The sequence below is a fragment of the Sphingobium sp. WR1 genome, from assembly GCF_059693745.1.
On the sequence record NZ_JCATID010000017.1, the window covers coordinates 55,829 to 110,498 of the forward strand.

Sequence of the window (54,670 nt, forward strand, 5' to 3'; positions counted from 1 at the left end):
TGGTCATGCCGAACCTGGACGCGGCGAACATCACGCTGACCGCGCTCGCCGCGTCGTCCAGTTCGCCGACGGTCGGGCCGATGCTGATGGGACTGACCAAGCCCATCCATGTGCTGACGCCCGGCGTCACATCGCGCGGCATCCTGAACCTGACCGCCATCGCGGCGGCGGAAGTGGCGCGCGAAGGCTGAGTTTAACCTTTTGCGCCTATTCTGACCGGGAATGGAGGCATGAAGGACGAGATGGCAGGTTTGTTCAAGGCGTTGGCGAAAAGCGCCGGCCCCAAGCTGGCCATCGGCCTGGGTCTGGGGGGCGCCGCTCTGCTGGCTATGCACTGGATGGATCGGCCGGCGGCCCGCGATGCCGAGCCGTCCGGGACCGGGGACGTCAAACCCGCATCCGCCCCTCCTCCACTCCCCTCCCCCGCCAAACCGACCGAACGGCGTAGCGACCAACCGATGGCGATCGATCCGCGTGCGCTGACGGTGAAGCGCGTGCTCCAGATCGACGGCCCGTTCCGCCATGGCGACTATGTCTGGGATGAAAAGGGCGCGCCCGCGACCGGGCCGGTCATCATCACCATCGACCTCAAGGCCGAGACGCTGTCCGTCTTCCGCGCAGGCTATGAGATCGGCGCAGCGGTCATCCTCTATGGCGCGACCGACAAGCCCAGCCCGCAAGGCGCCTTCCCGATCACGGAGAAGGACGCCGACCATGTGTCAAATCTTTATGACGCGCCCATGCCCTACGCCCAGCGGCTGACGAGCGACGGCGTCTTCATCCATGGCAGCGACGTCGAATATGGCCGCGGCACCCATGGCTGTATCGGCGTGCCGACCGCCTTCGCGCAGAAGCTGTTCGGCGTGACCAAGCTGGGCGACGTGGTGGTCATCACCAACGGCAAGATGCTGGACGTCAGCAAGGCGCGGGTAGGAGCATAGGATTTTTTCTGCCGTTCGTTTCGGACCGGGTCGGGAAAACGAACGAGGACGGAATATTATTGCGGCGCTTCCTCGATTGCGGGCTTGCGCCGGTTGGTGAGCGCGCTGCCGCCCGACGCCGCGATGATGCAGATGATGGCAAACCACTGGATCGCCGTCAGCCGCTCGCCAAGAACGGCAAAGCCCGCCAATGCGCCGATCGCCGGGGCGGCACTCAACAGCAGGCCGAAGACGGGCGCGGGAAGGCGCCGCATCGCCTCTATCTCCAGCGAATAGGGCAAGGCGCTCGAAAGGAGCGCGATGGCCAGCCCGATCAGCAATATCTGCGGCGAAAGCTGCGCCGCCGCCTGCGGCAGGCCGAAGGGCACGATCAGGACCGCCGCGACCACCATGCCCCATGCGGCGGCATCGCCCCCAAGGCTATGGGAGACGCGCTTGCCCGCCAGAATATAGAGCGCCCAGCAGATCGCCGCGCCGCAGGCGAAAAGGACACCCCGCGGATCGAGCGCCGCATTGCTGCGCAGCGGCAGCAGCAACAGAAGACCGGCGACCGCCGCCGCGAGCCAGAGGAAGTCGCGCGGACGGCGCGATCCCAGCAGCACGATCATCAGCGGACCAGTCACTTCGATAGCGATGGCGATACCGATCGGGATATGCGCGAAGGCGAGGTAGATGAGCAGGTTCATGAGGCCGAGCGTCGCGCCATAGAGGAGCAGCGCCCAGCGCAACCGAGGCGGGACCGGCCGGCGCCAGGGCCGGCGGACCAGCAGCAGCAGGATCGCGCCCAGACCGATCCGCAGCGAGGCCACACCGAATACGCCAAGCAACGGAAACAGCGTCTTCGCGACAGCCGCGCCCAGATTGACCGAGGTCAGCGACCCCAGCACCGCCATCGCGCCGATCAACGCGGCATTTTGTTTTTCATGCTCATTCACGGTCGCCATGCTGACGCTATAGCCGATCGAGCAGCCGAAGCGAGTGCGGCGGGCGATTGCATGACGCGCGAACGCACTTGCAGGAATCTCATACGAATGCGGGGTTGACCAACGCTGTCATCAGGCCCATTTGCGGGACTTCCGTATATTTTGCATTGCAGCATGGAGCTTGCCTTGAGCGCCCCTTCCCAGAACGCGCATCCCGCGCTCGTCCTGTTCGCGCTCTCGGTGGGCGCCTTCGCGATCGGCACGACCGAGTTCGCGTCGATGAGCCTGTTGCCGTTCTTCGCGCGCGACCTGGGGATCGACGCCCCGACGGCCGGTCATGCGATCAGCGCCTATGCGCTGGGCGTGGTGGCGGGCGCGCCGGTGATCGCCGCCTTTGCCGCACGCCTGCCGCGCCGGACGCTGCTGATCGGCCTGATGGCGATGTTCGCCATCGCCAACGCCCTGTCCGCTTTGTCGCCCAGCTATCACTGGATGCTGCTGTTCCGTTTCCTGTCGGGGGTCCCACATGGCGCCTATTTCGGCGTCGCCGCGCTGGTCGCCGCCAGCCTGGTGCCGATCGAGAAACGGACGCTGGCGATCGCGAAGGTCATGTCCGGCCTGACCGTCGCAACCGTGCTGGGCGTGCCGGTCGCCAACTGGATGGGGCAGGCGCTGGGCTGGCGATCGGGATTCTTCGTGGTCGCCGCGCTGGCGGTGGCGACGGTGACTTTGGTGGCACTCTACGCACCGCGTGACGCCGGCGATCCCAAGGCCAGCCCGATGCGCGAACTGACCGCGCTCGGCAAGTCGCAGGTGTGGTTGACGCTGCTGACCGGCGCGATCGGCTTTGGCGGCATGTTTGCCGTCTATACCTATGTCGCCTCGACCATGATCGAGGTGACCCATGTCCCGGAAACCTATGTGCCGCTGATCCTCATCATCTTCGGCATCGGCATGACGCTGGGCAATCTGGCGGCGGCATGGCTGGCGGACCGGGCGCAGAGCCGCACCGTCATCGGCGTGCTGCTGTGGAGCGCGGCGTCGCTGGCGCTGTTCCCGCTGATGGCGGGCAATATCTGGACGCTGAGCATCATCGTCTTCCTGATCGGCATCGGCGGCGGCCTCGGCACGCCGTTGCAGGCGCGGCTGATGGACGTGGCCGGCGACGCGCAGACGCTGGCGGCGGCGCTGCATCACAGCGCCTTCAACGTCGCCAATGCGATCGGCCCCTGGCTGGGCGGGCTGTCGATCGCAGCCGGCTATGGGCTGGTGTCGACCGGCTGGATCGGCAGTGCGCTGGCGCTGGGCGGGCTTGCCATCTTCCTGCTCGCCATCACGCTGGAACGGCGCCAGACCGACTTGCTTCCCGCCGCCGCCGAATAAGCCGCTTTCGCCATGCGCCGCCGCCCGATAAGGCAGGGGCATGAGCGATCAGGCAAGAGAGACGATGCTGGCCGAGGCGACGGTTGCCGCGCTGCGCCGGGGCGATGCGACGGTGGCGCTGGCAACGTTGCGGGAAATGGCCAACCCGCCGGCGATGCTTATGGCGCAGGCGTGCAACCGCAGCGGCGACCTGGAGGGGGAGGCGGCGGCGCTCCGCCGCATCCTCGACAGCGACATGCGCAATATTCCCGCCCTGCTCGGCATGGGGCAAAATGCGCTGCGCCGTGGCGACGAACGGGGTTCAACCAGCTGGTTTCGCGCGGCTCTGGCGCAGGCCGCCGCAACCGGCGCGCCGCCGCAACTCCAGCCCCTGCTCCAGCAGGCGGAAGCGAGCATGAAGCAATCGAGCCAGCGGTTCGAGGATCATCTGACCGCCGCGATCCGCGACCTGCCGCCCCTGCCCCGCATCGCCCATGCCACTGACCTGCTGCTCGGCAAACGCGCCCTCTATCTGCAACAGCCCAGCATGTTCTATTTCCCCGGCCTGCCCCAGCGCGCCTTCTACGAGCGCGACGAGTTCGACTGGATCGCGCCAATGGAGGCGATGACCGTCGCCATCGTAGCGGAACTGGCGGCCCTGCGCGCGCAGGAGGCGGAGTTCGCACCCTATGTCCAGACTTCGACGGATCGGCCCGCGCCGACCAACCCGCTGCGCGACGATCCCAGTTGGGGCGCGCTCTATTTCTGGCAGAATGGCGCGCCGGTCGAGGAGAATGCGCAACGTTGCCCGTCGGTGATGGCGGCGCTGGCCCACGCGCCCATGCCGGCGATCGAGGGCCGCTCCCCCATGGCGCTCTGGTCGCTGCTCAAGCCCGGCACCCATATCCAGCCGCATCACGGCCTGCTCAATACGCGGCTTATCTGCCACCTGCCCTTGCTGGCGCCAGGCGACAGCGCGTTGCGGGTCGGCGGGGAGACGCGGGCGTGGCGCAAGGGCGAGATGCTGATCTTCGACGACAGTTTCGAGCATGAGGCGTGGAACCGCAGCGAGGAAACCCGCGTGGTGCTACTGTTCGAGGTCTGGCGCCCGGAAATCGGAGCGGAGGAGCGTGAGGCGCTGACCCGTCTGTTCCAGGCGATCGACGCCTTCGGCCCGGCGCACATCGATACCGGCAGCTGAGCCTCTTTCCAGAATCTCGCAATGTTGCTATGGGGCGCGTAATAAAATAGCAGAGGATAGCCAGGGCGCTCCCGCTTCACGGACTTCGCCCATGCCTCCTGCCATCCCGTCACAGACGCCGTCTGCCCGTCCCCACAGCCTTGTCGAAGATGGCTATGCCATCGCCATCGGCTGCGCCTTCATCGCCATGGGGATCATGCTGCTGAAACAGGCGAGCCTGGTGACGGGCGGTATGGCGGGCATCGCGCTGCTGCTGTCCTATTTCATCCCCTGGTCGCCCGCGGCGCTGTTCATGCTGATCAACATCCCCTTCTTCCTGTTCGCGGGGAAGGCGATGGGGCCGGCCTTCGGCCTCAAGACCTTGTTCGCCAATGTCGCGATCATGGCGCTGGGCCTGACCATGCCCAGGGCGATGCAGATCGCGAAGGTCAGCCCGCTTTTCGCCGCCCTGTTCGGCGGATCGATCATCGGCTTCGGCATCCTCGCCATCGCCCGCCACGGCGCGGGCGTCGGCGGCGTCGGGGTGGTGGCGCTGATCCTGCAAAAGGCGCGCGGCTGGAATGCGGGGCGCACGCAGATGATCTGCGACATCGTGATCCTGCTGCTGTCGCTGCCGGTGCTCAGCCTCGACCGGTTCGGCCTGTCGATCCTGTCCGCCGCCGCGATGAACGCCGTGCTGGTCGTGAACCACCGGCCGGGGCGCTATATCGGTTATTGAGGATCGGCACGGGTTGCGCGAGCGCATCTCGACTGCGCTCGAAGCGAACGGAGACGAGCCGCCAAGTCATGTCTCGCAGAGCGGGTCGTTGCTCCGGTCGCGGGCGCGCAGGGCGCTGGCGGCATCGTTGGCGATGCGCGGGAAGGTGACACCCTCCAGCGAACCGCGCCCGTCGCACAGGTCGGCGCAGGCCATGTCGACCACGCCGGGCAGCGCGACCTGATCGCCATCATATTGGGCGACGATGATGCAGCGGTCCCCGCCCCTGAAGCTGAGGATCAGCTTGTCACCTGCCCGGCGCGCGGTCCCGTGACCGCGGCAACTGGGTTCCTCGCCGAACACCGCTTCCAGCCCGAAGCGGAACCGCCCGTCCTTGCCGGGAATGACGCAGAGCGCGTCGCGCCCGGCCTCATGGCTGCGCTGGAACAAGCCGACCGGCGAAATCTTGCTGGCGTCAGCGATGGCGCCGCTTTCGATCGCCGCGCGCTCCAGTCCCGATATCGGCGCGTTTCCCGCAGCGGACGCGGCGTCATCACCCGCCGGCGCGCGCTGGCAGGCCGTCAGCAGGATCAGGAGCGCAAGGCTAGTCCGCCGCATCGACGCTGCTGAGACCCTCCGGACCGACCCGGCGGAAGAAGCAGGAGCGCGCGCCGGTATGGCAGGTGGGGCCGGCCGGCACGGCCCTGACCCAGACCGCATCTTGGTCGCAATCGATACGCAGGTCGCGCACCTGGAGCATGTGCCCGGACGTCTCGCCCTTCTTCCACAGCGCCTGGCGGCTGCGCGACCAGAAATGGGCGAGGCCCGTTTCCACCGTCAGGGCCAGCGCCTGCGCATTCATATGCGCGACCATCAGCACTTCGCCGCTGGCGTCGTCGGTCACGACGGCCGTGATCAGGCCGTCCCGGTCATATTTCGGATTGAGGGCCAGCCCCTTGTCGCGCGCGTCGTCCATCGCGGCGATATAGAGCATTCTGAAGTCGGCTGGAACAGCCGACGGCTCGCAGAATGCGGTAATCAAAAGACAAAGGGGCGTGAGCGATTCAACCCGATCGTTCACGGCTCCAACGGGCGGGAGGCGCGTCGCGCAGCCCTTTTGCGGCGCCACCTCCACCCGACATTACATGCCGCTATGTCACTTTTTGGCAAGATCGTTGCATAATTGCGACAAATCGGCGTCAACCTTTCTTGCCCCTAACGGAAAGCGCGCATAGCGTCGCGCCCACAACCCGAACAACGGGACTCCGCAGGGAGCGGGATGCAGGGCCAGGGAAAAAGGGGCCTCAATCATGACATCATTGCCGATCTTCATTAGCATTTCGCGCGGCGCGCTTGCGATCTCGCTCGCCGCCGCTCTGGCGCCCGTCGGCGCCGCCCATGCCCAGACCGATCTGGCCGCTGCCGCCGAAGAGGGTCTTGGCGAAATCGTCGTCACAGCCTCACGTCGCGCGGAAAACGCCAAGGACGTGCCCGTCGCCGTCACCGCCATCGGCGGCGAGAAGCTGGACGCACTCAACAGCAGCGGTCTCGACATTCGTTTCCTGTCGGCGCGCACGCCCAGCCTTCAGATCGAAAGCTCGTTCGGCCGCACCTTCCCGCGCTTCTACATCCGGGGCCTGGGCAATACCGATTTCGATCCCAACGCCGCCCAGCCGGTGTCGGTCGTCTATGATGATGTCGCGCTGGAAAATCCGATGCTGAAAAGCTTCCCGGCCTTCGACCTCGCCAGCGTCGAAGTGCTGCGCGGACCGCAGGGCACGCTGTTCGGCCGCAACACGCCGGCCGGCGTGGTCAAGCTGAGTTCCGCCGCGCCGACCGACCATTATACCGGCTATGCCAGCGCATCCTGGGCGACCTACAATACCGTCAATGCCGAGGGCGCGATCAGCGGCCCGATCGCCGATGGCCTGAGCTTCCGCCTGTCCGGCCTGCTCCAGCGCCGCGACGACTGGGTGAAGAACGACAATGAGGGCGGCAATGCCGACGCCGAGCTGGAAGGCTATCGCGATATCGCCGGCCGCCTCCAGATCGCCTATGAATCGGGCGACTTCAAGGCGGTGCTGAGCGGCCATTATCGCGACCTCAAGGGCAGCCCGCGCACCTTCCGCGCCAATATCTTCCAGCCGGGCAGCAATCATTTCGTCGATGGCTTCGACAAGGATCATGTGAACCTGGACGGCCGCACCAGCCAGTCGATGAAGCAGGGCGGCGGCAATCTGCGGATGCAGGTCCATCTGGACGGCATCGGCACCTTCTTTTCCACCACCGGTTTCGAAAAGGCGTCGGTGGAAAGCACCGGCGATATCGATGGCGGCGGCTGCTATCCCTATACCGGCTGCACCTTCGGCGAACTGGGCGTCGGAACCTTCGATTCCAACACCGGCAACGGCGTCAAGCCGGAGGAGTTCAGCCAGGAATTCCGCTTCGCCACCGACGACATGAACGGCATCCGCCTTCAGGCCGGCACCTATTTCTTCCACCAGCGCCTGAAATATACCGAATATAGCTATGATCTGGCTGGCGCGAAGATCAGCAACATCCTGCACAACAACACCAACGAGAATATCGGCGTGTTCGCGTCGGGCGAAGCGAAGCTGACGGACGCGCTGACGGTGCGCGGCGGCGTGCGCTACACACGCGACAACAAGCGCGACACGATCACGCTCGATCCGGCGCTGGCGGCCAGCACCATCTCCAGCCAGCTTATCGCCGTCGACCTGCCGCTCAGCAACACCGCGCGCGGCAAGAATCTGTCCTGGGACATCAGCGCCACCTATGCGCTCAGCCCAGACGTCAACCTTTATGCCCGTGTCGCCACCGGCTATCAGGGGCCGGCGATCCAGGATCGCGTGACCTTCTTCAGCGTGCCCTCGGTCGCCAAGAAGCAGACGACCATTTCCTATGAGGGCGGCGTCAAGGGCGCGATCGGCAACAGCCTGCGCTTCGACCTGTCGGCCTATTATTGGAATACGGACGACCTGCAACTGACGGCGGTCGGCGGCGTCGGCAATTCGGCGCGCCTGATCAACGTCAACAAGGCGGTCGGCTACGGCGTCGAGGCGAATGTCGAAGCCCAACCCATCCCCAACCTGACGCTGACGGCGGGCGGCAGCTACAACTTCACCGAGATCCGCGACGATGCGGCCTTCGTGGCGGTGTGCGGATCGGGCATGTGCACGCCCACCGGCAGCACCTTCGTCGATGGCGGCACGACCTACAGCTATCTGGACGGCAACGACCTGCCCCAGGCCCCGCGCTACATCGCCAATGCGACGCTGCGCTACGGCATCCCCGTGGGCGCGGGCGAAGTGTTCGCCTATACCGACTGGGCCTATCGCAGCAGCGTCAATTACTTCCTCTATTCGGCAGCCGAGTTCCGGGGGCGCTCGCTGCTCGAAGGCGGTCTCAAGATCGGCTATAAGTCCGACCATGGTTACGAGGTCGCGGCCTTCGCCCGCAACATCACCAACCAGATCCGGGCGGTCAGCGCGATCGACTTCAACAACCTGACCGGCATGATCAACGAACCGCGCATCATCGGCGGCATGATCAAGGCCAGCTTCTGATCGATCGCGCCGACAGGGCGTGAGAAAGGGCGTTCCGCGAGGGGCGCCCTTTTTCTTTTGGGGTGCCGAGAAACGACAAAAGGCCTGCGAGCGACAGCCCAGCAGGCGCGTCCTATTCTCGATTTTCGGGAGAAATGGGGCGATCGACGGGATCCGAACCCGCGACCTCTGGTACCACAAACCAGCGCTCTAACCAACTGAGCTACGATCGCCACAGGGGCCGTGGCCCCGCGAGAAGGGCCACATATGCGGCCCACCTCCCCCCGTCAAGCGGACAATAACGACTTTGTTGCAAAGGTGCGAATTTCGGCGCGGAGTCATGCAAGAGCGGTCATTTCACAGGCCCGTAGCCTGCAATTGCGCGCGCAGGCTGGCGAGCGTCGCCTCTTCCACCCGGGAGCGCTCCCGTGCCGGCTTCCCCTTGCGCAGGCGGGCGCGGTCCTTTTCCGGCGGATCGACCACGCGCACCCGCACGGCCGCATGACCCAGCGCCCTTATGCCCAATTCCTCCGCCGCACCGCGCGACAGGTCGATGATCCGCCCGCGCCCGGCGAAAGGCCCGCGATCATTGACCCGCACCAGGATCGTCCGCCCGGTCTGGAGCGACGTCACCTCGACATAGCTGGGCAGCGGCAGGCTGGTATGGGCGGCCGTGATCCATTTCGCACGGAAGCGTTCGCCATTGGCGGTGCGATTGCCCGATTCCGAGCCATACCAGCTGGCATAGCCCAGCATGTCATAGGCGGGATCGGCCGCAGGCACATAGGTGGTGCCGCGCACCTTATAGGGCGGACCGATGCGGACGGGGCTGTCGCTGACGGGGCGGTAGTTGCCGCCTGCGCAGGCCGCCAGGGCCAGCGCGGGCGCGAGGGCCGGGGCGATCCGGGCCAATCGTTTCCAGAGCGTCATGCGCTTTTCCTATCGCCCCCTCCCCGGCCCGTCGAGGGCTTGAGGCATAGAAAAAGGGGCGAAGGCGCGCTGACGCCTTCACCCCTTCCCTATCGGCACATCGCGCTCCCGGGGTCGTCCCCTAAAGATCGCGTCACTCTCCTGAAAAACTTTCCGACCGCGACGCCGGCAAATGTATCAGAGCGAGCGCCCGCCGAAGACAGGCGCCCAAACCCTTAGTTGACCGAATCCTTAAGGCCCTTGCCAGCCTTGAACTTCGGCTGGGCGGAAGCCTTGATGGTCATGGTTTCACCGGTGCGCGGGTTGCGGCCGGTCGAAGCCTTGCGCTGCGAAACGGAGAAAGTACCGAAACCGACCAGACGAACTTCGTCGCCCTTCTTCAGGGCACCGGTGATGGCGTCGAACACGCCCTCGACCGCCTTGGTCGTGTCATTCTTGCTAAGGCCGCTGCTTTCAGCAACTGCGCTGATCAGATCCTGCTTGTTCATGCCTTGGGAACCCCCTTGTGCTGTTGGTTGTTAGGAATCGCGGCGTAGGGGCGGCAATAAGGCGCGGATTCAAGCGGCTGTCAAAGGGAAAGCGACGGAGCTACCGGCTTCGGCCCAATTTTACCTATTGGGGCGCACATCAGACCAAAGCCAAGGAGTTCCGCCATTTACCATATATTCAGTGTCGAAGGGTGAGATCGCTATCACGCCCCGCCGTTGCCGGCGGCTGAGCGGCGAGGTCGTCTTCCTCGGTCCAGGCGATCGCCTCGGGCTTGGACACCAGCGCGCGAGCCAGCACCTCGTCCACATGAGACACCGGCACGATCTCCAGCCCCTCGCGAATGTTGGACGGAATTTCCGCTAGGTCTTTCTCGTTTTCCTGCGGGATCAGCACCGTCTGAATGCCGCCCCGCAGAGCCGCCAGCAGCTTCTCCTTGAGGCCGCCGATCGGCAGCACGCGACCGCGCAGCGTGACCTCACCGGTCATCGCCACATCCTTGTGAACGGGAATGCCGGTCAGGGTCGACACGATCGTCGTGACCATGCCGATGCCCGCCGAAGGGCCATCCTTGGGCACCGCGCCCTCGGGCAGGTGGATATGGATGTCTTTACGGTTAAAGAGACTCGGCTTGATGCCGTAACCGGGCGAACGCGCCTTCACATAGGAGAAGGCGGCCTGCACTGATTCGTTCATCACTTCGCCCAGCTTGCCGGTCGTCTTGATCGCGCCCTTGCCGGGCACGGTGACGGCCTCGATCGTCAACAGCTCGCCCCCGACCTCGGTCCAGGCCAGGCCCGTGACGGCGCCGATCTGATTCTCCTCCTCACCCACGCCATGGCGGAATTTCCGCACGCCAGCATAGTCGGCCAGATTGTCGGGCGTGATGACGACCTTGTCATACTCGCCTTCCAATATCTTGCGCAGCGCCTTGCGGGCGAGGCGCGCCATCTCGCGCTCCAGCGTGCGGACGCCCGCCTCGCGCGTATAATAGCGGATCAGGTCGCGGATCGCGGGCTCGGTCACTTCGACCTCGCCATCCTTGAGGCCGTGGGCGTCGATCTGCTTGGGCAGCAGGTGACGCTCGGCGATCTCAACCTTCTCATCCTCGGTATAGCCCTCCAGCCGGATGATTTCCATGCGGTCGAGCAGAGGTTGCGGCAAATTCAACGAGTTGGCGGTCGTCACGAACATCACGTCTGAAAGATCGACGTCGATCTCCAGATAATGATCCTGGAACTTGCTATTCTGTTCGGGGTCCAGCACCTCCAGCAGCGCCGACGCCGGATCGCCGCGGAAATCCTGGCCCAGCTTGTCGATCTCGTCGAGCAGGAAGAGCGGGTTCATCGTTCCGGCCTTTTTGAGGTTCGACACGATCTTGCCCGGCAGCGAACCGATATAGGTGCGGCGGTGGCCACGAATCTCGGCCTCGTCGCGCACGCCGCCGAGCGACTGGCGCACGAACTCCCGGCCCGTCGCCTTGGCGATCGAGCGGCCGAGCGAAGTCTTGCCGACGCCCGGCGGACCGACGAGGCACAGGATCGGCCCCTTCAGCTTGTTGGTGCGCGCCTGCACGGCCAGATATTCGATGATCCGGTCCTTGACCTTCTCCAGCGCGAAATGATCCTCGTCGAGGATGTCCTGCGCTTTTTTGAGGTCGGTCTTGACCTTGCCCTTCTTGCCCCAGGGCAGGCCCAACAGCACGTCGAGATAGTTGCGCACCACCGTCGCCTCGGCCGACATGGGCTGCATACCCTTGAGCTTCTTCAACTCGGCGGTGGCCTTGGAGCGCGCTTCCTTGCTCAGCTTGGTCTTGGCGATCTTCTCGGTCAGTTCCGCGAGTTCGTCGCCTTCCTCACCCTCGCCATTGCCCAGCTCGCGCTGGATCGCCTTCAATTGCTCGTTCAGATAATATTCGCGCTGGGTCTTTTCCATCTGGCGCTTCACGCGGCCGCGAATCTTCTTCTCGACCTGGAGCACGCCCAGCTCGCCTTCCATGAAGGCGAAGACCATTTCGAGGCGCTTGACCGGGTCGGCCTCTACCAGCAGCGACTGCTTGTCGGACACCTTGACATTGATGTTGGCGGACACGGCGTCGGCCAGGCGGCCGGCATCCTCGATCTCGCGCAACTGCACCGGGGTTTCGGCGGGCAGCTTCTTGTTGAGCTTGGCGTAATTCTCGAACTGCTCGGCGACCGAGCGCATCAGCGCGGCGGCTTCCGGCCCTTCGGCGGCGATTTCCTCGACATCCGCGACATCGGCGACCAGATAGGCGTCGCGCGCCTCCAACCGCTCCAGACGCGCGCGATGCTTGCCTTCCACCAGCACGCGGACGGTGCCGTCGGGCAGTTTGAGCAATTGCAGCACGATCGCGACAACGCCGGTGTCGTACAGCGAGTCGCGGCCCGGATCATCCTCGGCCGGGTCCAACTGCGACACGAGGAAGATTTCCTTATTGCCTTCCATCGCCGCTTCGAGCGCCGCGACGCTCTTGTCGCGGCCGACGAACAATGGGACGATCATCTGCGGGAAGACGACGATGTCGCGCAGCGGCAGAAGGGGATATTGCGTAGTCATTCATTCTCCGGGGCCACAAGCGGCCCTTCCTTACGGTTCATCGCCTTTATGGGGATGCCCGGCGCGTCAATCAATCAGCCATGGTCATATCATAGCAACAATGAACCGCGAGTGATCGCAAGACTGCGATCAAAAAGGCAGCTTGAAACCGGGGGGCAGCGGCAGGCCGGCCGTCATCTTGCTCATTTCGGCGTTGCTGACTTCATCCGCCTTCTTGCGCGCATCATTGAGTGCGGCAGTGATCAAGTCTTCCAGCATCTGCTTTTCCGACGGGGCGAGCAGGCTGTCGTCGATCGACACGCCGACGATGCGGCCCTTGGCCGATGCGCGTATCTTGACCAGACCGCCACCCGCCGCACCTTCGACTTCCAGCTTGTCGAGATTGTCCTGCGCCCGTTGCAACTCTTCCTGAACACGGCTCGCCATGCCCAGGATTTCATTCAGATCTTTCATGCTTCAGCACTCCATTGTTCGAGCCTGTCGTCCAGCTCGGCATCGGGGAAGGCCGCCATCGCCGCCTTGACCACCGGGGTTTCCAAAATCTGCGCGCGGGCAGCAGCCTTCACTGCTTCTTCCTGTTGTCGCAGCGTTAGCTCGCCACCGCTTTCTTCCAGCCGCACGCTCCAGCGTGTTCCCGGAGTAGCGGCATTCAACGCCTGCTCTAAATCTCGCTTAAAGTCGCCCTGCGGCCAAGCGTCGGTCAACCGAATGGCTATGTCGGGCGGCGACAAAGAAACAAGCGCCGCGCAATCATTCAGATGAATGGCCAACGATGCCTTGTGCTTATCGACCAGCGCGACAACTTCCTCCATCGTATGAGGCAACCGCGCAATCGGCGCGGAAGACGCCGACGCCGCTGCGCCATCGGCCGCAGCCGGCGCGGCGACGGAACTGCCCTCGCGCAGCATCCGCGCAATCTCGCCCGGATCGGGCATGGTCGCGGCGTGCATCACCCGCAGCAGCGCCATTTCGCAGCTTTCGATCGGCAGGACGGCGCTCGCCACCTCGTCATGCCCTTTGAGCAGCAATTGCCAGAGACGATGGAGCGGCGCGAAGCCGAGTTGCGAGGCCCAGTCGGCCAGCGCCTCGCGCTCCTCGGCCGACTGGCCTGGGCTGGAAATGTCGCGCCCGGCCTTCACCAACGTCACCGCATGGGTCAGCTCCAGCAGGCCACGCATCAGCGCCAGCGGCTCGACGCCCAGCGCATATTGGTCGCGCACCGCGTCCAGCAGCGCGCCGGTATCGCCCTCCAGCAGCAGACCGAGCAGGCGGCGCGTGGAACCGCGGTCGGACAGGCCCAGCATATCGCGCACCTGAGCGGCGGTGACGAGCGGGGCGCCCCCCCCTTCTCCATCCGGCCCCATCTCCGCATGGGCGATGGCCTGATCCAGAATCGAAAGGCCGTCGCGCGCGGACCCTTCGGCCGCCTGCGCGATCAGCGCCAGCGCATCGGGTTCGGCCGCGACGTTTTCCGCCTCCACCACATTCGTGAAGTGGACGGCGAGCAGGTCCGCCGGGATGCGGCGCAGGTCGAAGCGCTGGCAGCGCGACAGCACCGTCACCGGCACCTTGTTCACCTCGGTCGTGGCGAACAGGAATTTCACATGGGCGGGCGGCTCCTCCAGCGTCTTCAACAGCGCGTTGAAGGCGTTCTTGGACAGCATATGGACTTCGTCGATGATGTAGATCTTGTAGCGCGCCGACACGGCGGCATAGCGCACCGCCTCGATGATCTCGCGTACATCGTCGACGCCGGTATGGCTGGCGGCGTCCATCTCGACCACGTCGATATGGCGGCCCTCGGCGATCGCCCGGCAGGGTTCGCATACCCCGCACGGATCGATGGTCGGACCACCCTGCCCGTCCGGGCCGATGCAATTGAGCGCCTTGGCGATCAGGCGCGCGGTGGAGGTCTTCCCCACCCCGCGCACGCCGGTCATCAGGAAGGCGTGCGCCAGCCGGCCCCGCTTGATCGCGTTGCCCAGCGTCTGGACCATCGCGTCCTGCCCGATCAGCTCATGAAAGCTGCGCGGTCGATATTTGCGCGCGAGAACGCGATAGGGCTGCGGTGAATCGGACATCCTATTGTCCTAGCCGCTCGAACGGCCATTGTCGAAGCTGGATGATGATTGGAGGTGGGAGCCGAAACGACCCGTGACGAAATCACTGTGGCTGCTTCCGTCAGGACCTGACCCGGTTCGCGACGATCACGTCCGCCCGACTCCCGGCGCGGCATATGGCGAAGGGATGACAGGTTGGCAAGGGGGATCGGATTTCTTCGGTGCGATCAAGGGCCAGGCGAATTTATCGCTCTCCATGCGCGTCGACGCCACGGGTCAAATGTGAAAGGATATTTCTCATACCGTCATCCCCGCGGAGGCGGGGATCCATCTCCCCAACCTCGCGCTTGGGGCCACGTCAGGAGATGGGTTCTTGCCTTCGCGGGAATGACGAAGTTGGTGGGTTTGCAGCCCGACCGCTTTTTCATCCTCCCCTGCAAGGGGAGGTGGCAGGCGCGTAGCGCCTGACGGAGGGGTGTCCCGCTCTCGATAAGGTGACACCCCTCCACCGGCTTCGCCGGTCCCCCTCCCCTTGCAGGGGAGGATTTTTATGGCCGCTCCTGATCGCTTTCCGCCCCCGCTAGAAGCGCCCGCCCCTACTCCAACCCGCTCTTCTGCGCCTTGGCGACGAAGGCGAGCGCGGCCTGCGCCGTCTCCGCGATGGCGGCTTCGGCCTTCCTGGCGTCCACGGTCGGCCGGTCGAGATAGATGGCGAGGATATATTCGTCGCCTGCCGGGGATTTGACCAGCGCCACGTCATTATAGGCGGTGCCGCAGGTCCCGGTCTTGCTGCCCGAAGTCCAGCCTTCGGGCAGGCCCGCCTTGATGCGATGGTCGCCGGTGCTGCTGGCGTTGAACCAGGCGCGCAGCTTGTCGGCGCTTTCGCTCTTCAGGTCCTTGAAGAATAGCCGCCCCATCAGGCCCGCCATGGCGGCCGGCGTGGTGGTGTCCCGCTCGTCGCCCTTGGCATTTTCGTTGAGCGTGGGTTCGTTGCGGTCGAGCCGGGTCACGCTGTCGCCATGGGCGCGCATGAAGGCGGTCAGCCCTTCCGGCCCGCCCAGCATCGGCAACAGCAGGTTGGCGGCGCTGTTGTCGCTCACCTCCACCGCCGCCTGCGCCAGTTCGCCCATGCTCATGCGGCCGCGCTTCCTGTTCTTCTTCACCACCGGCGCATAATCGAGGATGTCGGCATCGCTGAAGGGTATCTCCCCCTCCAGCCCGAACTTGCCACCCTCCGCGCCCAGCAGGACGGCGGCGGCCATCGGCGCCTTGAAGGTCGAGCACATGGCGAACCGCTCGTCGCGATTGAAGCCGAGCAGCAGCGCGCCGCTCCTGTCGACCAGCGCCACACCCAGACGACCGCCCGTTTCCTTCTCGATCTCGGCGGGGTTGCGGGCCGATGTCAGCGCCGACTGCGGCACCAGATAGCGCGGCGCGGCGGGCATCAGCGAATCGAGTCGCCCGGTCGGCGCGGGTTCCCCGGCGGGCGTCTTCTTCTTGTCAGCGGCGATGGACGGGGCGGCCAGCAGCGTCAGCGCAGCCAGAGCGGTCAAAATCTTCATGGGTGGGATCACATGCCCTGCATATTGTAGGATTCATTCGGAATGCGGACGGTCAGACTGTCCAGTTCGGCGTCCAGCACGATCTGGCACGACAGACGGCTGGTGCGGGTCGCGGCGGCGGCAAGGTCGAGCATATCTTCCTCATCCTCGCCGGCGCGCGGCAGTCTGCAGAAATCCCCAGCGTCGACAATGACATGGCAGGTGGAGCAGGCCATCTGCCCCTCGCACGTCCCCTCCAGCGGCTGGCCAGCAGCCTGCGCAATCTCCAGCAGGACCGATCCCGCCGGGGCGTCGACCTCCTGCCGCCGCTCGCCATCAGCGCTGATGAAGGTGATCCTGGTCATTGGTGCGACGCTCCCTTGTCACGGCGCCGCTTGTACGGCTGCCGCCTCATTCAATGCCTCTGCTGCCCTCTCCAACTCCTGCCGGGTCGTGTAGCGGCCAAAGCCGATCCGCACCGATCCGCGCGCCTGGCCATCCGTCAACCCCAGCGCCCGCAGCACATGGCTAGGCCGCCCGGACCCGCTTGCGCAAGCACTTCCCAACGAAAAAGCAATATTACGGCAATGGGACAACAACCGCGCGCCATCGATGCCATCGCGCCGCAGGTTGAGATTGCCGGGATAGCGCGCCGTTGCAGAGCCGTTCAGCGTCCAGTCGGCAAAAAGATCGCGTGCAAGGGACGCCAGTTGCTCGACATAAGCGCGGTCCGCCTCCGCCCGTTCGCGCATCAGCCGCGCGGCGACGCCGAATCCGGCGCAGAGGGCGGGCGAGAGCGTGCCCGATCGCAAACCGCCCTCCTGTCCCCCGCCGTGGATCAGGGGGGCAGGCTTCACGCCGTCGCGCAGCCAGAGCGCGCCGATCCCCTTGGGACCATGGATCTTATGCCCGCTGATCGCCACCATGTCGCAGTTCTGCGGGATGGGCGCCCGGCCATAGCCCTGCACCGCGTCGCACAGGAACAGCGCGCCCGCTTCCCGCGCCAGAGCGGCGAGCGCCTCGACCGGCTGGATCACGCCGATCTCGTTATTGACCAGCATCGCCGCGACCAGCGCAACGCCCGGCCGGATGGCGTCGCGGGCGGCATCCATGTCGACCAGCCCGTCATGCCCGACCGGCAGGATAGTGACATCGCGCCCGACCCGGCGCATCGCCTCAACCGTATCGAGCACGGCCGCATGTTCGGTGGCGATGGTGACGATGCCGCCCACGGGTGCGCCCTGAATGGCGATGTTGAGCGCCTCGGTCGCGCCAGAGGTGAAGAGGAGCCTACCGCCCGAAGGCAGCAGCCTGGCGATCTCGTCGCGCGCCAGTTCGACCTGCGCGGCGGCGGCACGACCGGGCCGATGGGCGCTGTGCGGATTGGCGAACTGGTCCCACAGCAACGGCACCATGGCGTCGAAGGCTTCGGGGGCGAGCGGTGTGGTCGCCTGATAATCGAGATAGATCATCGGCGCGCCTGCGCAGAAAGTTTCCGGGCCATGCCGGTCCAGGCGTCGAGGAAGCGGTCGATATCCACCTCGCTCGTCTGCGGGCCGAAGCTGACGCGCACGACTTCGGACGCGGCGGCTTCGGTCCAGCCCATCGCGCCCAGCACATGGCTGGTCTTGAGCGAACCGGACGAACAGGCGCTGCCCGCCGACACCGAAATGCCCTTGAGGTCGAACTGGATGAGTTGTGCGCGGGCAGACAGGCCCGGCATCCGGTAGCTGGCGATGGCGGGCAGGCGCGGCGCATCGCGCGCGACGATCACCCCGCCCGCCGCCTCTATCGCTGCGTCGAGCCGGGCGCGCAGCACCACCGCTGTCGCCAGCCAGTCGCCGCGCGCCTCCAGCGCGGCGGCCATGGCAAGGATAGCGGGAAGGTTCTCGGTCCCGGCACGATAGCCCTGCTCCTGCCCGCCGCTCGGCTCGATCAGCGCCAGATCGCGGATCAGCAGCGCACCGATGCCGGGCGGACCGCCGAATTTATGCGCGCTGATCGCGATCATGTCGGCGTTCGGGAGGGGCAGCTTACCCGCGCTCTGGGCGCAATCGGCGAAGAGGATGGCGCCATCGCGGTCGATCCGGTCGAGTGGCTGGATCACGCCGGTCTCGTTGTTGACGTGCTGGATGGCGAGAATATGTCTTTCGTCCGTTCGCCCTGAGCCTGTCGAAGCCTGTCCTGAGCGCCTGCTGCAAGCTGGCAGTCGAAGGGGGCCGTTCTTTTCTTCAGAAGAGAAAGACAGGGCTTCGACAGGCTCAGCCCGAACGGAGGTTTGAACCATTCCGTTCTGATCCACCCCCAGCCGCTCCGCGCCCTTGGTCACGCGCAGCACCGCGTCATGCTCGACCGGCGAGGTGACGATCCGCCCCGCCTTGGCCCGCGTCAGCCCGATCGCGATCGCCTCGCTCGCACCGGAGGTGAAGATGATGTGATCGTTCCACCCGAGCGCCGCCGCGATCCGCTTGCGCGCATCCTCCAGCGTAGTGCGGGCGGCGCGACCGTCCGCATGGGGGCTGGACGGGTTGGCCCAGCCGGCCAGCGCCGCTGTCATCGCCGCTTGCGCCTGCGGCAGCATCGGAGTGGTTGCGGCATGATCGAGATAAAGACGGTCGGCGGCCAAGCGGGCATTACTCATTGATTGCGGAAATGGCGGCGGCATCTATATAGGCGCTTTGCCGCGTCGCGCCAGCATAAGCCTTGGCGCGCACCGATCCTATCCCTGCCGCCCGACTCCACGTCTGGAATGGGGCGGCCCAGAACTATAACAGGTGCCATGCCCGACGTAATCTTTCCCGGACCCGAAGGCCGCCTCGAAGGCCGCTTCAGCCCCCCGCCGCGTCCGCGCGCGCCGGTCGCCATGATCCTGCACCCGCATCCGCAGGGCGGCGGCACGATGAACGATCGCATCACCCAGGCGCTCTACAAGACCTTCGTAAAGCGCGGTTTCGCCGTGCTGCGCTTCAACTTCCGGGGCGTCGGCCGCAGCCAGGGCACGTTCGACAATGGCATCGGCGAGTTGAGCGATGCGGCCGCCGCGCTCGATTGGGTGCAGAGCTTCCACCCCGAAGCGCAGACCACCTGGATCGCGGGCTTCTCCTTCGGCGCGTGGATCGGTATGCAGTTGCTGATGCGCCGCCCGGAAATCCGCGGCTTCATCTCGGTCGCGCCGCCTGCGAACATGTATGATTTCTCCTTCCTCGCCCCCTGCCCTTCTTCGGGCATCATCGTGCAGGGCACGTCGGACGAGGTGGTGACTGCGAGCGCCGTCCAGAAGCTGGTCGACAAGCTGCGCACCCAGAAGGGCATCACCATCCATCATGACGAGATCAAGGGCGCGAACCATTTCTTCGAGCATGAACTCGACCAGCTGATGAAGTCGGTCGACAATTATCTCGACATGCGCCTGTCGCCCGACTCGCCGATCCGCTGAGGATCAGGTTGGAAGGAACATGAAGGGGCTGCCGATCGGGCGGCCCTTTTTTTGCTGGAGTTAGGTATTGTCAGATTGATCCGAGATGCGGGATGCACGCAAAAAGGGCGCGACCGGCCGATGCCGTCGCGCCCCTTCTAGCCAACCGCCCATCCCCCCGGAAGGACGGCCCCGATAAATCAGTTCGCCTTGCTCATGTCGACCTTCTCGACCCATTCGGGGTAGAAGGTCGGCTCGCGGTTGGACCAGCCGACCGCCGTCGCCGCCGCTTCGCTGATCGACTGGAGCAGCGCGCGGCGCTTGTCGGGATGGAGGTGCGGCAGGCTCGCCGCCGCGCAGAAGGCGCCCGGTAGCCAGGGCCGCGCGCCCGCACCCAGCAATCGCTCATAGAGGAAGCGATAGGCGGAAAAGCTGCACAGCCGGTCCTGCCCCAGATCGAAGGCCGAAACCGTCACCAGCGGCGCCATGAACGGCTCCACCTGCTCCAACCCGCTATCGTCGGGCACGCGCGTCTTGATCTCGTCGAGGCGGCCGTAGATCCGCGCTTGCGCCCGGATCGACGCCTCTTCCACCATGTCGCGCGACCAGAGCTTCATCGCGTCGCGGCGATGCAGCCCGATGTCCAGCGATCTGCGGATATAACGTTGCGTGGCAGACGGGAAGCTGGCGAATTCACGCAACTCCGCCAGGGTAACGGCCCCATCCGCCGGTCTTGCACTCGTGCCCATGTCCTTGCCCTCCGACTTCAAGTCGTACGATAGAACATGCGCTCCTCATGGTTACTGAAGGCTTAAGCGCCCGTTCCACCGACATTCACAAGGGATCAGATTTCTTTGTGCAGCGCAACATGAAAATCATCCTTGTGCGACAGGATGATGACAGAAATCAGGCCGGAACGCACCTGTCTTCCGTCAGCCATTGCAGGGCCTCATCGGCGGTACCGAATATGCGCATATAGGGCTGGGTCATCTCGCGCCGGACCTGCAAGCGGGCAATGGCGCTGGCGGTGACGACAGCGATGCGACGGGCGCGCGGAAAACCGTCAAAATGGGTGCGGAACATCGCCAGGGCGTCCTGCGGCTGGACCGCGCTTTCACTCATGTCCATGCGCAACAGATAGCCGGGACGGAAACCTTCGGCCGCGAATCGCGCCTTGCACGCATCGGCATAGGGACCGACATCCTCCGCCGAAAAATAGCGGTGCCAGGCGAAATCCATCAGGCCGATGTCATGGCGGAAATTAATGCTGTAATGGGCATTGAGCATTGGGGCGCGGACCTCCGATGCGCCCCAATAGCCTGAATTGGTTAGAAAAGACCTTACGCGCCCGGCCGACGGTCCAGCACCGCCCCGATCATGCTGCGCCACACCGCCACGTCGCCCGCCTGCGCCATCTGGGCATCCGGCTCGCGCAGCGTGTTGAGGATGGCATAGGCGTCATCCACATGGTCGCGCCATGCGGCGTCCACCGCGCCGGCCGCATGGGGATCGCTGCCCTCGCCGTTCAAGCTCAAATGACGCCCGGCGAGTACCCTGGCGATGCGTTCGACGGCGGGGGTGCAGGATGTTGGCATGAATCGGTCGCTCCTCTCGCATACGGCTGCGCGTTCGCTCTTCCGTCCCGGCAAGCTAACATGAAATTAGCGGGGGGACACCATCAATCCCGTGACTTATAGCCGGACGAGGGCACCGGATCGCCATGGTCGCCCGGCTTGGTGGTCGCGGGCGGATCGGATGCGTCCATCGAATCCTTCAATCCTTCTTCCAGCTTCTCCTCCCGGCTGATTTCATGGTCCTGCCGGTCGGTGGCGCGCACGTCGCCGGCTTCCTCGCGGCTGTGCGGGCGGATGTCGGTCCCGTCGCTCATCTGTCTCTCCTTTCACGCCATGGCTGATGACGCTTCATCGGATCAACGGACGGGCGCCGGGGGCGGTTCCGCTCCTGCCCGTTCGACCAACATGCAAAGCCGTTCGACAAGTTACCGGCAGACGGGGCGACAAACGGCGCGCGGGCGCGTAGACCGACAGGATGACATATGTTTCCGAAGACGGCGAACGCGGCGTCTCTCCCGCGGTCGCGCTTTATTCCATATTGGGTTTCTGGCTGTTCTACACATTGATTGTGAGCTTGCGCGCCGTCGTCATCGGGTTCGATGCCCAGATGGAGCTGGCCGCGCGCCGCATGGTGGTGGCGGTCATCGGCATCATCGTCACCTGGATCCTCTATCTGGCCCTGCGGCGCTTCGACCGGCGACCGCTGCTGGTCCGCGTGGTCGCGGCCTTCTCGCTTGCCGCTCCGTTCGCGCTCGCGATGGCGGCGGCCAACTATTATATGTTCAACGTCTATGACCCCGTGTCGCTCTTTTCCGACGCGGAGATGCAGAAGAAGGCGGCGGAGGAAAATTACGTCCTGATCAGCATCGTCGAGGACGCGATCAGCCGCTTCTTCTTCCTGTCGGCCTGGGCCGGCCTCTACCTCGCCCTGTCCTACGCGGCCGAGGCCCGCAGCACCGAGCGCCGCGCCGCCCGGCTGGAACAAGCGGCCCAGCAGGCGGAACTGCGATCATTGCGCTATCAGGTGAACCCGCATTTCCTGTTCAACACGCTCAATTCGCTGTCGACCCTGGTCATGCGCAACCGCCCGGACGAGGCCGAGCAGATGATCATGTCGCTGTCCAACTTCTACCGCACCAGCCTGACCGGCGACCCGCTGGACGATGTGCCGCTGGAGGAGGAAGTCCATCTCCAGAAACTCTATCTGGATATCGAGGCGGTGCGCTTCCCCGATCGACTGACGACCGTGATCGACATTCCGCCGGCGCTGATGGGGGCCTGCGTCCCCGGCCTCATCCTCCAGCCGGTAGTGGAAAATGCGATCAAATATGGCGTCTCGCGCACGTCCAGTCCGGTCGAGATCCGCATCACCGCGCGGGAGGATGGCGACCTGATGCACATCAACGTCACCGACAATGGCGACACCCCGCCGGGCGAGGCCGATCGCGGCAATGGCATCGGCCTTGCCAATGTGCGCGACAGGCTGACGGCGCGCTTTGGCGATCAGGGCCGCATCGTCTATGGTCCGCGCGAGACGGGCGGCTTCGCCGTGCTCCTCACCCTTCCCATCATCCGCCGGGGTTGCTGACCGCCCATGTCCATCCGCACCATGATCGTCGATGACGAGCCGCTCGCGATCGAGCGCCTCCAGATGCTCTGCGCCCGCGAACCGCGCATTGCCCTCGTCGGCACCGCCACCGATGGCGAGGCGGCGCTGCGCCTGATCGAGGGGCTGAAGCCCGACCTCGTCATGCTCGACATCGCCATGCCCCTGCTCGACGGCATCGGCGTCGCGCGCGCGGTGGGACGCCTCGGCATCCGCCCGGCGGTGATCTTCGTCACCGCGTTCGAGGGCTTCGCGGTCGAGGCGTTCGATCTGGCGGCGGTCGACTATATGCTGAAGCCCGTCGCCCATGACCGGCTGACCCGCGCGATCGACCGGGTCGAAATCGCGCTGCGCAACCAACTGCCCGAAGCCGCCGCCACGACCAGCGAACCCCAGCCCGAATGGGCGGAGGAATTCTGGGTGCCGCACCGGTCCGAACTGATCCGCATCGCCACCGACCAGATCGACCGGATCGAGGCGGAGCGCGACTATATGCGGCTGCATGTCGGCCAGCACAGCTATCTGCTCCACCAGACGATCAGTTCGCTGGAGGAACGGCTGGACCCGCAGCAGTTCGTGCGCCTGCACCGATCGCACATCGTCCGGCGCGAGCATATCGCGCGGCTGCGCCATGACGGCAGCGGCGTGTGGTTCGCCTCGCTCGCCGACGGCGGCGAAATCCGCATCGGGCGCACCTTCCTCGCCAATGCGCGGGCGATGACGGGGCGGTGATGGGGCGATAGCCGCACTTGAACGGGCCAAGGATTTTCCCGCTTGGCCCGACGCCCATGCGCCTCTAGCGGAACGCCATGTCCGATGCCCCGCAAAAAGACGGCCGCCTGATCTGGAGCCGCTATTACAGCGCCTTCATCCCGGCCCCGCCCGGCCCAAGCTCCCTCGACCGCCTCAAGGCCGCAAGCGGCGCCATCGGCGGCATCGCCATCACCGGCTTGCTGTGCGGCCTGATGCTGGGCAATGGCCTGGCCCATCCGCTGCTGGTGGCGCCGATGGGCGCATCGGCCGTGCTGCTTTTCGCGGTGCCGGCCAGTCCGCTCGCCCAGCCCTGGCCGGTGCTGGGCGGCAATGTCATTTCGGCCCTCGTCGGCATCGCCGTGGTCAAGGCGGTGCCCGATCCGACACTCGCCGCGGCGCTGGCGGTCGGCGCGGCGATCGCCGTCATGTCGTTGCTCCGTTGCCTCCATCCCCCCGGCGGCGCGGTGGCTCTGTCCGCCGCGCTCGGCGCGAAGGGCGTCGCAAGCAGCTACCTGTTCGCGCTGGTGCCGGTGGGGGTGAACACGCTGCTGCTACTGGTCGTCGCCATCCTGTTCCACCGGATCACCGGTCATAATTACCCCCATGTCGCACCCAGGGCGCCCGCGCCGCACGGCACGACCGATCCCGCGCCGCTGCTGCGCGCCGGCCCGTCCGAACAGGATGTCGCCGACGCGCTGCACGGCTTTGGCGATGCGCTGGACGTGGACGAGGGCGACGTGCGCCAGCTTCTTGCCGATGCAGAACTGCGCGCCGCCGAGCGGTTGCATGGCACCGTGCCCTGTGCCGAAATCATGTCGCGCGATGTGATCCATGTCCCTGCCCGTCAGCCGGTCCCGGAGGTACGAGCGTTGATGCAGGCGCGCGGGCTGCTTTCGCTGCCGGTGCTCGACGATGCCGGACGGGTGCAGGGCATCATCGGTGCGCTGGATCTGGGCAAGGACGGCGCGCAGGCCGGCGACATTGCGCGCCGCCCGCTGCTGGTCCATGCCGACACGCCGGTCGCGCGGCTGATCGGCCCGCTGAGCAGCGGCACCCGCCGCGCCGCCATCGTGGTAGACACCGACCATCGGTTGCAGGGCCTGATCACCCAGACCGACCTGCTCGCCTCGCTCGCGCTGCGCTCTAGCATTGATGTAACGCGTTTTAGCTGCGCTGGCCTTGCGGCTCCGAGTCAGCAGGGGATTCCACCTGCTTCGAAAACGCTTTAGCGCTGCTCCGGCACCGGCAAATCCGGCCCCGGTATCGCGGTGATCGCGACATTGGCGAACATCACCAGGCCCGCGATGATCATCAACGCGCCGCGCTTGCGGTCGCGCTTCTTCGCAATGGTGTAGATACCACCGCCGGTCAGCAGCAAGCCCGCGAGCATCAGGATGGATAAGATGGTGCCAGCCATAAGGATGCCATAGGGACCAAGCTGGACTGTGGCAATTGGCGTTCCTTGCCCCTATTGAGGCGCGCAGAAACGAATCACCCTTTCGGTGAAGGGACGCTTCTCACATGAAAATCGCTATCGCTTCCGATCATGCCGCCGTCGACCTGAAGGCGGAACTCGCCCAGTGGCTGCGCGACGAAGGCCATGAAGTCGACGATCTGGGTCCGGCAACCACCGATCGCGTCGATTATCCCGATTTTGGTTACAAGCTCGCGACAGCCGTCGCATCCGGCGCGGCCGAGCGGGGCATCGCGCTCTGCGGTTCGGGCATCGGCATCTCGATCGCGGTCAACCGCAATCCCGCCTGCCGCTGCGCTCTGGTCGGCGAACCGCTGTCGGCCGCCCTGTCGCGCGAGCATAATGACGCCAACGTCCTCGCTTTGGGCGCGCGCCTGATCGGCGTCGACATGGCCAAGGCCTGTGTCACCGCCTTCCTCACCACCGATTTCGGCGGTGGCCGCCATGCCGGCCGCGTCGAGAAACTGTCCCAGCCCGCGCTCTGAAAGGACTTGAGATGAGCACCGAAACCCTCACCCAGCCCAACCTCTCCGACATTCGTTCGGAAGGCTATTTCACGCGCAGCCTGGCCGATGCCGATCCCGCCGTGTTCGGCGGCGTCCAGCAGGAGTTGAAGCGCGAGCAGAACCAGATCGAACTGATCGCGTCGGAAAACATCGTCTCCAAGGCGGTGTTGGAAGCGCAGGGCAGCGTCTTCACCAACAAATATGCCGAAGGCTATCCGGGCAAGCGCTATTATCAGGGCTGCGCCCCGTCGGACGTGGTGGAACAGCTCGCCATCAACCGCGCCAAGGAGCTGTTCGGCTGCAACTTCGTCAACGTCCAGCCCCATTCGGGTGCGCAGGCCAATGGCGGCGTGATGCTGGCGCTGGTCAAGCCCGGCGAGACGATCATGGGCCTGTCGCTGGATGCCGGTGGCCATCTGACCCATGGTTCCAAGCCCAGCATGTCGGGCAAGTGGTTCAACGCCGTGCAATATGGCGTGCGCGAAGACACGCACCTGATCGACTATGACGCGGTCGAGCGCCAAGCGATCGAATGCCAGCCCAAGCTGATCATCGCGGGCGGCAGCGCCTATCCGCGCACGATCGACTTCGCCCGCTTCCGCGCCATCGCGGACAAGGTCGGCGCGCTGTTCATGGTCGACATGGCGCACTTCGCCGGCCTGGTCGCCGGCGGCGCGCATCCCTCGCCCTTCGGCTATGCCGACGTCGTGACCACCACGACGCACAAGACGCTGCGCGGTCCACGCGGCGGCATGATCATGACCAATGACGAGGCGATCGCGAAGAAGATCAACTCGGCCATCTTCCCCGGCCTTCAGGGCGGCCCGCTGATGCACGTCATCGCCGCCAAGGCGGTGGCCTTCGGCGAGGCGCTCCAGCCGGAGTTCAAGACCTACGCCCAGGCGATCGTCACCAACGCCAAGGCGCTGGCCGGCAAGCTGGAGCAGCGCGGTCTGGCCGTGGTGTCGGGCGGCACGGATACCCACCTCGCTCTCATCGACCTGCGCCCCTACGGCATTTCGGGCAAGGATGCGGACGAGGCGCTGGAGCGTAGCTTCATCACCTGCAACAAGAATGGCGTGCCGGGCGACCCGCTGCCGCCGACCAAGACCAGCGGCATCCGCGTCGGCTCGCCCGCCGGCACCACCCGCGGCTTCGGCGTGGCCGAGTTCGAGGCGATCGGCGACATGATCGCCGACGTGCTGGAAGGCCTTCGCGACAAGGGAGAGCATGGCGACGCCGCCGTGGAAGCCGATGTCCGCGAACGCGTCACCGCGCTCTGCGCCCGCTTCCCCATCTACGAAGGGTAAGCCCGCTTGCGCTGCCCCTTCTGCGCCCATGAAGACAGCCAGGTGAAGGACAGCCGGCCGACGGAGGATGGCGCCGCCATCCGCCGTCGTCGCCAGTGCGAAGCCTGCGGCGCGCGCTTCACCACCTTCGAGCGCATCCAGTTACGCGACATCTGGGTGGTGAAGAGCGAGGGGCGCAAGGAAGCCTTCGACCGCGACAAGTTGGCCCGCTCCATCGGCATTGCCTGCCGCAAGCGGCCGATCGATCCCAGCCGGATCGAGAAGCTGATCTCCGGCATCCAGCGCCAGCTGGAAACCAGCGGCGACGGCGAAGTCGCCGCCCGCGCGATCGGCGAAATGGTGATGGAGGGGCTGAAGCGCCTCGACAGCGTGGCCTATATCCGCTTCGCCAGCGTCTATAAGGACTTCACCGACGCGAGGGACTTCGAGGAATTTGCCGGCACGGTGAAGGAAGTCGGGCGGGAGTGAGACTATCATTCCCCCTTTCCCGTTCGGCCTGAGCGAAGTCAAAGGCCAGGACAGAGCGAAGCGAAGTCGATAGAGCAACATGGCCTTTTACAGCTATATTCTGAGATGCGCTGACGGTTCCTATTATACTGGCCATACGGACGATCTTGAGGCGCGCTTTGCCGCACATCAATCCGGCGCTGTCAAAGGCTACACGTCCGAACGCCTGCCCGTCGAACTTATGTGGTCGGCGGAATTCGCAACCCGTGCCGAGGCGATGGAAAGCGAAGTCCAGATCAAGGGTTGGTCGCGAAAAAAGAAAGAAGCGCTGATTGCAGGAAACTGGCAAAAGCTGAAAGAGGCTGCCATTTCGCACACTTCGCCTTCGCTCAGTGACGCCCTTCGACTTCGCTCAGGGCGAACGGGGGAAGGGATAGCTCAAAAGATCGGTTCAATGGACAATCCTCCCCTCTCCCCCGTCATCGTCCTCGTCCGCCCGCAGTTGGGCGAGAATATCGGCAAGGCCGCGCGCGCGATGCTGAATTTCGGGCTGACCGAGATGCGCCTCGTGTCGCCCCGCGACGGCTGGCCCAATCCCGATGCCGGCCCGGCCGCCGCGGGCGCCGACGTCGTGCTGGACGGCGCGCGGGTCTATGACACGCTGGCCGATGCGGTCGCCGATTGCGCCCATGTCTATGCCACCACCGTGCGCAAGCGGGGCGTCACCAAGCCCGTCGTCACGCCCGAAGAGGCTGCGCGGGAAATCCACAGCGTGGAAGGGCGCAGCGCCTTCGTCTTCGGTCCCGAACGGTCGGGCCTGGAAACCGACGATGTCGCGCTCGCCCGCAAAATCCTGACCGTGCCGATCAATCCGGAGTTCGGCTCGCTCAACCTCGCGCAGGCGGTGATCCTGTGCGCCTATGAATGGTCGAAGCAGGCGCATCTGGAACAGCCGACCGTCACCGACCTGCTCGAACCCGCGCCGCAGGTCGAGCTGGAGGGGATGATCATCCAGTTCGAGAGGCTGCTGGAAGATGCCGGCTATTTCTTCCCGCCCGACCGCGCGCCCGCGACCAAGCGGACGCTGCGCAACCTGCTGACCAAGCCGGGCTGGAACCATCTGGAAGTGCGCACAATGCGCGGCGTGCTGTCCGCGCTGCGCACGCCGCGCCCGCGCTGAGTTAGCTCAAATTCCGCCGGGGTAAACGGTCCAGCCGCCCTGTTCCAGCCCGGCGGCCAGCGCCGCGACGCAGGCGTCCAGCCCCTCCTGACTGGTCGAACGCACCACGAAATTCGCGCCGGTGCGCCCTTCGCGGAAGAAAGGGTAGCTGCCGATCTGGCAGCCTTCATGCGCCCGCTCGGTATCGCCCAGCAGGTCGGCGATCTCGCTTTCCGCGACCCAGCAGCCGACCGTCGCCGACAGCAGCGGCAGCCCGCCCTCCAGCCTGCCGGTCAGGCTCTCCAGCATCCCGGCCGTGATGGAAGGCACGCCTGCCATGATGAAGATATTGCCGTGGCGGATGCCGGGCGCGCCGGACATTCGGTTTTCGATCAGGCTCGCGCCGGCCGGCACCCGCGCCATGCGCAGTCGCGCTTCGGTCAGCCCGCCGCGCGTCTCATAATAGCCGCCGAGGATCGCCCGTGCGCCCTCATGAATCTCCACGCCCACGCCCAGCGCCGCCGCGATCGCATCGACGGTGATGTCGTCATGGGTCGGGCCGATGCCGCCGGTGGTGAACAGATAGTCGTTGCGCACGCGCAGCATATTGACCGCCTCGACGATCGCATCGCTGTCATCGGCCACCACCCGCACTTCGCGTAGGCGGATGCCCTGGACATTCAGCCAGGTGGCGATTTGCGCGACATTTCTGTCCTGCGTCCGGCCGGAGAGAATCTCGTCGCCGATCACGATCAACGCTGCGGTCCAGATGCGGGTCAGATCGGCCATGGCCAGCCCATAGCCTGTGATCGGGGCAATGCCTAGCCGTCCCCCTCGCATTATGCCGCGCAACCGCCTATAATCAGTCGATGACCGAATATATGACGATGACGGCGGACGCGCCGATGTCCCGCTCGACCGCGATCAAGCTGTATGACGAATCCGGCTTTGCCGGGATGCGCAAGGCCGGCCGCCTCGCCGCCGAAATTCTGGACGCGCTGGTGCCCCATGTGGTGCCCGGCGTCACCACCGGCGAACTGGACGACATCGTCCGCCGCATGACGCTGGAGGGCGGCGGCGTGCCCGCGACGCTCGGCTATCGCGGCTATACGCACAGTTGCTGCATCAGCCTCAACCATGTCATCTGCCACGGCATTCCCGGCGACTATCGCCTCAAGGAAGGCGACATCCTCAATATCGACGTGACGCCGCAGGTCGATGGCTGGCATGGCGACACCAGCCGCATGTTCATCGTCGGCGAAGCCGCCATCAAGGCGCGGCGGCTGGTCGAAATCACCTATGAATGCCTGATGCTGGGCATCGAGCAGGCCAAGCCCGGCAATCATCTGGGCGACATCGGCTATGTCATCCAGCGCCATGCGGAAAAGCACCGCTATGGCGTGGTCCGCGATTTCTGCGGCCATGGCCTGGGCCAGGTCTTCCATGACAGTCCCGAGGTGGTCCATGTCGGCCGCCCCGGCACCGGCCCGGAGTTGAAGCCCGGCATGTTCTTCACGATCGAGCCGATGATCAACATCGGCAAGCCCGGCGTGAAGATGCTGGACGACGGCTGGACCGCCGTGACGCGCGACCGCACCCTGTCTGCCCAGTTCGAACACAGCATCGGAATCACCGAGACCGGATGCGAGATTTTCACGAAAAGCCCCGCCGGTTTCGATTGCCCGCCTTATAAGCTCTGATCATCGAAACACTGCCCAAAAAACAGGCAATGAGTCATGATATTGCCCGGAATCCGGGCAATATGGACAAAGATTGCTGCATCGCCGAAAGCAGTTCTAGCGATTCGCCATTTGGCACGGTAATTGATTGCCAAGAGAGACGGCGCGTGCCTCGGGGGGCATGAGATCGTCGCTTGAGGATGAGGTATGCGGGTTATCGCCCGCAAACCGGCGTGCGTCATGGGTTGGGACTATTAGTGATGAAGAAGATCGAAGCGATCATCAAACCGTTCAAGCTGGATGAGGTGAAGGAAGCGCTGCACGAAGTCGGCGTTTCGGGCATCACCGTCACCGAAGCCAAGGGCTTCGGCCGGCAGAAGGGCCATACCGAGCTGTATCGCGGCGCCGAATATGTGGTCGACTTCCTGCCCAAGGTGAAGCTGGAGGTCGTGGTGGACGATTCGCTCGCCGACCGCGTGGTCGAGGCGATCTGCGCCGCCGCGCAGACCGGCCGCATCGGCGACGGCAAGATCTTCATCTCGAACGTCGAGGGCGCGGTGCGCATCCGCACCGGCGAGCGCGACAGCGACGCCATCTGATCCGGTCTTTCCGGCTGGCTCCATGGCTGGCGGAAAATGGCATCCACGACCCCTTCGGGGGGGTATTTCTGAAAGAAGGGCAATAGCACATGGCCAACACGCCAAAAGACATCCTGAAGATGATCGAGGAAAAGGAGATCGAGTGGGTCGATGTCCGCTTCACCGATCCCAAGGGCAAGTGGCAGCACCTGACCATGGTGTCGAGCGTGCTTGGCGAAGATGAGCTGACCCAGGGCCTGATGTTCGACGGTTCGTCGATCGAAGGCTGGAAGGCGATCAACGAGTCGGACATGATCCTGAAGCCCGACCTCGACGCCGTCTATGTCGATCCGTTCAGCGCCACCCCGATGCTGATCATCTTCTGCGACATCGTCGAGCCGGACACCGGCGAACTTTACGCCCGCGACCCCCGCTCTACCGCCAAGCGCGCCGAAGCCTTCGTCAAGTCGGCGGGTTTCGGCGACACCGTCTATGTCGGACCGGAAGCCGAATTCTTCATGTTCGACGATGTGCGCTTCGAGAACGACTATTCGCAAAGCTATTTCAAGATCGACGACATCGAACTGCCGACCAACACCGGCAAGGAATATGAAGGCGGCAATCTGGGCCACCGCCCGCGCGCCAAGGGCGGCTATTTCCCCGTCGCGCCGGTCGATCCCTGCACCGACATCCGCGCCGAGATGGTCAGCACCATGCTGGAAATGGGCCTGCCCTGCGACAAGCATCACCATGAAGTCGCCGCCGCGCAGCACGAACTGGGCCTGACCTTCGGCACGCTGGTCCAGACTGCGGACCGGATGCAGATCTACAAATATGTCGTGCAGATGGTCGCCCAGGCCTATGGCAAGACCGCGACCTTCATGCCCAAGCCGATCGCGCAGGACAATGGTTCGGGTATGCACACCCATATGTCGATCTGGGAAGGCGGCAAGCCGCTCTTCGCCGGCGACGGCTATGCGGGCCTGAGCGAAACCTGCCTCTACTTCATCGGCGGCGTCATCAAGCACGCCAAGGCCCTGAACGCCTTCACCAACCCGACCACCAACAGCTACAAGCGTCTGGTGCCGGGCTTTGAAGCCCCGGTTCTGCTGGCCTATTCGGCGCGCAACCGTTCGGCCTCCTGCCGTATTCCCTATGGCGCGGGCGCCAAGGCCAAGCGCGTGGAATTCCGCTTCCCCGACGCGATGGCCAACCCCTATCTCTGCTACGCCGCGCTGCTGATGGCGGGCCTCGACGGCATCGAGAACAAGATCCATCCGGGCGCCGCGATGGACAAGAATCTCTACGACCTGCCGCCCGAAGAACTGAGCCAGGTACCAACCGTCTGCGGTTCGCTGCGCGAAGCGCTGAACAGCCTGGAAGCCGACTATGAGTTCCTGCTGAAGGGCGACGTGTTCACCAAGGACCAGATCGACGCCTATATCGAGCTGAAGTGGCCCGAAGTGTATCGCTGGGAAATGGCGCCGTCGCCGGTCGAATTCGACATGTACTACAGCGCCTGATTTTTTAGGCCTGATTTTTCAGGGCCTGAACCCTTTCTCAGGCTCTGTCGAGGGAGGCCCGGTCGCGACAGGCGACCGGGTCTTTTCCTTTATGACAGGTTGCGGCCCGGCTAGGGGCGTTCCACATTGCCTGCCATGAACCCGCTCGACTCGCTCGGCCTCGCCCATCCCATCATCCAGGCGCCGATGGCCGGCGTTTCCACACCCGACATGGCCGCGGCAGTCAGCGATGCCGGCGCGCTCGGATCGATCGCCGTCGGCGCGGTCGACGCAGCGGACGCTCTGGAGATGATCGCCGCCGTGCGCGCGCGCACGGATCGCCCCTTCAACGTCAACCTCTTCGTTCACGCCCCGGCGCAGGCGAAACCCGATGTGGAAGCAGGATGGCTCGCTGCGCTGGCGCCGCTCTTCGCCCAGTTCGGCGGCATTCCGCCGGAAAGGCTACGGGAAATCTACCACAGCTTTGCGGTGGACGACGCGATGCTGGCGATGCTCGCCGAAACCCGGCCCGCCGTTATCAGCTTCCATTTCGGGCTGCCCGAAAGCTGGCGGATCGCGACGCTCAAGGCGGCAGGCTGCATCCTTCTCGCCAGCGTCACCAGCCTGACCGAAGCACATGCCGCCCGCGCCGCCGGCATCGACATGCTGGTCGCGCAGGGGTTCGAGGCGGGCGGCCATCGCGGCGTCTTCGATCCCGATGCGCCCGACGATCGGCTCGGCACCGTGGCGCTGACGCGGCTGCTGGTAGCGCAGGCCGGTCTGCCGGTCATTGCCGCGGGCGGCATCATGGACGGTCGGGGCGTGCGCGCTGCGCTCGACCTGGGCGCGGTGGCGGCGCAGCTTGGCACCGCCTTCATCGGTTGCCCGGAAAGCAGCGCCGACGCCGCCTATCGCGCCGCCCTGTTCGGTCCCAGCGCGGCGCACACGGAAATGACCCGCGTCCTTTCCGGCCGCCCAGCGCGCTGCCTACCCAACCGCTTCGTCGAATGGGGCCAGAACACGATCCTGACGCCGCCCGACTATCCGATCGCCTATGACGCTGGAAAGGCGCTTCACCAGCTCGCCAAGACCCATGGCGAAGGCGGCTATGGTGCACAATGGGCGGGTCAGGGCGCGCCCCTCGCCCGCGCGTTGCCGGCGGCCGACCTGATCGCGGCGCTGGTCGCTGAGATGCGCGCGGCGTGACGCGGCCAGACTATCGCGACGCTGTCGCCCGCAGCGGCGTGATGGAGGCGCTTGCCCCTTTCGACCCGCGCCTTGTCGGCACGCCTCCGCTAGGCATCGCCATACCGGACAGCGACCTGGACATAGTCTGCGAAGCTCCCGATGCCGACGCATTCGCCCGCGCCCTGACCGATGCCTTTGGCGCGTTGCCGGGCTTCATCCTGCACCGCCGCGCCGATCTGGGCGCGGTCATCGGCCGCTTCGTCGCGCATGGCTGGGCGTTCGAGATTTTTGGCCAACCCTTACCGATTGCACATCAGCATGGCTGGCGGCACTATCTGGTCGAACGCCGTCTGCTGGCTTTGGGTGGCGAACCGTTCCACAATGCCATAATCGCACTGCGGAATCGGGGACTGAAGACGGAACCCGCTTTCGCTCGCCTCCTGCGGCTGGCGGAGAGCGATCCCTATGCCGCGTTGCTCGATCTTGAGGAAGAGGATGACGACACCCTGCGCGCTCTGATCGACCGGGCGGGCCTCTTCGGCAACGCCCTGTGAGCATCGGGCGGCCGGCTCCCCTCCGATATTGTCAGCCCGGGATTACCGCGCCAAACAGCAGGGCCGCCTCGCCCGGAGGGGACAGGACGATATCGCCGCCCGCTTCGGCCACCAGCTGCCGCACCATCCAGGCGGCCGCTGTTCGCGATGCCAGCCCCTCGATCGGCAAGGTGCCCGCCAGCGCCGCGCGCAGGTCAGGGTCCAGCACGACCTTCGGCCCTTCGGCACGCACGACGATCTCCGTCACGTCCGGGCGGCTCTCCACGCCGATATCCAGTTGCCCGCCACGCACCAGTGCGTCGCCCGCGATCAGCGACAGGTTGAGCAATATCTTCGACGCCAGCTTGCCCAGCATCTTTTCCTCGACCATCCAGCCGATCTTGACCCGGCCCGATGCAGCGAACATGCCCTCGATCGCGACCTTGGCCTCATGCGGCGGCACCGCCTCGCCAAAGCCGCCCGCCGATCCGAAGGCCAGACGGAAGAATTTCAACTTGTTCGCCGAAGTCCGGGCGCTGTCGCCCAGCAGTTCCAGGCAGCGCTCGCGCATTTCCGGATCATTTTCGTCCGCCATCAGCTCCAGCCCATTATTGAGCGCGCCGACCGGACTCAGCAGATCATGGCATAGGCGCGAACAGAGCAGGCTGGCAAATTCGATGCTGTCGGTCGGATTGGTCATGCGGATAAGGATCGCCGGATAAGGGGAAATCAAAGGATGTATTAGGCTAATGCGCCGCCGCGCCCCCCGATGCAAGCCCGGCTCACCGCCTTTCGCTCACCTTGTGTCGAGTGGCACTTCCGCAAAATGCACATTAACCATCGTATCCGGCTCAGCGCGCCAAAGCCTGGCCTTTCCCCCTGCTATGATCAGCCAGAGGCTGCCGTCGGGCGCGGCGCAGGCCTTATCGGTCGCCGAGGGAATCGCGGCGCCGGAGGGATGCGAATGATAATGGCCGATGATCGCCGGCCCACCCGCCCGCGCCGCCCGATGGGCCGCGATCAGCGCCGCCGGGTCCAGCTCGAAATGGCGCGCCGGATCGGGCGCGACATTGGCGGCGGGCAGGAAGGCCTCTATCGCTCCGGCCTGCCCCAACAACAGTCCGCATACCTCCTCCGTCTCGCGCGCCACGCTCAGGGCCACGATTTGTTCCAACAGCCCCCTTGATATCGCAACCATCATTCCTACATCCCTAGTCCATGATTCCGGGGGATTCCATCATCGAAGCGGCGATCGGCGAAGCCCAGCACGGGCTGCGGCTCGATCGTGCGCTGGCGGATCTGTTGCCGGATCTGTCGCGCGAGCGGCTGAAGGCGCTGATCGGCGACGGCCGGGTGCGTAGCGCCCAGGCGGCGAAGATCAATGCGTCGATGAAGGTGACGGCCGGCCAGACGTTCGCCATCACCGTACCGGCCCCGACGCCGCTCGACACGGTGGCGCAGGACATACCGCTCGTCATCGTCCATGAGGATGCAGACCTGATCGTCGTGGACAAGCCCGCAGGGCTGGTCGTCCATCCCGCCGCCGGCAATCTGGACGGCACGCTGGTCAACGCCCTGCTCCACCATTGCGCCGGTCGTCTGTCCGGCATCGGCGGGGTGGCGCGGCCGGGCATTGTTCATCGCATTGACAAGGATACTTCCGGCCTGTTGGTCGTTGCCAAGACGGACAGGGCGCATGAAGGACTCGCCCGCCAGTTCAAGGATCACAGCATCGACCGACTCTATGCCGCGATCGTCTATGGCGTTCCGACGCCGGGCAGCGGCACGGTCGATAGCTGGATCGGGCGATCCGACGCTGATCGAAAGAAGATGGCGGTTCATCGGGAAGGGCGCGGCAAACATGCCGTCACCCATTATCGCACGGTGGAACGCCTGAAGGGCGCGGCAATGGTCGAATGCCGGCTGGAAACCGGCCGGACCCATCAGGTTCGCGTTCATATGGCGCATCTCGGACACCCCTTGATCGGGGACCCGGTTTACGGTAGAGAAAGAAAAGGTTTCAAATCAATACTGGAAACGCTGGGTTTCAAAAGGCAGGCATTGCACGCCAAAACACTGGGGTTCATACATCCGGTAACGGAAAAGCCCCTTTTGTTTCAAAGTGTGTTGCCAGCCGACATGCAGGAACTGTTAAGCGAGCTTCACGTATAAAGTTGGACAAGTTTTGCGACGGCGCCTGTGACGCCTCTTCTGGGTCCCGCCGCGCAATGAAAGGGAAAGGTGAAGACATGGCCAAGAGCAATGTCCCCGCGGTTCCGGCGCTGGGCGGTGAAGCCAGCCTCAACCGCTATCTGTCGGAAATTCGCAAGTTTCCGCTGCTCACGCCTGAGCAGGAATATATGCTGGCGAAGCGCTACGAGGAACATCAGGACCCCGAAGCCGCGGCGCAGCTCGTCACGTCGCACCTGCGGCTGGTGGCCAAGATCGCCATGGGCTATCGCGGCTATGGCCTGCCGGTCAGCGAACTGATCAGCGAAGGCAATATCGGCCTGATGCAGGGCGTGAAGAAGTTCGAAGCCGATCGCGGCTTCCGCCTGGCGACCTATGCCATGTGGTGGATTCGCGCCTCGATCCAGGAATTCATCCTGCGGTCCTGGTCGCTCGTGAAGATGGGCACCACCGCGGCGCAGAAGAAACTGTTCTTCAACCTGCGCCGGATGAAGAACAATATCGAGGCGTTCGAGGACGGCGATCTGCGTCCCGAGGACGTTGCCAAGATCGCCAAGGATCTGGGCGTGTCCGAGGATGACGTCATCTCCATGAACCGCCGCATGGCGATGGGCGGCGACACGTCGCTCAACGTGCCGATGCGCGAGGATGGCGACGGCCAGTGGCAGGATTGGTTGCAGGATAACGACCCGCTTCAGGACGAGCGCGTCGCCGACCAGCAGGAAAGCGCACTGCGCCATGAGATGCTGGTCGAGGCGATGGACGACCTGAACGATCGCGAAAAGCATATCCTGGCCGAACGCCGCCTGGCCGAAGAGCCCAAGACGCTGGAGGAACTCTCGCAAGTCTATGGTGTGAGCCGTGAGCGCGTCCGCCAGATCGAGGTTCGCGCCTTCGAGAAGCTGCAAAAGGCGATGATGCGCATCGCCGGCGGCAAGCTGGAAAAGATGGCCCGCCTCGCCACGATATGATCGCATAGGATAGGAAAAGCCCCGGAGCGATCCGGGGCTTTTTTTTTGCGCCGCCCGAGGCAGCGATAGGGCGGCGCGGGGATTGCTGGCCGGGACGTCGATATGCGGAAGTTCAAAGGCTGCGCATCATGGCGACGCTTGCCGTGCCATAGCCGCCGGACTTGACCTCCATCGCTGTGAAGCCCTGCCGCCGCCAGAAGGCCTCTGCGCCGTTCACGGCGGTAAGGCCGATGGCAGCGAAGCCTTCCGAACGCGCCTGCGCCACGACCAGTTCGATCGCCGCGCCGGCTGCGCCCGAACCCCGCGCCTCCGGCAGCAGCGCAAGGTCGTGGAGATAATAATGATCGGCATCCGCCGGCAATACGCCCATCATAGCGTCGAGCGGTGGTGGCCGATCGCCCCGCCAGGGATGGCTGACCAGATAGCCGACCGGCTTGCCCTCCCGTTCCAGCAAATGACAGCCCGCCGGATACAGGCGCAGACGTTCCGCATAGACCTCCGGCCGTTCGGTATAGCGGCCATGAACCGCGTCGGAGATAGCGGACACCGCCACCACATCCCCGATCCGCATCGCCCTCCAGCCGGTCATTCCGGCAAATCCAGCGCCTGGCGCACGGCGGTCAATATCTCATCGGACAAAGCCTGATCGTCCACGCCGCGCGCCAGCACCATCGCGCCCACCATTTGCGCCATGCGCGCCAACGCCGCCGCGCGATCCATACCGGGCGCCGCCTGTTGCAGGATGTCGGTCAGTTCCTCGAAACCCTCGCGAAAGGCCTCCGCCAGATCGCCCCCGCGGCGCGCCGCGTCCGGGCCGAGCGCGATCAGCGCGCATCCGGTTTCGGGCGCGTCGCGGTTCCGGGGGCTGAGATAATGGGCGGCGATGGCCTTCGGCCCCTTGCCTGCGCCGGCCTCCGCAGCCAGGGTCCGCCAATGTCGCGCCCCTTTTGCCAGCGATGTCGCGCAGGCTTCAGCCGCCAGCGCCTCCTTCGAATCGAACTGATTGTAAAAGCCGCCATGGGTAAGGCCGCATTCGCGCATCACTTCGCCGATGCCGACGCCATCCACACCCCGGACGCGGAACAGGCGGGATGCGGTGTCCACCACCTTTTCCCGGTTATGCGCAGCCTGCTCGCGACTGACCTTCATATCCGATCTTCTCCGATTGGCCTCTTGACCTTATATATGATGATCATCATTTAACGCCAGTCCGATCGGCACAAAAAGGGGAATGAGATGCTGTCGACCCTTCTCGCCGGCCGCCTGTCCGCGCGCAATATCCATTATGGCTGGGCGGTTGTCGCCGCCACATTCCTCACCATGCTGGTGGTCGCGGGCGCGGTCGGCGCGCCGGGCGTCTTCATCGTGCCGTTGCAGAAGGAATTCGGCTGGAGCGCGGCCGACATCAGCGGCGCGCTCGCCATCCGTTTCCTGCTGTTCGGCGGCATGGGTCCGTTCGCCGCCGCCTTCATGAACCGTTTCGGCGTGCGGCGGATGATGCTCATCTCGCTCTCCATCGTCATCGGCGGCCTGTTGCTATCGCTCGGCATGACGCAGCTCTGGCAGCTTGTGCTGCTCTGGGGCGTGGTCATCGGCCTGGGCACGGGCCTCACCGCCATCGTCCTGGGTGCGACGGTCGCGACGCGCTGGTTCAATCACCGGCGCGGCCTCGTCATGGGGTTGTTGTCGGCCAGCACCGCGACCGGGCAGCTCGCCTTCCTGCCCCTGCTCGCCAGCCTGACCGAGGCGCAGGGCTGGCGCACCGCCCTGCTGCTGGTGTGCGGAGCGATCCTGCTGGCAGGCGTCGTCGTGATCCTGTTGATGCGTGATCGTCCGGCCGACATGGGCCTCGCCCCCTATGGCGACACGCAGGTTCAGGCCGCTCCGCCCCAGCCCGCCAGCCTCGGCGCATTGCTGGTCATGCCGATCGCCGTGCTGCGCGACGCGGCGCAGGTGCCGACCTTCTGGATTCTCTTCTTCTCCTTCTTCGTCTGCGGCGCCAGCACCAACGGCCTGATCCAAACCCATTTCATCGCCATGTGCGGCGACTATGGCCTCGCCGCCGTGGGGGCCGCATCGATGCTGGCGATGATGGGGCTGTTCGACTTTTTCGGGACGCTGGGGTCCGGCTGGCTCAGCGACCGGTTCGACAATCGCTGGCTGCTCTTCTGCTATTATGGCCTGCGCGGCCTGTCCCTGCTCTATCTGCCGTTCAGCGATTTCTCGCTCTACAGCCTGTCGATTTTCGCCGTCTTCTACGGCCTCGACTGGATCGCGACGGTGCCGCCGACGGTGAAGCTGACCATGCAGCGCTTCGGCGCGGATCGCGCCAACATCGTCTTCGGCTGGATCTTCGCGGGACATCAGCTCGGCGCGGCAAGCGCGGCGCTGGGCGGTGGCTTTTCCCGCACGGTCTGGTCCAGCTATATGCCCGCCTTCATCGGTGCGGGCATCCTCTGCCTGATCGGCGCGGGGCTGGTGCTGCTCATCAACCGCGAACGACAGGGGCAGTTCGCAACCGTTTGAACCGGACGCTTGAACCAGTCCGGGCGGCCGCGCTACCACGGGGCATGACCGCCAGACCCGCTTCCGCCCGCCGTCGATCCCGCTGGATCATGATCCCGATCAAGCTCATTCTGGGCTTCGTCGCCCTGTCGCTACTGATGGTGGCGATCTATCGCTTCGTGCCGCCGCCCGTAACCTGGACGATGTTGCTCGATCCCAATGGCATCACCAAGGATTGGACCAGCCTGGACGAGATCGATCCCGACATGGCCCGCGCCGCCATTGCCGGGGAGGATGGGAAATTTTGCAGCCATCACGGCTTCGACGTCGACGCCATCGCCAAAGCCGCGATCCACAATGCCAGCGGCGGCCGCATCCGGGGCGGCTCCACCATCAGCCAGCAGACCGCGAAGAATGTGTTCCTGTTCCAGGGTGGCGGCTTCGTGCGCAAGGGGCTGGAGGCATGGTTCACCGTCCTCATTGAAGCGATCTGGGGCAAGCGGCGGATCATGGAGGTCTATCTGAACGTCGCGGAAACCGGCATCGGCACCTATGGCGTGCAGGCGGGCGCGATACGCTATTTCCACCATGGCGCCGACAAGCTGACCCGCGCCGAAGCCGGCCGCATCGCCGCCGTCCTGCCCCTTCCCAAGAAGCGCGCCGCGGTAGCGCCGAGCGGCTTCACCCGTCGCTACGGCAATTCGATCTCCGCCCGGATCGGCGTGGTGCAGCGGGACGGGCTGGATGGGTGTTTGAAATGAGTCAACAAAAAGAGGCGCGGATCGCTCCGCGCCTCTCTTAATGCTTGCTGGTTGGGTCAGGCTTACAAGCCGACCGTCACCGTTCCCATGACCGTGCGCGGCGAGCCGACCGTGAAGTTCGGATTGGCGCCAGTAATGCCGTTGAGCGTACCCGCATTGATCTGGGTGCTGATGTTGCCGAAATAGAATTTGTTGAACAGGTTCATCACGTTGAGCTGGAAGAACGTCTTCTTCATGCCCCATTGGGCCAGGCTGAAGCGAGCATCCAGATCGACCAGCGTATAGCTGGGCACCTTCACGTCATTCACGTCGGTGGCAAAGCGGCTGCCGACATATTTGACCTGCGAACCGATGGACACCGGACCGACATCCACCTGCGCACGGCCGCCGACCATCCAGTCGGGCGTTTCGGTGACGCGCTTGCCGGCCGTCGGCGCGACGATCGGAGCGCCCACCGCCGTGCAACCAATGGCGGCGTTCACCGCCGTACAATTGCCGAGGCGGATATCATCCTGCAAGCGACTGTGGTTGTAGGATGCGAAGGTATAAAGCGTCAGTTCCTTCATCGGCTGATAGGCGATGTTGGCGTCCACACCATATGCCTTCACCTTGCCGACGTTGCGATCGACCGAAATGCCCTGATCCGCGTCGAAGGAGGTCACGATCCGGTTCTTGAAGCCGATATACCAGGTCGTCACCTGCGCCTGGATCTTCGACGAGGTATAGCGTGCACCCAGGTCGAAGGAGTCCGTCGTTTCCGGCGTCACATCGACGATCGGCGCGCGATAGAGATTGTCCGTACGCGGCGAGGACATACCCTTTGCGTAGCTCCAGAAGATGCCTGCTTCCGGCGTGAAATTATACGTCAAACCAACGTTGGGCAGCACCTTGTTATATTTATAGTTGGCCTTGAACGGTGCGTAGAGAGCGTTGGCAGGATAAGGCGGAACCGCCGTCGGCGGCACGATCACCAACTGGCTGGCCGGCTGGCTGGTGCAGGTCGCAAAGGCGCCCGTCACCTGCTGATAGCAATGATTGTCCAGATCGCGCTTGAAGAAGGGCGCACGCACGCCGATTTCGACACGCAGCTTTTCGTCCATGAACTTGCCGACATACTGGCCGGCAATCTGGTTGAGCAAGGCGATCGAGGTACGGTCACGCTGCTGCATCTGGAAACCGTCGGCGTTCAGCACCGGTCGGCCGTTGCGGCCACCGAACACATTTTCCGGGGAGCCGTTCGAAGTCAGGAAGCCCCACTCGCCGGTCTGGCGATGCTTCGCACGGTCGAACGTATAGGCCAGACGCACGCGATGTTCGGGCGTGATGTCCCAGATCAGCGACGCCAGCGCCGTATAACGATTGGTGTTGGTGTTGTTCGGCGTGTAGAAACCGATCGTGTCGTTCGTATCACCATCGCCGTTATAGTCGACGCCGGTAGCCTGCGATCCTCTTATCAGGGCGTTGTTCTCGGCCATCGCGGTGAACCCGCCGCCATTAGCCAACGTATAGGAGTAGGCGCCGTCCAGCGTGAAGATCAGGCTGTCGGTCAGCGTGTAACGCGAATTGAAACGCACGTTGCCGGTGTTCGACGGGTTGATGCGCACACCATAATAGTTGGTGCAACCCGCGACGGGCGTATTGCAGACCGCGTCATTTTCGAAGGAGAAAAGCCTGTCCTGCTGGGCATCGCTCAGGTTCAGGACCAGCGGGTTGGCGGCAGAAATAGCGGTCGCAGCCGGGATCGTGGGCGCGCCGAACAGCGTGCGCATGTCATTCACGCTGGGATTGCGGTAGAAATTGTTCCGGTTGACGTTCCAATGCCCTGCCAGAGAGATGAAATCGCCCTCTGTCCCCAGCGGCTGGTAGATGCGGATATTATATTGCTGCTTTTCCGTTTTACCGGGGCCCTTGAAATTGTCGTTACGGGCGGTGCTGGCCGATGCGAGCAGTTTGGTGCCCCAGGGTCCGATCGCGCCGGTTTCAATCATGCCGAACAGGCGGAAATAATCATATCTGCCAGCCGAACCCGACATCAGCACGCCGAAATCGTCGCTCGGCACCTTTGTGCGGAGGTTGACAGTGCCGCCCGATGACGAAGCCGTCGGGCTATCGACATCGGTCGCACCCAGGTTGACGTTGACCTGCTCGATGATTTCTGGGTCGATCACCTGATTCGAGTAGATGGCGTAGTTGCCCGAATCGTTCAGCTGAAAGCCGTCGAGGGTAAAGGATATGCGATTGCCGTCGAAGCCACGGATACGCAGGTTGCCGCCGGCTGAACCATAGGGGTCGGACTGGGTGAAGTTGACGCCCGGCACCAGATTGAGCGAACTCAAGACGGTCTGTCCCGCCGACTGGCGAGCGATGATTTCCTGCGTCAGAACGGCGCGAGCCTTAGTCGATACGGGAATGACGATCCCTTCGACGCCATCCGACGACTTCGCGCCGGTAACAACGATCGTATCTTCGAAATCGATCGAACCCGTCGACTGCGCAAATGCAGCGTTCGGAATGGCAACCGCGAGAACCGCGGCGCTGCCCATTAGAAACTGTTTCATGTGACCCTTGTCCCTTTTCAAGAGTGACGCTTCGCGCCCTAAAGTCCCGCTCTTTCAAGCCGGTGCCGCCTGTGACGGCTTCTGGCGACGCCCCTGTGATGGTCTGATTGCAATATTGTTACAATGCACCGCAATGATCGGTGCACTCCTGCCCCGCCCCGGGCCGGCATCCGGCGAGACATTGCACATGCACTCATAATATATTGAAATTTAACGATTATTAGACTGTCAATTTAAGCAGTTTAACAGTGGTGCAATTTTGCAACGCGGCGGGAATTTTTGTGCGCCGCGGGAACAAGTATGAAAAAGGGGCCGGCATTGGATGCCGGCCCCTCGCCTTTTCCGAAAGACTGATCGAAATCAGGCCGCGTCTTCGGCCCGCTTCTTGTTGTCGCTGAATACGCGAATCGGCTCCTTGGTCCCGGCGACGACATCCTTGTCGACCACGACCTCGCCCACGCCTTCCATCGAAGGCAGGTCGAACATGGTGTCGAGCAGGATCGCCTCCAGGATCGAGCGCAGGCCCCGCGCGCCGGTCTTGCGCTCGATCGCCTTCTTGGCGATGGCGGTCAGTGCATCGTCAGTGAAGCTGAGTTCGACATTCTCCATATCGAACAGTTTCTGATATTGCTTCACCAGCGCATTCTTCGGCTCGACCAGGATCTTGACCAACGCCGAGACATCCAGATCCTCCAGCGTCGCGATGACAGGCAGACGGCCGACAAACTCGGGGATCAGACCGAATTTCAGCAGATCTTCCGGCTCGCTCTGACGCAGCAGCTCGCCGGTCTTGCGTTCCTCGGGCGCTGCGACATGGGCGCCGAAACCGATCGACTTGGCTTCCAGACGATCGCCGATGATCTTTTCCAGACCCGCGAAGGCGCCGCCGCAGATGAACAGGATGTTGGTCGTGTCGACCTGAAGAAATTCCTGCTGCGGGTGCTTGCGGCCACCCTGCGGCGGAACCGAGGCGGTGGTGCCTTCCATCAGCTTGAGCAACGCCTGCTGCACGCCCTCGCCCGACACGTCGCGCGTGATCGACGGGTTTTCCGCCTTGCGGCTGATCTTGTCGATTTCGTCGATATAGACGATGCCGCGCTGCGCCTTCTCGACATTATAATCGGACGCCTGGAGCAGCTTGAGGATGATATTCTCCACATCCTCGCCGACATAGCCCGCCTCGGTCAGGGTCGTGGCGTCGGCCATGGTGAAGGGCACGTCGAACGTCTTGGCCAGCGTCTGCGCCAGCAGCGTCTTGCCGCAGCCGGTCGGACCGACAAGCAGGATGTTCGACTTTGCCAGTTCAACCTCGCCCGGCTTGGAACCATGGTTGAGGCGCTTGTAATGATTATGGACCGCGACCGACAACACGCGCTTGGCGCGATTCTGGCCGATCACATAGTCGTCGAGCACGTCGCAGATTTCCTGCGGGGTCGGCACGCCGCCATCCTTCTTGCCGACGAGACCGCCCTTGGTCTCCTCGCGGATGATGTCGTTGCACAGTTCCACGCACTCGTCGCAGATGAACACGGTCGGCCCCGCGATCAGCTTACGCACCTCATGCTGCGACTTGCCGCAGAAGGAGCAGTAAAGCGTGCTTTTCGAATCCGAACCGGTAAGCTTAGTCATTCGCCATTCTCTCTTCCCCCCCGGCCAACAGATACCAGAACCACGTCCGGCGAGGGATTTTCTGGTCCAAAGGTTATCCTAGACCGCGGTGCGCCCGTTCCACAAGGGGAGAAAGTGGGGCACCACGGTAAAGATAGCCTTTAGCCCTCATTGGTTTCCGCAGCGGCAGGCCGGCGATCGAACACTTCATCGACCAGACCGAACGCCTTGGCTTCGTCCGCTTCAAGGAAGGTGTCGCGATCCATCGCTTTCTCGACCTCTTCCAGTGTCCGGCCCGTATATTGCACGTAAAGATCGTTAAGGCGGCGGCGAATCCGAAGGATTTCCTTGGCCTGAATCTCGATGTCGGACGCCATGCCCTGCGCGCCGCCAGACGGCTGGTGGACCATGATGCGGGCGTTGCTGAGCGCGATGCGCTTGCCCGGCTCGCCAGCAGCCAGCAGGAAACTGCCCATCGAGGCAGCCTGGCCGATGCACACGGTGCCGACCTGCGGACGGATATATTTCATCGTGTCGTGGATCGCCATGCCGGACGTCACCACGCCGCCCGGCGAGTTGATGTACATCCAGATGTCCTTCTTCGGATTTTCCGATTCGAGGAACAGCAGCTGGGCAACGATCAGCGAGGCCATATGGTCCTCGACCTGGCCGGTCACGAAGATGATCCGTTCACGCAACAGGCGCGAATAGATGTCGAAGCTCCGCTCACCGCGGTTCGACTGTTCGATGACGATGGGGACCAGCGCGGCCATGGGATCGGACATGATATCGGTCATTGTGCTCTTTCAGAGTGGTTGCTTTTGCCCAGCCCCTACATCGGCACAAATGGCGAATGGTTCAAGGGGCTTGCCGGTCAGAGATGAAGGTCAGTCGCGGCGCGCGAAATCGGAAGGGGCGCGGAAGGCCAGATAGGCCAGCCGCCGCACCTCTCGCCGACCGCGCACCACCGTGTCCAGAATCAGGCCGCACATCATCGACAAGGTGGCGAGGATCATGAGGCCCGTCACCAGGATCGCGGTCGGGAAACGCGGCACCAGGCCGGTCTGGATGTAGGTCACGATCAGCGGCGCCACCAGCCCCAGCCCCAGCGCCGCCAGGAAGGCCGCGATGATGCCGAAGAAGAGCACCGGCCGCTCGATGCGATAAAGGGTGACGATCGTCCGCAGGATGCGGAAGCCATCGCGATAGGTGCTGAGCTTGCTGACCGACCCTTCGGGCCGCGCGCCATAGCTGGTCATGACTTCCGATACCGGCATCGCCAGTTCGAGCGCATGGACGCTGATCTCAGTCTCGATCTCGAACCCGGCCGAGAGGACCGGGAAGCTTTTGACGAAACGGCGGGAAAAGACGCGATAGCCCGACAATATGTCGGTGAAGCTGCGCCCGAACAGCTGTTTCAGAAGGCCGGTAAGCGCCCAGTTGCCGAAGCGATGGCCGCGCCGATAGGCCGCCTCCACCTCGTCGCGGCGGCACCCGACCACCATGTCGAGATTATCCTCCAGCATGGCGGCGATCATCGCCGGGGCGGCGGCGGCTTCATAGGTCGCGTCGCCATCGGCCATGACATAGATATCGGCGTCGACGTCTGCGAACATGCGGCGCACGACATGCCCTTTGCCCTGCTGGCTCACCCGGCGGACAATCGCGCCCGCGCCGGCGGCGAGCTCGCGGCTGCCATCGTTGCTGTTATTGTCGAAGACATAGATGTCGGCGCCCGGCAGCGCGCGGCGGAAATCCTCCACCGTCTGCACGATCGCGCCTGCTTCATTATAGCAGGGCAGGATCACCGCGACGCGCGGGGCCGCTGCAATGGGTGCAGTGCCCACGCTTTCACCGGTCCCCTGTTCGCCGGTCACTGGCGGAAATTCCTTCATCGTCGCAACTGGCCCCTGCCCTTCATGTCGCCTGCATGGGACAACATGATTAATATTCCCTCTGCCATGCCGACCGCATAATGAAAAGCGCCCGCGCTTCCCATGGAAGCCGGGCGCTCATCATAGCTGGTCAGGCGGCCTTATTCGGCCTTGGCGGCAGCCTTCTTCGCAGGCGCCTTCTTCTTGGGCTTTTCTTCAGCAGCAGCGTCCTCGGCGACGGCCTCGTCCTTCTTGGCGGCTGGCTTCTTGGCGGCCGGCTTCTTGGCGGGCGCTTCCTCGGCGGCCGGAGCAGCTTCGGTCGCCGTTTCGGCTTCCGCTTCGGCGGGCTCGGCCGCCTTCTTCTTGGGAGCAGCCTTCTTGGCCTTGGGCTTTTCGTCATGATCATGATCATGGTCATGACCACAGCCCGGACCATGGACGTGAGGCTTCAGGTCGCCATCTTCGGCCTCAATCGCGGCTTCCAGCTCCTCGCGGGTCACGGCGCGGTCAGTGACTTCGGCCTTGTCGAACAGGAAGTCTACGACCTTGTCCTCATAGAGGGGCGCGCGCAGCTGGGCGGCCGCCATCGGGTCCTGACGCACATATTGCACGAAGCGCTCGCGATCCTGCGGGCTGTACTGCTGCGCGGCCTGCATGATCAGACGGTTCATTTCCTGGTCGGAAACGGTCACGCCATTGGCCTGGCCGATTTCCGACAGGAGCAGGCCCAGACGGACGCGACGCACGGCGATGGCGCGATAATCGTCCTTCTCGGCTTCCATTTCCTTGAGGGCCGCTTCGGGATCTTCCTCATGGCCGGCCTCGTGCTGAAGCTGCGCCCAGATCTGGTTGAATTCGGCTTCCACCATGCTCGGCGGCACGTCGAAGTCGTGCGAAGCGGCGAGCTGGTCGAGCAGCTTGCGCTTCATGTGGGTGCGGGTGAGGCCGTTATGCTCCTGTTCGATCTGCCCCTTGAGCAGTTCGTTCAGCTTCTCCAGGCTTTCCAGACCCAGCGACTTGGCGAAATCATCGTCCAGCTTGGGCTTGTCGCCGTCCAGCACCGACTTGACGGTCACATCGAAGGTCGCGGCCTTGCCGGCCAGATGCTCCGCGCCATAATCTTCGGGAAAAGTGACCTCGATGGTCTTTTCCTCACCTTTCTTCACGCCGGTCAGTTGATCCTCGAAACCGGGGATGAACTGTCCCGAGCCGAGCTTCAGGCGAATGTCCTGGGCGCTGCCGCCCTCGAACGCCTCGCCGTCGACCTTGCCGACGAAATCGATGACCAGCGTGTCGCCCTCGGCGGCGGCATGATCGTCGGCCTGCTCTTCAAGCGCGCCCTGCTGGGTGGCGATGCGGCCGGCGGCTTCGGCGACCTGGGCGTCGGCGACGTCCACGGTCAGACGCTCCAGCTTCAGGCCCTCGACGCTGGGCGCCGCGATTTCGGGCAGCACTTCCAGCTCGACCTTGACTTCGGCATCCTTGCCGAACTCGAAATTCTCGTCCAGTTCGACCGACGGCTGCATCGCGGGGCGCAGCTTCTGGTCGGCGATCAGCTTCTGGATGCTTTCCTGGATCGAATTGTTGAGCGCGTCGCGCTGGAGCGATTCCCCATGCATCTTCTTGACGAGGTTGGCGGGCACCTTGCCGGGGCGGAAGCCGGGCATACGCACCTGCGGCGCAATCGCCTTCACTTCCTTTTCCACGCGGGCGTCGATATCCTTCGACGTGATGGTCACGGTGTAGGCGCGCTTCAGGCCCTCGTTCAACGTCTCGACAGTCTGCATCTCTTCTCTCAAACGCTTTCTTCAGCTGAATTTCGGTGGCTTGGCCGCAGGCGGCTCTCTGGTGCGGGCGAAGGGACTCGAACCCCCACATCTTGCGATACCAGAACCTAAATCTGGCGCGTCTACCAGTTTCGCCACGCCCGCATCGGTCGCCGGTCGGCGCGGCATAGAGAAAAGCGCGCGCAGAGGCAAGGGATAGTGAGAACGGGCACGGAACCGGCCGCGCAGGCCAAGCGTAGCGTCTCTATAAGACAAAGGAGAGACAGCGATGGCCACCCGCCCCGACACCACGCCCGACGGCATTCCCCCACCCGACAGAATCGAGCCGCAGTCGCCTGACGAGGCGCCCCCGCCCGATCTGCCGGTCGAAACGCCAATGACCGAACCCGACGAGATCACGCCGGTCGGCCCCGATTACGACCAGCCCGATCGCGCCCCTACCGAGCTTCCGCCGCCCGACTGAGCAACGAAAAGTGCTTCGACCACCGCTTATCCACAATAAATTTGCCCGGCACCGGAATATTTTGGTTGATCGCTAAAAATATGGCCCCCTGACGGCTGGACAGCCCCCTGCATCCATGATTGAACTATGACAAATAAAAGAAATCGGGAGAGGCGCGGCTGACAAATAAGGGGGTCAACGTGCAACGGGTTCGCGCCAAGCTGGAATGGTTCAAGACGGTCATCCTGCCGCAGGAAGCGGCCCTTCGCGGTCGGCTTCGCAGGATACTTCCTTCCACCCATGAACTGGAAGACATGGTCGCAGAGGTCATGGCCCGCGCCTATGCCACGGAAAATTGGGAAAATGTCACGACCGGCCGGGCCTATCTCTTCACCATCGCCCGCAACCTCGTCATCGACACCGCCCGCCGCAACAAAGTGGTGAGTTTCGAGACGATCGCCGACCTGGAACTGCTGGGGGGGGAGAATACTATCGAGGCGCAGCTCCACGCCCGCGAAGCGCTGCGCCAGGTCGAAACGATCGTCGAGTCGCTCCCACCGCAATGCCGCCGCGTCTTCATTCTCCGCCGCATCCACGAAAAATCGATGCTGGAAATAGCGGAGGAGATGTCGCTGTCCGTCTCTACAGTTGAAAAACATCTGGCCAAAGCAATCGCAATAGTTATGCGGGCCTGGGCGGAACGTGAGGAAACGGACTTCGAACGTGCAGGCGTCGGGACCAGGGTCAAGCTGCGGGAACAGGGACGCGATAGAAGCGGAAGCCGCGCGCCTGCTGGCCAGGCTTAACAGCGACCCCACCCCACAAGACGAAGCCGAAATCTGCGAATGGATCGACGCTGATCCACGCCACGCCGTCGCCTTCGCCCGCGCCGAAGCCGCCTGGGAAGCCACCGAGCGGCTCAAGAGCGCAGCCGCCGACGTCACGCTGCCACCGCTTGCGGCCATCGTCAGCGAAGAGCAGCAGCGCCGCCTCTCGCGCAACATCATGGTGGCCGCCGCCGTCGCGGTCATGCTCTTCATCGTCGCCGCAATCGTCACCGTCCGCACCTTCAGCGGGGTCGAGCGCTACCAGACGGACATCGGCCAGATGCGCGACATCGCGCTCGACGATGGCTCCGTCCTGCATCTCAACAGCGACAGCGAGGCGGAGGTCCGCTTCACCGATCATGGCCGCAAGGTGCGCATCCTGAAGGGCGAAGCCTCCTTCGATGTCGCCCATGACCCGGAACGCCCCTTCGATGTCGAGGCGCGCGCCGCGCTCATTCGCGCAGTCGGCACCGCCTTCAACGTGCGAATGCGCCCGTCGCTGATCGAGCTGACCGTCACCCATGGCACCGTGACGGTCCATTCGGGCAACAGCGTCCAGCAGCGGGTCAGCGCGGGCAGCGGGGCCGTCATCCAGCCGCGCAGCATCGCCCTCACGCGCCTTGGCCCCAAGCTGATCGACCAGCGCACCGCCTGGCGCGAACAGATGGTCGAACTGGACGGCGAGACGATCGACCAGGCAGCGGGCGAGTTCAACCGCTACCGCACGGCGCCCATTCTGATCGGCGACACCCGGGTTTCGTCGCTGCGGATCGGTGGCCGTTTCCGCACCACCGACAGCCGCGAATTTCTGTCCGCCCTGCAACTCAGCCTGCCGATCCGCGTGGTGAATGGCGAGGACGGGTCGGTTATGCTGCTCTATCGCGACGAAGAAGAAAAACCGGCCGAAGCGGCCAATGCCGCTGCCGAGTGATCAGCCCAATAATTCGCGCACCAGTTCGGGCACCAGCTTGCTTGCCGGTCCCATCCGGCTTTCCTCGAAATAAAAGCTGCCCGCCGATGGATCGAGATTGAGTTCCAGCGTGCGCGCGCCGACATGGCGGGCGGTCTGGACGAAACCCGCCGCCGGATAGACGGCGCCAGACGTGCCGATCGACACGAAGAGGTCGGCGGCGCGCAACGCCGCATCGATCCGGTCCATTTCATAGGGCATCTCGCCGAAGAAGACGATGTCGGGCCGCAGAGCCGGCCGACTGCATCCATCGCAGACCGATGCCGGCGGCAAAGGATTGCCCCATATAACCGCCTTGCCGCAGGCGGCGCACAGTGCGGAATTCAGTTCACCGTGCATGTGGAGCAACCGCCTGGCCCCGGCCCGTTCGTGTAGATCGTCGACATTCTGCGTCACGATCAGCAATTCGCCGTCCCACGCCCGGTCGAGCGCCGCCAGCGCCTCATGCGCGGCATTGGGCACCACTTCGACCAGCTTCGCGCGTCGCTCGTCATAGAAGCGGTGCACCAGTTCAGCATTGCGCGCCAATGCCTCGGGCGTGCAGACATCCTCCACCCGATGCCCTTCCCATAGCCCGTCCGGGCCGCGAAAGGTCGCCAGCCCGCTTTCCGCGGAAATGCCGGCGCCGGTCAGGATGACGATGTTGCGAATATCCCCGATCATGGGTGCAGCGTAGCGATGGAAGCGCGACTTCGCCAGCCTTACGCTACCAGCTTGCGCGCCCGTTCGCGCCAGGTTTCGGCGAGCACATTCATGCCCGCGAGCGCCCGGACCGCATCGGGATCGGCCTTGTGACCGCCGCTGATCAACAGGCGGAATACGCGCGCGATCGACCAGTCGGGCAAAGGCCGATCCAGCAAGTCCATGGTCATGCCGGCCTGCGCCTCCCCTTCGCGGATGACGCGGAAATAAATGCCGCAACGGCCCGTCTGCACGATCGTCGCCATGACGTCGCGCGCGCCGAAACGATGGTCGAGCTTCCAGCAGGGCTGGCGGCCATGGCTCACTTCCACGACCGCGCTGCCCAGCGAAAAGCGGTCGCCCAGGCACATATCCTCCTCGGTCATGCCGCGCGAGGCGATATTTTCGCCAAAGGCGCCGGGCGCGTCGAGGAGCGGCTGGCCCGGCTTGCGTTCACGCCACCAGCCATAATGATCCTGCGGATAGAGATGGATCGCCTTGTCCGGGCCGCCATGATGGATGCGGTCGGCCACGATATTGCCCTCAAACCCTTCCCAACCGATCCGCACCGGTCCTGCGACAGGCGTCTTGGCGATGGCGCTATAGTCGTCGCCGCGAAACGGGACAGGCATGCCGACCAGCAATGCGTCGATGGTCATATGGGGCGTGGTCATGCGCTACCCATGCCACGCCTTCGCGCGATGTGCGATGGCCGATCCATAGCGAGTGGCGTCAGGCGCAGCTGAGTTCGGAGCCGAGTTTCAGCACTTCGCCGCCGCTGTCGGCCTTGATGAGATAGGCAGGGTCCTGCGGCGAGCCGTTGCGACGGATGAGCGACCCTTCGATCCTGCGCTCCACATGACGATCGAATCGTTCGGCAACGCGCCCTCGGCCGACGCCTTGCCCCCAATTCCACCTGACCCGCGTTCCCGTACGGAATGTCTCGGTCATCAGGGCACCCTTTCCTCGCTGAAGGCAATCGCGTCGGCCGTTTCCCGGCCCCGCGAAGGCAGAATTCCCAAGGGTTTGACTGGTTCCCTTGGGTTTTCGTCACTCTTGGGCTAAGGGGCGCCGATGGATGCATCCGGCCTTCGCGTCGCCCTGTTCAGCGGCAATTATAATTATGTTCGGGATGGCGCGAACCAGGCGCTCAACCGCTTCGTCAACTATCTGCTGAAGCAGGGCGCGACCGTGCGCGTCTATTCGCCAACCACCAGCACGCCCGCCTTCGAACCGGCCGGCGACCTTGTCAGCGCCCCGTCCTTCGCCGTGCCGGGACGCAAGGAATATCGCGTGCCCTATCGGCTGTCGGCAGCGCTGCGCCGCGATCTCAGAACCTTCCGGCCCAATCTGGTCCATGTGGCCAGCCCCGATCCGCTTTGCCACCGGGCGGTCAGCTGGGCGCGCGACCATGGCCTGCCCACCGTCGCGTCGGTCCACACAAGGTTCGAAACCTATCCGCGCTATTATGGCCTCGCTTTTCTGGAGCCGCTGATCGAATCGCTCCTTCGCCGATTCTATCGCCGTTGTGACGCGATCGTGGCGCCGTCCGAATCAATGGCACAGCTGCTGCGCGAACAGCGGATGAGCTATGACGTCGGCATCTGGACCCGCGGCATCGACCGGGAGATATTCAACCCGGAACGCCGCGACCTTGGCTGGCGGCGATCGCTGGGCATTGCCGACGACGTGCCCGTCATCGGCTTCATCGGACGGCTGGTGATGGAAAAGGGGCTGGACGTCTTTTCCGACACGATCGACCGGCTGACCGAGCGGCATGTGTCGCACAAAGTGCTGGTCGTGGGCGAAGGCCCCGCGCGCGAATGGTTCCAGAACCGGCTGCCGCAGGCGGCCTTCACCGGTTTCCAGATGGGGCCGGAACTGGGCCGCGCGGTCGCCAGCATGGACATGCTGTTCAACCCCTCCGTCACGGAAACCTTCGGCAATGTGACGCTGGAAGCGATGGCGTGCGGCCTGCCGACCGTGGCCGCGCGGGCGACGGGCAGCGAAAGCCTTGTCACCGAAGGCGTCACCGGCCGACTGATCCGGCCCGGCGCGATCGGCGACTTCGCCGACGCGCTCCAGCACTATTGCGAAGATAGGCCAGCGCGCGCCGCCGCCGGCCAGGCGGCGCAGGCGCGCGCCGAGCGCAATGGCTGGGACCAGGTCAACCAGGCGCTGGTCGACACCTATCTGCGCGTCATCCGCCAGCGCGCGCAGGGCATGGTGCCGCGTTCCAGCCCTGTTCCCTGATCGGCTCTGCCACCCTATATCGGGCGTAATGGCCGACCTTTTCGCTCCCGACGACCTGCCCTCCACCGACGCGCCGGCAGATATTGCCCCGCTCGCCGACCGGCTGCGCCCGCGCACGCTGGCCGATGTCGTGGGGCAGGAGCATCTGACCGGTCCCGACGGCGCGATCGGCCGGATGGTGGCGGCGGGCCGCCTCTCCTCGATTATCTTCTGGGGGCCGCCCGGCACCGGCAAGACGACCATTTCGCGCCTGCTGGCCGACGCCGTGGCGATGCGCTTCGAGCCCATCTCCGCCGTCTTTTCCGGGGTCGCCGATCTAAAGAAGCTGTTCGCTGCCGCGAAAGACCATGCAAGGCGTGGCGAAAAGACGTTGCTCTTCGTTGACGAAATCCATCGCTTCAACCGCGCGCAACAGGATGGTTTCCTGCCCTTCGTCGAGGATGGGACGGTCACTCTGGTCGGCGCGACCACGGAAAATCCCAGTTTCGAGTTGAACGCGGCCCTCCTGTCGCGCGCGCAGGTGCTGATCCTGCGGCGGCTGGATGCGGCCGCGCTGGAAGCATTGCTGGACCGGGCCGAGGCGTTGACCGAGCGCCCCCTGCCCCTCGACACAGCGGCGCGCGAGGCTCTGCTCGCCAGCGCGGACGGGGACGGCCGCTTCCTGCTCAACCAGGTCGAAACCCTCTATTCGATCGACATAGCGGCGCCGCTCGATCCGGCGGGCCTGTCCGCCCTCCTCCACCGCCGCGTCGCCGTCTATGACAAGGATCGGGAGGGGCATTACAACCTCATTTCCGCGCTGCATAAGTCGCTGCGCGGGTCCGACCCGCAGGCTGCACTTTATTATATGGCGCGGATGCTGACGGCGGGAGAGGAACCGCTCTATGTGCTGCGCCGTCTGGTCCGTTTCGCGACCGAGGATATCGGCCTTGCCGATCCGCAGGCGGTGGTCCAGTGCCTGGCCGCCAAGGACGCCTATGAATTTCTCGGCAGTCCCGAAGGGGAAATGGCGATCGTGCAGGCCTGCCTCTATTGCGCGACCGCGCCCAAGTCGAATGCGGCCTATATGGCGATGAAGGCGTCCTTCAAATCGGCGCGCGACACCGGATCGCTGATGCCGCCCATGAACATCGTCAACGCCCCGACCAAGCTGATGAAGCAGGTCGGCTATGGCAAGGGCTACCAATATGATCATGACGCGGATCAGGGCTTTTCCGGCGCCAATTATTGGCCGG

The 54,670-nt window shown here is 64.4% G+C and carries 58 protein-coding genes, 2 tRNA genes and 1 other RNA gene (2 of these 61 cut by a window edge); 28 read left to right on the top strand and 33 right to left on the bottom strand.

Annotated elements, in window-relative coordinates; translation table 11 throughout:
• Window positions 1–191, top strand: the final stretch of a protein-coding gene (locus tag AC58EF_RS18475; RefSeq protein WP_497277826.1) for an NADP-dependent malic enzyme. 2,077 nt of this gene lie to the left of the window's left edge; 191 of the gene's 2,268 nt are visible here — the last part of the coding sequence; its start codon lies off the left edge, out of view; its stop codon occupies window positions 189–191.
• A gap of 51 nt (window positions 192–242) precedes the next feature.
• Complete coding sequence (locus AC58EF_RS18480; RefSeq protein WP_497277914.1) at window positions 243–941, top strand: L,D-transpeptidase family protein; 699 nt, start codon at window positions 243–245, stop codon at window positions 939–941.
• A 56-nt stretch (window positions 942–997) separates the two neighbouring features.
• Here AC58EF_RS18480 and AC58EF_RS18485 read toward each other — a convergent pair whose 3' ends face one another.
• Window positions 998–1,885, bottom strand: coding sequence for an EamA family transporter (locus tag AC58EF_RS18485; protein WP_497277827.1), 888 nt, complete (start codon window positions 1,883–1,885; stop codon window positions 998–1,000).
• 153 nt (window positions 1,886–2,038) lie between these two features.
• Here AC58EF_RS18485 and AC58EF_RS18490 point away from each other — a divergent pair, with 153 nt between their 5' ends.
• From AC58EF_RS18490 to AC58EF_RS18500, 3 genes are all read left to right on the top strand, one after another.
• A complete protein-coding gene (locus AC58EF_RS18490) occupies window positions 2,039–3,247 on the top strand; it encodes an MFS transporter (RefSeq protein ID WP_497277828.1) in 1,209 nt (402 codons plus the stop codon).
• Between the two features lie 40 nt (window positions 3,248–3,287).
• Window positions 3,288–4,427: an aspartyl/asparaginyl beta-hydroxylase domain-containing protein gene (locus AC58EF_RS18495; RefSeq protein WP_497277829.1), complete on the top strand. Its 1,140-nt coding sequence runs from the start codon at window positions 3,288–3,290 to the stop codon at window positions 4,425–4,427.
• A 91-nt stretch (window positions 4,428–4,518) separates the two neighbouring features.
• Complete coding sequence (locus AC58EF_RS18500) at window positions 4,519–5,145, top strand: YitT family protein (RefSeq protein ID WP_497277830.1); 627 nt, start codon at window positions 4,519–4,521, stop codon at window positions 5,143–5,145.
• A 66-nt stretch (window positions 5,146–5,211) separates the two neighbouring features.
• On the opposite strand, the gene AC58EF_RS18505 is transcribed toward AC58EF_RS18500, so the two are convergent.
• Window positions 5,212–5,742 carry a hypothetical protein gene (locus AC58EF_RS18505; protein WP_497277831.1) on the bottom strand — a complete coding sequence of 177 codons (531 nt, stop codon included), beginning with the start codon at window positions 5,740–5,742 and terminating at the stop codon, window positions 5,212–5,214.
• Window positions 5,729–6,100, bottom strand: a complete 372-nt coding sequence (gene hisI / locus AC58EF_RS18510; protein ID WP_497277915.1) for a phosphoribosyl-AMP cyclohydrolase — start codon at window positions 6,098–6,100, stop codon at window positions 5,729–5,731. The genes AC58EF_RS18505 and hisI overlap by 14 nt, the downstream gene beginning before the upstream one ends.
• Window positions 6,101–6,434: 334 nt before the next feature.
• Between hisI and AC58EF_RS18515 the strand changes: the two genes are divergently transcribed.
• The gene (locus AC58EF_RS18515) at window positions 6,435–8,711 is read left to right on the top strand and encodes a TonB-dependent receptor (protein ID WP_497277832.1); all 2,277 of its coding nucleotides are present in this window, start codon (window positions 6,435–6,437) and stop codon (window positions 8,709–8,711) included.
• A gap of 135 nt (window positions 8,712–8,846) precedes the next feature.
• Here the strand turns inward: AC58EF_RS18515 and AC58EF_RS18520 are convergent.
• The 11 genes from AC58EF_RS18520 to AC58EF_RS18570 all read right to left on the bottom strand — a co-directional run bounded on the left by AC58EF_RS18520 (window position 8,847) and on the right by AC58EF_RS18570 (window position 18,910).
• Window positions 8,847–8,923: transfer RNA gene (locus AC58EF_RS18520), tRNA-His, on the bottom strand.
• Window positions 8,924–9,047: 124 nt separating this feature from the next.
• Window positions 9,048–9,620: a septal ring lytic transglycosylase RlpA family protein gene (locus AC58EF_RS18525; RefSeq protein ID WP_497277833.1), complete on the bottom strand. Its 573-nt coding sequence runs from the start codon at window positions 9,618–9,620 to the stop codon at window positions 9,048–9,050.
• A gap of 215 nt (window positions 9,621–9,835) precedes the next feature.
• Window positions 9,836–10,108 (bottom strand): HU family DNA-binding protein, encoded by a 273-nt coding sequence (locus AC58EF_RS18530; RefSeq protein WP_242930239.1) that lies wholly within the window; start codon window positions 10,106–10,108, stop codon window positions 9,836–9,838.
• Between the two features lie 178 nt (window positions 10,109–10,286).
• Complete coding sequence (gene lon, locus AC58EF_RS18535) at window positions 10,287–12,683, bottom strand: endopeptidase La (RefSeq protein WP_497277834.1); 2,397 nt, start codon at window positions 12,681–12,683, stop codon at window positions 10,287–10,289.
• A gap of 129 nt (window positions 12,684–12,812) precedes the next feature.
• Window positions 12,813–13,136 carry a YbaB/EbfC family nucleoid-associated protein gene (locus AC58EF_RS18540; protein ID WP_497277835.1) on the bottom strand — a complete coding sequence of 108 codons (324 nt, stop codon included), beginning with the start codon at window positions 13,134–13,136 and terminating at the stop codon, window positions 12,813–12,815.
• Window positions 13,133–14,764, bottom strand: coding sequence for a DNA polymerase III subunit gamma/tau (locus AC58EF_RS18545; RefSeq protein ID WP_497277836.1), 1,632 nt, complete (start codon window positions 14,762–14,764; stop codon window positions 13,133–13,135). Before AC58EF_RS18545 ends, AC58EF_RS18540 begins: the two co-directional genes overlap by 4 nt.
• A 50-nt stretch (window positions 14,765–14,814) precedes the next feature.
• Window positions 14,815–14,912: signal recognition particle sRNA small type (ffs, locus tag AC58EF_RS18550), an RNA gene on the bottom strand.
• A 427-nt stretch (window positions 14,913–15,339) separates the two neighbouring features.
• The gene (blaSGM, locus tag AC58EF_RS18555; RefSeq protein WP_497277837.1) at window positions 15,340–16,305 is read right to left on the bottom strand and encodes an SGM family class A beta-lactamase; all 966 of its coding nucleotides are present in this window, start codon (window positions 16,303–16,305) and stop codon (window positions 15,340–15,342) included.
• 8 nt (window positions 16,306–16,313) lie between these two features.
• Window positions 16,314–16,649: a 2Fe-2S iron-sulfur cluster-binding protein gene (locus AC58EF_RS18560; protein WP_497277838.1), complete on the bottom strand. Its 336-nt coding sequence runs from the start codon at window positions 16,647–16,649 to the stop codon at window positions 16,314–16,316.
• 18 nt (window positions 16,650–16,667) lie between these two features.
• Entirely contained in the window at window positions 16,668–17,756 is a 1,089-nt protein-coding gene (locus AC58EF_RS18565; RefSeq protein ID WP_497277839.1) for a cysteine desulfurase family protein, read from the bottom strand.
• On the bottom strand, window positions 17,753–18,910 hold the full coding sequence (locus AC58EF_RS18570; RefSeq protein WP_497277916.1) for a cysteine desulfurase family protein: 1,158 nt from the start codon (window positions 18,908–18,910) through the stop codon (window positions 17,753–17,755). Before AC58EF_RS18570 ends, AC58EF_RS18565 begins: the two co-directional genes overlap by 4 nt.
• Window positions 18,911–19,063: 153 nt before the next feature.
• Here AC58EF_RS18570 and AC58EF_RS18575 point away from each other — a divergent pair, with 153 nt between their 5' ends.
• A complete protein-coding gene (locus AC58EF_RS18575; protein WP_179042312.1) occupies window positions 19,064–19,720 on the top strand; it encodes an alpha/beta hydrolase in 657 nt (218 codons plus the stop codon).
• Between the two features lie 179 nt (window positions 19,721–19,899).
• On the opposite strand, the gene AC58EF_RS18580 is transcribed toward AC58EF_RS18575, so the two are convergent.
• The 4 genes from AC58EF_RS18580 to AC58EF_RS18595 all read right to left on the bottom strand — a co-directional run bounded on the left by AC58EF_RS18580 (window position 19,900) and on the right by AC58EF_RS18595 (window position 21,587).
• The gene (locus AC58EF_RS18580) at window positions 19,900–20,448 is read right to left on the bottom strand and encodes a hypothetical protein (protein ID WP_497277840.1); all 549 of its coding nucleotides are present in this window, start codon (window positions 20,446–20,448) and stop codon (window positions 19,900–19,902) included.
• 157 nt (window positions 20,449–20,605) lie between these two features.
• Entirely contained in the window at window positions 20,606–20,986 is a 381-nt protein-coding gene (locus tag AC58EF_RS18585; protein ID WP_497277841.1) for an STAS/SEC14 domain-containing protein, read from the bottom strand.
• 53 nt (window positions 20,987–21,039) lie between these two features.
• On the bottom strand, window positions 21,040–21,294 hold the full coding sequence (locus AC58EF_RS18590) for a hypothetical protein (RefSeq protein WP_497277842.1): 255 nt from the start codon (window positions 21,292–21,294) through the stop codon (window positions 21,040–21,042).
• Window positions 21,295–21,377: 83 nt separating this feature from the next.
• Window positions 21,378–21,587 carry a hypothetical protein gene (locus tag AC58EF_RS18595; RefSeq protein ID WP_497277843.1) on the bottom strand — a complete coding sequence of 70 codons (210 nt, stop codon included), beginning with the start codon at window positions 21,585–21,587 and terminating at the stop codon, window positions 21,378–21,380.
• A gap of 161 nt (window positions 21,588–21,748) precedes the next feature.
• Between AC58EF_RS18595 and AC58EF_RS18600 the strand changes: the two genes are divergently transcribed.
• The 3 genes from AC58EF_RS18600 (at window position 21,749) to AC58EF_RS18610 (ending at window position 24,861) form a co-directional block, all read left to right on the top strand.
• The gene (locus AC58EF_RS18600) at window positions 21,749–22,861 is read left to right on the top strand and encodes a sensor histidine kinase (protein WP_497277844.1); all 1,113 of its coding nucleotides are present in this window, start codon (window positions 21,749–21,751) and stop codon (window positions 22,859–22,861) included.
• 6 nt (window positions 22,862–22,867) lie between these two features.
• Complete coding sequence (locus AC58EF_RS18605; RefSeq protein WP_497277845.1) at window positions 22,868–23,611, top strand: LytR/AlgR family response regulator transcription factor; 744 nt, start codon at window positions 22,868–22,870, stop codon at window positions 23,609–23,611.
• 77 nt (window positions 23,612–23,688) lie between these two features.
• Window positions 23,689–24,861, top strand: a complete 1,173-nt coding sequence (locus tag AC58EF_RS18610) for an HPP family protein (protein WP_497277846.1) — start codon at window positions 23,689–23,691, stop codon at window positions 24,859–24,861.
• Here the strand turns inward: AC58EF_RS18610 and AC58EF_RS18615 are convergent.
• Complete coding sequence (locus tag AC58EF_RS18615) at window positions 24,858–25,049, bottom strand: hypothetical protein (protein WP_497277847.1); 192 nt, start codon at window positions 25,047–25,049, stop codon at window positions 24,858–24,860. The genes AC58EF_RS18610 and AC58EF_RS18615 overlap by 4 nt on opposite strands.
• A 104-nt stretch (window positions 25,050–25,153) precedes the next feature.
• Here AC58EF_RS18615 and rpiB point away from each other — a divergent pair, with 104 nt between their 5' ends.
• From rpiB to AC58EF_RS18635, 4 genes are all read left to right on the top strand, one after another.
• On the top strand, window positions 25,154–25,591 hold the full coding sequence (rpiB, locus tag AC58EF_RS18620) for a ribose 5-phosphate isomerase B (RefSeq protein WP_497277848.1): 438 nt from the start codon (window positions 25,154–25,156) through the stop codon (window positions 25,589–25,591).
• A gap of 11 nt (window positions 25,592–25,602) precedes the next feature.
• Window positions 25,603–26,922, top strand: coding sequence for a serine hydroxymethyltransferase (gene glyA, locus AC58EF_RS18625; RefSeq protein ID WP_497277849.1), 1,320 nt, complete (start codon window positions 25,603–25,605; stop codon window positions 26,920–26,922).
• A 6-nt stretch (window positions 26,923–26,928) separates the two neighbouring features.
• Window positions 26,929–27,390 (top strand): transcriptional regulator NrdR, encoded by a 462-nt coding sequence (nrdR, locus tag AC58EF_RS18630; protein ID WP_497277850.1) that lies wholly within the window; start codon window positions 26,929–26,931, stop codon window positions 27,388–27,390.
• Between the two features lie 79 nt (window positions 27,391–27,469).
• Window positions 27,470–28,549 carry a TrmJ/YjtD family RNA methyltransferase gene (locus tag AC58EF_RS18635; protein WP_497277851.1) on the top strand — a complete coding sequence of 360 codons (1,080 nt, stop codon included), beginning with the start codon at window positions 27,470–27,472 and terminating at the stop codon, window positions 28,547–28,549.
• A gap of 6 nt (window positions 28,550–28,555) precedes the next feature.
• Here AC58EF_RS18635 and AC58EF_RS18640 read toward each other — a convergent pair whose 3' ends face one another.
• Window positions 28,556–29,317, bottom strand: a complete 762-nt coding sequence (locus tag AC58EF_RS18640) for a competence/damage-inducible protein A (RefSeq protein WP_497277852.1) — start codon at window positions 29,315–29,317, stop codon at window positions 28,556–28,558.
• An 80-nt stretch (window positions 29,318–29,397) separates the two neighbouring features.
• On the opposite strand from AC58EF_RS18640, the gene map reads away from it, so the two are divergent.
• From map to AC58EF_RS18665, 5 genes are all read left to right on the top strand, one after another.
• Window positions 29,398–30,228: a type I methionyl aminopeptidase gene (map, locus tag AC58EF_RS18645; protein ID WP_497277853.1), complete on the top strand. Its 831-nt coding sequence runs from the start codon at window positions 29,398–29,400 to the stop codon at window positions 30,226–30,228.
• 239 nt (window positions 30,229–30,467) lie between these two features.
• Window positions 30,468–30,806, top strand: coding sequence for a P-II family nitrogen regulator (locus tag AC58EF_RS18650; protein ID WP_006953025.1), 339 nt, complete (start codon window positions 30,468–30,470; stop codon window positions 30,804–30,806).
• Between the two features lie 89 nt (window positions 30,807–30,895).
• Window positions 30,896–32,308 carry a type I glutamate--ammonia ligase gene (gene glnA / locus AC58EF_RS18655; protein WP_497277854.1) on the top strand — a complete coding sequence of 471 codons (1,413 nt, stop codon included), beginning with the start codon at window positions 30,896–30,898 and terminating at the stop codon, window positions 32,306–32,308.
• 135 nt (window positions 32,309–32,443) lie between these two features.
• Window positions 32,444–33,493: an NAD(P)H-dependent flavin oxidoreductase gene (locus AC58EF_RS18660; RefSeq protein ID WP_497277855.1), complete on the top strand. Its 1,050-nt coding sequence runs from the start codon at window positions 32,444–32,446 to the stop codon at window positions 33,491–33,493.
• Window positions 33,490–34,029 carry a DUF4269 domain-containing protein gene (locus tag AC58EF_RS18665; protein ID WP_497277856.1) on the top strand — a complete coding sequence of 180 codons (540 nt, stop codon included), beginning with the start codon at window positions 33,490–33,492 and terminating at the stop codon, window positions 34,027–34,029. The genes AC58EF_RS18660 and AC58EF_RS18665 overlap by 4 nt, the downstream gene beginning before the upstream one ends.
• A gap of 31 nt (window positions 34,030–34,060) precedes the next feature.
• On the opposite strand, the gene AC58EF_RS18670 is transcribed toward AC58EF_RS18665, so the two are convergent.
• Together AC58EF_RS18670 and AC58EF_RS18675 are read right to left on the bottom strand one after the other, a co-directional pair.
• On the bottom strand, window positions 34,061–34,708 hold the full coding sequence (locus AC58EF_RS18670) for a histidine phosphotransferase family protein (protein ID WP_497277857.1): 648 nt from the start codon (window positions 34,706–34,708) through the stop codon (window positions 34,061–34,063).
• Window positions 34,709–34,804: 96 nt separating this feature from the next.
• Entirely contained in the window at window positions 34,805–35,209 is a 405-nt protein-coding gene (locus tag AC58EF_RS18675) for a M67 family metallopeptidase (RefSeq protein ID WP_497277858.1), read from the bottom strand.
• Window positions 35,210–35,226: 17 nt separating this feature from the next.
• Between AC58EF_RS18675 and AC58EF_RS18680 the strand changes: the two genes are divergently transcribed.
• Window positions 35,227–36,180, top strand: a complete 954-nt coding sequence (locus AC58EF_RS18680) for an RluA family pseudouridine synthase (protein ID WP_497277859.1) — start codon at window positions 35,227–35,229, stop codon at window positions 36,178–36,180.
• A 77-nt stretch (window positions 36,181–36,257) separates the two neighbouring features.
• Entirely contained in the window at window positions 36,258–37,169 is a 912-nt protein-coding gene (rpoH, locus tag AC58EF_RS18685) for an RNA polymerase sigma factor RpoH (RefSeq protein WP_497277860.1), read from the top strand.
• A gap of 112 nt (window positions 37,170–37,281) precedes the next feature.
• Here the strand turns inward: rpoH and AC58EF_RS18690 are convergent, their stop codons facing one another.
• Complete coding sequence (locus tag AC58EF_RS18690; RefSeq protein WP_497277861.1) at window positions 37,282–37,758, bottom strand: GNAT family N-acetyltransferase; 477 nt, start codon at window positions 37,756–37,758, stop codon at window positions 37,282–37,284.
• The gene (locus AC58EF_RS18695; protein ID WP_497277862.1) at window positions 37,755–38,318 is read right to left on the bottom strand and encodes a TetR/AcrR family transcriptional regulator; all 564 of its coding nucleotides are present in this window, start codon (window positions 38,316–38,318) and stop codon (window positions 37,755–37,757) included. The genes AC58EF_RS18690 and AC58EF_RS18695 overlap by 4 nt, the downstream gene beginning before the upstream one ends.
• Before the next feature lie 87 nt (window positions 38,319–38,405).
• Here AC58EF_RS18695 and AC58EF_RS18700 point away from each other — a divergent pair, with 87 nt between their 5' ends.
• Window positions 38,406–39,695, top strand: coding sequence for an MFS transporter (locus tag AC58EF_RS18700; RefSeq protein ID WP_497277863.1), 1,290 nt, complete (start codon window positions 38,406–38,408; stop codon window positions 39,693–39,695).
• 44 nt (window positions 39,696–39,739) lie between these two features.
• Window positions 39,740–40,435 (top strand): monofunctional biosynthetic peptidoglycan transglycosylase, encoded by a 696-nt coding sequence (mtgA, locus tag AC58EF_RS18705; RefSeq protein ID WP_497277864.1) that lies wholly within the window; start codon window positions 39,740–39,742, stop codon window positions 40,433–40,435.
• 62 nt (window positions 40,436–40,497) lie between these two features.
• Here mtgA and AC58EF_RS18710 read toward each other — a convergent pair whose 3' ends face one another.
• The 6 genes from AC58EF_RS18710 to AC58EF_RS18735 form a co-directional block, all read right to left on the bottom strand.
• Window positions 40,498–42,993, bottom strand: a complete 2,496-nt coding sequence (locus AC58EF_RS18710) for a TonB-dependent receptor (protein ID WP_497277865.1) — start codon at window positions 42,991–42,993, stop codon at window positions 40,498–40,500.
• A 360-nt stretch (window positions 42,994–43,353) separates the two neighbouring features.
• Window positions 43,354–44,622 (bottom strand): ATP-dependent Clp protease ATP-binding subunit ClpX, encoded by a 1,269-nt coding sequence (gene clpX, locus AC58EF_RS18715; protein ID WP_497277866.1) that lies wholly within the window; start codon window positions 44,620–44,622, stop codon window positions 43,354–43,356.
• A 140-nt stretch (window positions 44,623–44,762) separates the two neighbouring features.
• Entirely contained in the window at window positions 44,763–45,398 is a 636-nt protein-coding gene (gene clpP / locus AC58EF_RS18720; protein ID WP_497277867.1) for an ATP-dependent Clp endopeptidase proteolytic subunit ClpP, read from the bottom strand.
• A gap of 90 nt (window positions 45,399–45,488) precedes the next feature.
• The gene (locus tag AC58EF_RS18725) at window positions 45,489–46,496 is read right to left on the bottom strand and encodes a glycosyltransferase family 2 protein (RefSeq protein ID WP_497277868.1); all 1,008 of its coding nucleotides are present in this window, start codon (window positions 46,494–46,496) and stop codon (window positions 45,489–45,491) included.
• Between the two features lie 140 nt (window positions 46,497–46,636).
• The gene (gene tig, locus AC58EF_RS18730) at window positions 46,637–48,262 is read right to left on the bottom strand and encodes a trigger factor (RefSeq protein WP_497277869.1); all 1,626 of its coding nucleotides are present in this window, start codon (window positions 48,260–48,262) and stop codon (window positions 46,637–46,639) included.
• A gap of 59 nt (window positions 48,263–48,321) precedes the next feature.
• Window positions 48,322–48,406, bottom strand: a tRNA-Leu gene (locus tag AC58EF_RS18735).
• Window positions 48,407–48,530: 124 nt separating this feature from the next.
• On the opposite strand from AC58EF_RS18735, the gene AC58EF_RS18740 reads away from it, so the two are divergent.
• The 3 genes from AC58EF_RS18740 to AC58EF_RS18750 all read left to right on the top strand — a co-directional run bounded on the left by AC58EF_RS18740 (window position 48,531) and on the right by AC58EF_RS18750 (window position 50,462).
• Window positions 48,531–48,725, top strand: a complete 195-nt coding sequence (locus tag AC58EF_RS18740; RefSeq protein WP_497277870.1) for a hypothetical protein — start codon at window positions 48,531–48,533, stop codon at window positions 48,723–48,725.
• Between the two features lie 179 nt (window positions 48,726–48,904).
• Window positions 48,905–49,510 carry a sigma-70 family RNA polymerase sigma factor gene (locus AC58EF_RS18745; RefSeq protein WP_497277871.1) on the top strand — a complete coding sequence of 202 codons (606 nt, stop codon included), beginning with the start codon at window positions 48,905–48,907 and terminating at the stop codon, window positions 49,508–49,510.
• Window positions 49,428–50,462, top strand: a complete 1,035-nt coding sequence (locus tag AC58EF_RS18750) for a FecR family protein (RefSeq protein WP_497277872.1) — start codon at window positions 49,428–49,430, stop codon at window positions 50,460–50,462. The genes AC58EF_RS18745 and AC58EF_RS18750 overlap by 83 nt, the downstream gene beginning before the upstream one ends.
• On the opposite strand, the gene AC58EF_RS18755 is transcribed toward AC58EF_RS18750, so the two are convergent.
• From AC58EF_RS18755 to AC58EF_RS18765, 3 genes are read right to left on the bottom strand one after another with little or no spacing between them, the layout of a single operon-like run.
• Window positions 50,463–51,164 carry an NAD-dependent deacylase gene (locus tag AC58EF_RS18755; protein ID WP_497277873.1) on the bottom strand — a complete coding sequence of 234 codons (702 nt, stop codon included), beginning with the start codon at window positions 51,162–51,164 and terminating at the stop codon, window positions 50,463–50,465.
• 38 nt (window positions 51,165–51,202) lie between these two features.
• Window positions 51,203–51,856, bottom strand: coding sequence for an MOSC domain-containing protein (locus AC58EF_RS18760; protein ID WP_497277875.1), 654 nt, complete (start codon window positions 51,854–51,856; stop codon window positions 51,203–51,205).
• 58 nt (window positions 51,857–51,914) lie between these two features.
• A complete protein-coding gene (locus AC58EF_RS18765) occupies window positions 51,915–52,133 on the bottom strand; it encodes a hypervirulence associated TUDOR domain-containing protein (protein ID WP_497277876.1) in 219 nt (72 codons plus the stop codon).
• 123 nt (window positions 52,134–52,256) lie between these two features.
• On the opposite strand from AC58EF_RS18765, the gene AC58EF_RS18770 reads away from it, so the two are divergent.
• Entirely contained in the window at window positions 52,257–53,435 is a 1,179-nt protein-coding gene (locus tag AC58EF_RS18770; RefSeq protein ID WP_497277878.1) for a glycosyltransferase family 4 protein, read from the top strand.
• A gap of 28 nt (window positions 53,436–53,463) precedes the next feature.
• Window positions 53,464–54,670, top strand: the 5' portion of a protein-coding gene (locus AC58EF_RS18775) for a replication-associated recombination protein A (RefSeq protein ID WP_497277879.1). 113 nt of this gene lie beyond the right edge of the window; the window shows 1,207 of its 1,320 coding nt (coding positions 1–1,207); it begins with the start codon at window positions 53,464–53,466; the stop codon falls past the right edge of the window.

Bases quoted from the DNA above. Each gene is read 5' to 3' on its own strand.
- AC58EF_RS18540 (WP_497277835.1), bottom strand. From the start codon at position 13,136: ATGAAAGATCTGAATGAAATCCTGGGCATGGCGAGCCGTGTTCAGGAA.
- clpP (WP_497277867.1), bottom strand. From the start codon at position 45,398: ATGACCGATATCATGTCCGATCCCATGGCCGCGCTGGTCCCCATCGTC.
- AC58EF_RS18590 (WP_497277842.1), bottom strand. From the start codon at position 21,294: ATGCCAACATCCTGCACCCCCGCCGTCGAACGCATCGCCAGGGTACTC.
- blaSGM (WP_497277837.1), bottom strand. From the start codon at position 16,305: ATGAAGATTTTGACCGCTCTGGCTGCGCTGACGCTGCTGGCCGCCCCG.
- AC58EF_RS18560 (WP_497277838.1), bottom strand. From the start codon at position 16,649: ATGACCAGGATCACCTTCATCAGCGCTGATGGCGAGCGGCGGCAGGAG.
- AC58EF_RS18480 (WP_497277914.1), top strand. From the start codon at position 243: ATGGCAGGTTTGTTCAAGGCGTTGGCGAAAAGCGCCGGCCCCAAGCTG.
- AC58EF_RS18490 (WP_497277828.1), top strand. From the start codon at position 2,039: ATGGAGCTTGCCTTGAGCGCCCCTTCCCAGAACGCGCATCCCGCGCTC.
- AC58EF_RS18640 (WP_497277852.1), bottom strand. From the start codon at position 29,317: ATGGCCGATCTGACCCGCATCTGGACCGCAGCGTTGATCGTGATCGGC.
- AC58EF_RS18500 (WP_497277830.1), top strand. From the start codon at position 4,519: ATGCCTCCTGCCATCCCGTCACAGACGCCGTCTGCCCGTCCCCACAGC.
- glnA (WP_497277854.1), top strand. From the start codon at position 30,896: ATGGCCAACACGCCAAAAGACATCCTGAAGATGATCGAGGAAAAGGAG.
- AC58EF_RS18650 (WP_006953025.1), top strand. From the start codon at position 30,468: ATGAAGAAGATCGAAGCGATCATCAAACCGTTCAAGCTGGATGAGGTG.
- rpiB (WP_497277848.1), top strand. From the start codon at position 25,154: ATGAAAATCGCTATCGCTTCCGATCATGCCGCCGTCGACCTGAAGGCG.
- map (WP_497277853.1), top strand. From the start codon at position 29,398: ATGACCGAATATATGACGATGACGGCGGACGCGCCGATGTCCCGCTCG.
- AC58EF_RS18725 (WP_497277868.1), bottom strand. From the start codon at position 46,496: ATGAAGGAATTTCCGCCAGTGACCGGCGAACAGGGGACCGGTGAAAGC.
- AC58EF_RS18770 (WP_497277878.1), top strand. From the start codon at position 52,257: ATGGATGCATCCGGCCTTCGCGTCGCCCTGTTCAGCGGCAATTATAAT.
- AC58EF_RS18610 (WP_497277846.1), top strand. From the start codon at position 23,689: ATGTCCGATGCCCCGCAAAAAGACGGCCGCCTGATCTGGAGCCGCTAT.
- AC58EF_RS18505 (WP_497277831.1), bottom strand. From the start codon at position 5,742: ATGCGGCGGACTAGCCTTGCGCTCCTGATCCTGCTGACGGCCTGCCAG.
- AC58EF_RS18600 (WP_497277844.1), top strand. From the start codon at position 21,749: ATGACATATGTTTCCGAAGACGGCGAACGCGGCGTCTCTCCCGCGGTC.
- AC58EF_RS18635 (WP_497277851.1), top strand. From the start codon at position 27,470: ATGGCCTTTTACAGCTATATTCTGAGATGCGCTGACGGTTCCTATTAT.
- AC58EF_RS18515 (WP_497277832.1), top strand. From the start codon at position 6,435: ATGACATCATTGCCGATCTTCATTAGCATTTCGCGCGGCGCGCTTGCG.
- AC58EF_RS18580 (WP_497277840.1), bottom strand. From the start codon at position 20,448: ATGGGCACGAGTGCAAGACCGGCGGATGGGGCCGTTACCCTGGCGGAG.
- AC58EF_RS18740 (WP_497277870.1), top strand. From the start codon at position 48,531: ATGGCCACCCGCCCCGACACCACGCCCGACGGCATTCCCCCACCCGAC.
- glyA (WP_497277849.1), top strand. From the start codon at position 25,603: ATGAGCACCGAAACCCTCACCCAGCCCAACCTCTCCGACATTCGTTCG.
- AC58EF_RS18680 (WP_497277859.1), top strand. From the start codon at position 35,227: ATGATTCCGGGGGATTCCATCATCGAAGCGGCGATCGGCGAAGCCCAG.
- AC58EF_RS18760 (WP_497277875.1), bottom strand. From the start codon at position 51,856: ATGACCACGCCCCATATGACCATCGACGCATTGCTGGTCGGCATGCCT.
- lon (WP_497277834.1), bottom strand. From the start codon at position 12,683: ATGACTACGCAATATCCCCTTCTGCCGCTGCGCGACATCGTCGTCTTC.
- AC58EF_RS18545 (WP_497277836.1), bottom strand. From the start codon at position 14,764: ATGTCCGATTCACCGCAGCCCTATCGCGTTCTCGCGCGCAAATATCGA.
- AC58EF_RS18710 (WP_497277865.1), bottom strand. From the start codon at position 42,993: ATGAAACAGTTTCTAATGGGCAGCGCCGCGGTTCTCGCGGTTGCCATT.
- AC58EF_RS18575 (WP_179042312.1), top strand. From the start codon at position 19,064: ATGCCCGACGTAATCTTTCCCGGACCCGAAGGCCGCCTCGAAGGCCGC.
- tig (WP_497277869.1), bottom strand. From the start codon at position 48,262: ATGCAGACTGTCGAGACGTTGAACGAGGGCCTGAAGCGCGCCTACACC.
- AC58EF_RS18530 (WP_242930239.1), bottom strand. From the start codon at position 10,108: ATGAACAAGCAGGATCTGATCAGCGCAGTTGCTGAAAGCAGCGGCCTT.
- AC58EF_RS18695 (WP_497277862.1), bottom strand. From the start codon at position 38,318: ATGAAGGTCAGTCGCGAGCAGGCTGCGCATAACCGGGAAAAGGTGGTG.
- clpX (WP_497277866.1), bottom strand. From the start codon at position 44,622: ATGACTAAGCTTACCGGTTCGGATTCGAAAAGCACGCTTTACTGCTCC.
- AC58EF_RS18585 (WP_497277841.1), bottom strand. From the start codon at position 20,986: ATGCTCAATGCCCATTACAGCATTAATTTCCGCCATGACATCGGCCTG.
- AC58EF_RS18670 (WP_497277857.1), bottom strand. From the start codon at position 34,708: ATGACCAATCCGACCGACAGCATCGAATTTGCCAGCCTGCTCTGTTCG.
- AC58EF_RS18615 (WP_497277847.1), bottom strand. From the start codon at position 25,049: ATGGCTGGCACCATCTTATCCATCCTGATGCTCGCGGGCTTGCTGCTG.
- AC58EF_RS18595 (WP_497277843.1), bottom strand. From the start codon at position 21,587: ATGAGCGACGGGACCGACATCCGCCCGCACAGCCGCGAGGAAGCCGGC.
- AC58EF_RS18765 (WP_497277876.1), bottom strand. From the start codon at position 52,133: ATGACCGAGACATTCCGTACGGGAACGCGGGTCAGGTGGAATTGGGGG.
- rpoH (WP_497277860.1), top strand. From the start codon at position 36,258: ATGGCCAAGAGCAATGTCCCCGCGGTTCCGGCGCTGGGCGGTGAAGCC.
- AC58EF_RS18495 (WP_497277829.1), top strand. From the start codon at position 3,288: ATGAGCGATCAGGCAAGAGAGACGATGCTGGCCGAGGCGACGGTTGCC.
- AC58EF_RS18565 (WP_497277839.1), bottom strand. From the start codon at position 17,756: ATGATCTATCTCGATTATCAGGCGACCACACCGCTCGCCCCCGAAGCC.
- AC58EF_RS18605 (WP_497277845.1), top strand. From the start codon at position 22,868: ATGTCCATCCGCACCATGATCGTCGATGACGAGCCGCTCGCGATCGAG.
- hisI (WP_497277915.1), bottom strand. From the start codon at position 6,100: ATGGACGACGCGCGCGACAAGGGGCTGGCCCTCAATCCGAAATATGAC.
- AC58EF_RS18675 (WP_497277858.1), bottom strand. From the start codon at position 35,209: ATGATGGTTGCGATATCAAGGGGGCTGTTGGAACAAATCGTGGCCCTG.
- AC58EF_RS18660 (WP_497277855.1), top strand. From the start codon at position 32,444: ATGAACCCGCTCGACTCGCTCGGCCTCGCCCATCCCATCATCCAGGCG.
- AC58EF_RS18690 (WP_497277861.1), bottom strand. From the start codon at position 37,758: ATGACCGGCTGGAGGGCGATGCGGATCGGGGATGTGGTGGCGGTGTCC.
- AC58EF_RS18755 (WP_497277873.1), bottom strand. From the start codon at position 51,164: ATGATCGGGGATATTCGCAACATCGTCATCCTGACCGGCGCCGGCATT.
- AC58EF_RS18485 (WP_497277827.1), bottom strand. From the start codon at position 1,885: ATGGCGACCGTGAATGAGCATGAAAAACAAAATGCCGCGTTGATCGGC.
- mtgA (WP_497277864.1), top strand. From the start codon at position 39,740: ATGACCGCCAGACCCGCTTCCGCCCGCCGTCGATCCCGCTGGATCATG.
- AC58EF_RS18700 (WP_497277863.1), top strand. From the start codon at position 38,406: ATGCTGTCGACCCTTCTCGCCGGCCGCCTGTCCGCGCGCAATATCCAT.
- AC58EF_RS18525 (WP_497277833.1), bottom strand. From the start codon at position 9,620: ATGACGCTCTGGAAACGATTGGCCCGGATCGCCCCGGCCCTCGCGCCC.